Below are 48,272 nucleotides of genomic sequence, written 5' to 3'. Positions count from 1 at the left end.
CGTACCGTAAGGTGCGGGGTTTTTTGCATTCATAAGCCGAAAAAATGTAGTCCCGTTGGCAGCTTCACTCTGGCGGGCCTACAATTGTTAAAACTATTTTAACAGCGGTGCCGCTTTGACACGTCCATTTGATTACCAACAGGATTTTGCCAGCATCAACTTCCGCGATCATCCTGAGCTTTACCAGGTTGGTCGGGGAGAACAAGGCGTGCTGATGGTCGAGCCTTATAAAAGTGAAATCCTTCCACACTGGCGCTACAAAAACGCAGACGTTGCAGCGCACTCAGCAAAAGCGATATATGCCCTGTTTGAAGAATATCGCCAGCAAAACGACTTTGTAGGCATGGATATGGCAAGGAAATTCATACAGATGGGATATACCCGTGCCCGACGATACGCCAATCATAAAGGTGGAAAAAAGTACGATCTGGATCGTAACGTCAAACCCCTCGATCACGATCCGGTTAAAGCAGAGGCTGCTGCGGTATTTAAAGAATGGTGGGATAAAATTCGCGCGGATGAAGATTATTTGCGTCGAAAAAAAGCGCACCAGCGCGAGTGGGGATAATTACTATGTTCGCTAATAATTCAATACCCGATCGACTTCACAAAACCAAATGAAACACATTGGAAACATTTTATTTACCTAACGATTCGTTTTAAATCCGGTTTTACTGTGGGAGGGCAATGGCCCGCAATGTGAGACAGGGGATTTAAAATGACAGAAACCGTAGCAAGTACAGATACGGAAAATACAAACTTAACAGGCAAGGACACCCGCCGAAGAGTTTGGGCAATCGTTGGGGCCTCATCGGGGAACCTGGTAGAGTGGTTTGATTTTTACGTTTATTCATTCTGTTCGCTCTACTTTGCGCATATCTTTTTCCCATCCGGCAATACCACAACACAACTTCTGCAAACCGCAGGCGTATTTGCCGCCGGGTTTTTAATGCGTCCGATAGGAGGATGGTTGTTCGGCAGAATCGCCGACAGAAGAGGCCGCAAGACCTCAATGCTCATATCCGTATGCATGATGTGCGTTGGCTCGCTGGTGATCGCCTGTTTACCCGGGTATGACACTATCGGAACATGGGCACCGGCGTTGCTCTTGCTGGCACGTTTGTTCCAGGGCCTGTCTGTTGGGGGCGAATATGGCACCAGCGCAACATACATGAGTGAAGTTGCGGTTGAGGGGAGAAAAGGCTTCTATGCATCATTCCAGTATGTGACGCTCATTGGCGGACAACTGCTTGCTTTGCTGGTTGTCGTGATCCTGCAACAAATTCTTAGCGACGAAGATTTACGCGCCTGGGGCTGGCGTATCCCGTTTGCGATGGGAGCCGCTCTGGCTGTTGTCGCTCTATGGTTGCGCCGACAGCTGGATGAGACATCTCAGCAGGAGGTCAGGTCGCTGAAGGAAGCGGGATCAATGAAAGGGCTATGGCGAAATCGTAAAGCATTTTTGATGGTTTTAGGTTTTACCGCTGCCGGGTCGTTGAGCTTTTATACCTTCACCACCTATATGCAAAAATATCTGGTTAACACGACCGGGATGCATGCCAATGTTGCCAGCGTGGTCATGACGGTAGCGCTGCTGGTGTTTATGCTGATTCAGCCCATTATCGGTGCCCTGTCGGACAAAATTGGTCGCCGCAACTCAATGCTGATTTTTGGCTGCTTGCTCACCCTGGGTACCGTTCCGCTGTTAACCGCGTTGCAGCATACCACCTCGCCTTATGCTGCTTTCGGCTTAATCATGGTTGCACTCATTATTATCAGTTTTTATACGGCAATCAGCGGCATCCTGAAGGCGGAGATGTTCCCGGCACAGGTCCGTGCCCTGGGGGTCGGCCTTTCTTATGCGGTGGCTAATGCTCTGTTTGGCGGATCGGCGGAGTATGTTGCGCTGTCGCTTAAATCCTGGGGAAGCGAAACGACCTTCTTCTGGTATGTCACCGTGATGGGCGCACTGGCGTTCATTGTTTCTCTGATGCTGCATCGCAAGGGCAAGGGCATTCGTCTTTAATAATGCGCCATCTGCCACACGGCGTAGCCGGTCGTTGCACCGGCTACGTCCCAGGCAAAATCTTTCCAGCTCCAGCCGCTTCCATCCGGACGACTGTCCCAGAGCTCCTTAGACGCCCCAAGACTGACAGAAAACATAACGCCAATGGCAGCGCTCCGGTCCCGGCTATAGCCCTGGTGTTGTGCGTACTCATTACCGGCCGCAGACAACATCGCAGAGGCGAGAAAGTGCTGGGCTTTATCCTGACCAGACCAGCTATCGTTTGCCATATGGCTGCAGCCGGTGAGGGCAAGCGTGGTGACGAGGAGAGGGATACGCATCATAGGCTCCATAAAAAAAGCCCCGTCAGTGACAGGGCTTCGGCATCACAGAATGCGGCTAATAAGACGGTCAATACGGATGCGACGTAAACGACGAATAAGCTTGCGGACCTTCACCGGATAATCGGCAATGCTTTGCAGATCGCGGTAGTGACGCACCACCGTCGTATGCGTGCGGATAAGCTCAAGCTCGCGATCGCGTTGGGCAGCCAGCTCATGCTTAGGATCGTGGATCAAAATGGCATTTTCCAGATCCAGACGCCAGGCGCGAGGGTTGAGGTTATTGCCGGTCAGCAGCATCCATTCGTCATCAACCCACATACCTTTAAGATGGTAGGAGTTGTCTTCATCTTTCCACAGGCGCACTACCAGCTGGTCGGTATTCACATAGTATTGTAAACGGCTGAGGAAACGACGAAGGTTAATCTCATAGAGATAGGGCAGAGCACCGATGATCTTAAACGGCTGATCTTCCGGAATAAAGAAGTCGTTTGCCGTTTTATCACCAACGATAATTTCGACCTTTTTCCCATCTCGCAACAGCTGAATGATGTTACGCACCAGCACGGCAGGAAGATTGAAGTACGGCGTGCAAATCGTCAGTTTCTGCTCTGCGCACGGCATCAGGTGGTAGATGGTTTTATTCAGCAGGCTGGACTTGCCTAAACCGACCAGCGGGGTAACGGATAACTCTTCGTTATTGGCATCACCCTGGAAATGATAGACCGCATCGCGCAGTTCCTGACGGAAAGAGCGAATATCATTTTTGATTTCCGGGCTCTTGGGACGATTAGGATCGTCAAGACGATTGACGCCGCGGCCATGAACCAGGTTCTTATCAACCCAGTTAAACATGATGTCGGCCATCTGCGGATTGCGAATCAGATGGTAGCGGTCGTAGCGATACTTATCGAGCTGATGGAGGTAAACATCATTCAGGCTCGCGCCGCTGTAAAGCACGCTGTCATCAATGATAAAACCTTTAAAATGCAGAACGCCGAGCGCTTCACGGGTGTTAACCGGTACGCCATAAACAGGCACATCGACGCCAGGATTCTCCTGCGCCGTGCGGCAGTACCAGTCTGCGTTTGTATTGGAAGCGGCTGCGCCAATACGGCCGCGCTGGCCTCGATGCCAGTCAACCAGCACGCGAATATCCAGTTCCGGACGCTGACGTTTCGCTTCATAGAGCGCGTTCAGGATCCCGCGCCCACCTTCATCCTGTTCCAGATACAGCGCAACGATACAAATGCGTCGCGTGGCGCTGGCAATCTTTTCCAGAAGCGTCTCCCGAAAATGAGCGGGAGCGTAAAAGAACTCTACATCATCAACTGACTGAGAAATCTTCGGTAGTTGAGCAAGGTGTTGTTGATGTTTATTGCGCTTAAATTTTGACAACATCACAGTGCGTTTCTTCTCTGTTCATTGAAGGGTTGTCTGTACCATGCAAACAACATAAGCGGACAATGATACCCCAGTGCCGTGCAAAGTGGGTAACATTTCCAGTAGCTTACTCGTGTTTATCAGCTGGTCTCAGGCTAAGAGAAAGGGCTACAATCCCCTCGTCCAGCTGGATATCAACGTCAAACCCAAGTTTTCGCGCCAGTGTCACCATCCCGCGATTGTTAGGCATAGTAATGCCATTCAGGCGTAACAGTCCGTGATCGCGCGTATAGCTGATAAGTTTTTCCAACAGCCGCCGCCCCAGACCCAGGCCTTTGAGGTCGGAGCGCACCAGCACGGCAAATTCAGCATCCACGTTATCCGGATCGGATATGGCACGCGTCACGCCGAGGATCTCATCACCCTGTTCGGTATGCCGCACGGCCACAAACGCCATTTCTCGATCGTAGTCGATCTGGGTCATATTGGCTAAATCATCATGGGTAAATTCATTGATTTCGCTAAAGTAGCGATAGTAAAGATCCTCTTTGGTAACCTGGCCGATAAATGCCCGTAGCTGGGGTTCATCTTCAGGCAGGATAGGGCGAAACAGCGCTCGCTCACCGTTTTTCATCTCTACCCACTCTTCGAGCTGCAGGGGATATGGCCGGATCGCAAGGCGGCTTTCTCTGTCACCTTCGAAAGGTGCAATATCCAGCGTGACGTCCAGCGCGGTAAACTCATTGCCAGAAACGAGAAGGGGATGAATATCCAGCCGCTGGATCTCAGCGCAATCAACAATCAGGTTCGATACCTTCACCAGAAACTGACTTAGCCCGGCAATATCGAGCGGGCGCAACGCGCTCCGGCCACGGATTTTCTTACTTTTAATCGCCTGAATAACCAGGTAGCGTGCAAGGTTCATGTTCAGCGGCGGCAGCGCGACAACCGCCTGCTCTTCAGGCCGCCATTCTACGCCGCCTTCACCCAGCATGATGAGCGGGCCGAAGACCGGGTCGTGTTCAACCACCACCCGCAGCTCCTGAGCCCCCGCACGATTAGCCATACTTTGAACCAGCAGGCCGTGGATACGTGCCTGCGGCCAGGTCATTTTAACGCGGTCGATAATGGCATCTGCCGCTTGCTGCACCTCCGCAGCCGTACGCAGGTAAAGCATCACGCCCTGTATGTCTGACTTATGGGGGATATCGGGTGAGCGTAACTTTAGCGCGACCGGATAGCCAATTTGCTCCGCAATGTGAACGGCCTCGGCGCTATCGCTGGCGATCCAGGTCGGCAGGGTTTGCATCCCGTAACTGCCCAGAATGGGCTGTACCTCGTGGGTATCAAGCGACGTTGCGCCGTCTTCGGTGGCCTGCTGTAAAAGCCGTCGAACGTCTACTGAATTTGCCGTCAGGTTACCCGGCAATGCTGGCGTTTCGCGCAGCTGCTTCTGGTTGCGGCGATATTCCACCATATGCATAAAGGCGGTAATGGTACCTTCCGGCGTGCGATAGGTTGGCATGCCGGCTTCGCTAAAGAGACGCCGGGCTTCCTGAGAGGAAAACTCGCCGCACCAGTTGGTTAACAGGGTGACGTATTTACCGCGGGGATGGTTTCGCACGGCGTCAATCAGCGCGCGGGCGCTTTCACTGCCCGGCGCTGCAGCGCTTGGGGAGTGGATAATCATGAGCGCATCAAAATCCTGGCTATCCAGCAGGATGGATATTGCCCGGGTATAGCGCTCGCTGCTGGCATCGTCGCGTAAATCGAGCGGATTGCCGGGATTGACGCTTCCTGGCAATGCGTCACGCAGACGCTCAAGCGTCTCTTCACCCAGCGTCGCCAGCTTGCCGTTGCGCCGCCACAGCTCATCCAGCGCGAGCGCAGCGGGGGCAGCGCCATTGCTGACAATCATTAACTTCTCACCGCGAAGCGGGCGCATATGGCTTAACGTTTCGACGGCGGAAAAAAGCTCGTGCGTATCCTGCACCCGCAGCAAACCCGCTCTCTGGATCGCGGCATCCCAGGCGGGGTCTATACCGGAGTGCGAATTGAGCAAGCGCTGCGCTGCAGGGCTACGGCCGCTTTTAATCACCAGTATTGGCTTGTTGCGGGATGCGCTGCGGGCTGCTGACACAAAGCGACGGGCATCGCTTATATGCTCAAGATAAAGAAGGATGGCACTGGTTTTGCTGTCTCTTGCGAGGAAGTCCAGCAGCTCATCGACGTCGATATCCAGGCTATCGCCCAGTGCGATGAAGTAGGAGAAACCCATTTCGCGCTGCTGGGCCCAGTCGAGGATAGTGTTCGAGACGGCGGCGGACTGCGAGATGAAGGCCAGCTTGCCTTTGCGGATCGGTACTGGCGAAAAGCTCGCATTCAGCCCTTGCCACGGCGCAAGCAGGCCGAGACTGTTCGGGCCAAGAATGCGCATCTGATAGAGGCTGGCGCAGGCGAGCAGCTCAGCCTGCTGCTCCTGAGGGGAGGAGAGGATAATGCAGGTTTTACACCCTTTTTCGCCGAGGGATGCCAGCAGTTCAAGATTGCGCTTCGCATGCGTACAGAGCACGGCAAGGTCAGGAATAAAAGGTAGGCTCTGCACGTTCGGCCATGCCAGAACGCCCAGCACAGCCTTATAGGCAGGCGTAACCGGCATGACGGGGCCGTTAAATCCGCCCGCCAGCAGGTTGCGCATCATCAGATAACCTGCGCGATCGGGTTTCATCGAGGCGCCAATGACGGCAATGGATTTAGGACGTAATAGCGCTTCTAACCCTCGCTGGCTCATGCAAGTCTCCTGTGAATGCTAGCGACCTGATGATTTTAAACGCTTTCTGCCTCTGTTGCTGTGACGCTGCCCTTATGAACGGTTTTTCCCGCCAGGTAGCGTTCGCGAAAACAGGTGAAATGGCTGCCCAGCGCGCTGGCGGCATGGGTATCACCCGCTAAATCCAGCAGCGCAATCGCCACTTCCGCGGTGCAGTATTGCCCGTCAGCGTGGGCTTCACGCAGGCGATAGGCCGAAACGCGTGACAGATCGACAGAAATCACCGGCAGCGCATCAAGATACGGGCTTTTGCGGAACATCTTTCGCGCTTCGGTCCAGGTACCGTCCAGCATGATGAACAGCGGCGGTTTTCCCGAAGAAGGCGTAGTCACCACCTGACGGTGTTCACCTGCATAGGATGCCGGAAAAACAACCATCGGCTGATAGTCTGGATTAGCCACTAAATCGAGCAGCGCCTGAGGCGGTTCCGTGCGCGACCACTGAAACGCAGCGGTATCTGGCAAAATATCGGCAATAAGACGTCCCGTATTGCTCGGCTTCATCGGTTCAGTGTCGAACATCACCAGGCAAAACCGGCTTTCTGCCTGACTTGGGGTAAGCGTCTCGCATAGACAGACTTTAAGCGGCAGCAGACAGCGCTGACAGCGGCGGATACGGTTGCCACGAGCAAGGAAAGGGCGTGTTGCACGCGCGAGGCGTTCGGCGCGTAGTTGAAGGACAGCGTTATCAGTCATGGGCGAAATGCAGGAAAAAGAGTATTTTCGCAGAGGCGGGAGCGGGGCACAAGATGTGCCCCGTGAATGTTACAGCGATTCGTTTAACCAGCTTTCAAATGGCGCTTTTGGAACCGCGCCGTTGAGCATGTCGATGACTTCGCCATTCTTGAAAATCATAATGGTCGGGATGCTGCGAATGCGAAAGCGCGCGCTGAGCTCGCGTTCGGCTTCGGTGTTCACCTTAACAAAACGCATTTTCCCGCTGCGCTCTTCGGCCACGTCTTCAAAGATTGGCGCGAAGTTACGGCACGGGCCGCACCAGGGGGCCCAGAAATCGACAACCACAGGAAGATCGTCCTTGAGGAGTTTGTCCAGCGTAGCACCCGTCGCGTTAATGACATCGCCATCAAACAATTCATGGCCACAACGTCCGCATTTCGCACCATCTTCCATTCGATCGGCAGGAATGCGATTAAGAGCCTGACAGTTGGCACATACGGTATTCATAACTAACCTCTGATAGAGCCGTGGGACAGCGGCAGAACGCCGATAATGTTTCTAATATGTTACATATTATCATTGAGCCTGTTTGAAACGACAACGCGTTTTATTCAATGAGTACAATAGTCACAGGCTTTTGTACGAAATAATGGCTATGAGCTTGCACATCGGGTAATCTGCGCGCTTCGCGCAGCGCTGGTGGAGAAAAGCATGAACGACGAAATGAAAAACAAAAGCGGCAAGGTCAAAGTGATGTATGTCCGCAGTGATGATGACTCTGATAAACGCACCCAAAATCCGCGTACCGGAAAAGGTGGCGGGCGTCCGGCGTCTTCTCGTGCAGACGGTGGCCGTCGCCCCGCCCGCGATGACAAAAATTCCCGCGGTGATGACCGCAAACGTGACGATCGCAAACGTGACGACCGTCCGCGTACCGACCGTCCACGCAATGACCGTCCACGCGACGATCGTCCGCGCGATGACTTCTCACGTGATAACGCTTCCCCGTGGCGTACCGTTTCTCGCGCTCCTGGCGAAGAAGCGCCTGAAAAGGCCGATCACGGCGGCATCAGCGGTAAGAGCTTTATCGATCCGGAAGTGCTGCGTCGTCAGCGCGCAGAAGAGACCCGCGTGTACGGCGAAAACGCCTGTCAGGCGCTGTTCCAGAGCCGCCCAGAGTGCATCGTTCGCGCCTGGTTTATCCAGAGCGTGACCCCGCGCTTTAAAGAAGCGCTGCGCTGGATGGCCGCAAACCGCAAAGCCTACCACGTCGTGGATGATGCCGAGCTGACCAAAGCGTCCGGCACCGAACACCACGGCGGCGTCTGCTTCCTGATCAAAAAACGTAACGGGACGACCGTGCAGCAGTGGGTCAGCCAGGCGGAAGCCGATGACTGCGTGCTGGCGCTGGAAGACGTGGGCAACCCGCATAACCTGGGCGCAATGATGCGCAGCTGCGCGCACTTTGGCGTGAAAGGCGTGCTGTTGCAGGATGCTGCGCTGCTGGAGTCCGGTGCGGCAATCCGTACTGCGGAAGGCGGTGCAGAACACGTTCAGCCGATCACCGGCGACAGCGTTCTGGATGCCATTGAGCAGTTCCGTAAAGCGGGCTACTCCATCGTGACCACGTCCAGCCATGCGGGTACACCGCTGTTTAAAGCAGCGCTGCCACGTAAAATGGTGCTGGTATTAGGTCAGGAGCGTGACGGTCTCTCTGATGCAGCGCTGTCCAGCGCGGATCTGAGCGTCTCTATCGACGGGACGGGTAACGTTGAAAGTCTGAACGTTTCCGTTGCAACCGGCGTACTGCTGGCCGAATGGTGGCGTCAGAACAAGGCATAAAGCCTTACGTGTGCCGGGTTTTGCCCGGCACATTCAAACCCTACTCGCTTTCTGCCGGTAACGCTGGCATCCAATCAATCGGCGTCTCGCCACGCTTTTCCAGCCACTCATTCGCCAGAACAAAATGATTACAACCAAAGAAACCGCGATGTGCCGACAGCGGCGACGGATGTGGCGCTTTCAGCACGTGGTGACGCTGGCGATCGATAATCGCGCCTTTCTTCTGCGCATGCGATCCCCAGAGTAAAAACACCACCCCTTCACGATGCTCATTGATCAGGCTAATCACCTTGTCGGTAAAGGTTTCCCAGCCCAGGCTGGCGTGAGAGTGCGCCTGTCCGGCACGTACGGTCAGCACGGTGTTCAGCAATAACACCCCCTGATGCGCCCAGCTCTCCAGATATCCGTGCTTTGGTCGAGCAAACCCGGGAAGCGTGCCTTCAAGCTCTTTATACATATTCAGCAGAGAAGGGGGAATGGCGACGCCGGGACGAACGGAAAATGCCAGACCGTGCGCCTGCCCGGGCCCGTGGTAGGGATCCTGACCGAGGATTACCACCTTCACATCGCTCAGTTCCGTATAGCGGAAAGCATTGAAAACATCTTTCTGTGGCGGATAAATCGTCTGGCCGGATTGTCGCTCAGCCGCAACCGTGCTCAGGGTATTCACAAAATAGGGCTGCTGTTTTTCTTCGGCCAGTACGTCATGCCATGTTAAAGGTGTTGTCATCTCGCTCTCCTGCGAATTTCATTCTGCGCCTAGCTTACCCGCTAACGTCCGGTGAGCAAAATTCCACGCGCAAATTCGCGCTAACTCCTTAAATTTAATTTGAATTCGTCCGTTTTTCTTTGAATTGGTAAGGTGTTGAAATTGATCTAAAACAATAAAATCAAACCACACTCTTTATGTGGTTGGTGTTTTTGTTGATTTAAATCAATAAATCGCAAGGGGCTGGGTGTTATATATACACGCAAGCAACAATGGTTTTACCAATTGGCCGCGAGAGGCCGACATCAGTTACTGTAGCCTAAGGGGGCAACACATGATTACAGGTATCCAGATTACTAAAGCTGCAAATGACGATCTGCTCAACTCTTTCTGGCTGCTGGACAGCGAGAAAAATGAAGCGCGCTGCGTAGTGGCAAAAGCCGGTTTTGCTGAAGATGAAATCGTTCCGGTAAATAAACTGGGCGAAATCGAATACCGCGAAGTGCCAATGGAAGTGCAGCCGGAAGTGCGTGTGGAAGGTGGTCAGCACCTGAACGTAAACGTTCTGCGTCGTGAAACGCTGATGGATGCCGTTGAGCATCCGGAAAAATACCCGCAGCTGACCATTCGTGTTTCTGGCTATGCGGTACGCTTCAACTCTCTGACCCCAGAACAGCAGCGCGACGTGATTGCGCGTACCTTTACCGAGAGTCTGTAAGGGTTTCAGCCACGGGGGTGGCATAAAAAAGCCGGGGAATTACCCGGCTTTTTTTTACTCTTCGGTTTTCGACTCTGGCGCAGCAGAGCTTGGCTTGCGGCGTTTACCAATGTTTTTGGTATCGCGGTGGCGCTGCTTCACGCGCGGCTTCTCTTTCTCTTTTTCTTTTCTCTCAGCGCGTTTTGCCAGCGCTTTTTTGGACGGTTTGCCCGTCATTTTTTCGCTCGGCGCACGCGTGGTCGGACGAAGCTCATCAATAACCCGCGCTTTCAGCGGCTCATCAACGTAGCGGCCAATTTTTTGCAGCAGCAGGTAATCATGTGCTTCGACCAGCGAAATGGCGATGCCTTTGCGACCCGCACGACCGGTACGGCCAATACGGTGAAGATAGGTATCTCCGCTGCGCGGCATATCGAAGTTAATCACATGGCTCACGTCAGGAATATCGATCCCGCGCGCCGCGACGTCGGTGGCGACCAGCACGTTAACGCGACCATCGGTCAGACGCTTAATGCCTTCGGTACGCTTCACCTGCGCCATCTCACCTTCAAGGTAGCAGTTGTTGATGCCCGCATTGCGCAGCATTTCAGCCAGCTCATGCACGCGCTCGCGCTTACGCACAAACACGATGGTGCGCAGAGCATCTTCCTGCTTCAGCAGATGTTTCAGCAGCTCGACCTTGTGCTCAAGGTTGTCCGCACGGTAATACCACTGGTGGATTTTTTTACGCTCACGGGTGGAAGGCGTAGCCGACACTTCTACCGGATCTTCCAGCAGACGCTCTGCGAAGTCTTTGATCGCTTCCCCTTCGAGGGTGGCAGAGAACAGCATCGTCTGGTTACGCCAGCGTGTTTCACCCGCGATATGCTCGATATCCTGTGCGAAGCCCATGTCCAGCATGCGGTCTGCTTCGTCCAGAATCAGCGTTTCAACTGCGCGGCAGTCGAAGTTCTCTTCTTTAATGTACTGCAGCAGGCGGCCGGTGGTCGCAACAACGATGTCCTGGTTTTCGCTGAACACTTCGGCGTGGTTCATATACGCAACGCCGCCGGTGATGGTGGCGATATCCAGATGGGTATTCGCCGCAAGTTCACGCGCGTGTTCGGCAACCTGCATTGCCAGTTCACGCGTAGGCGTCAGGATCAAAATGCGCGGCGGACCTGATTTTTTACGTGGGAAATCGAGCAGATGCTGCAAGACAGGCAGCAAGTAGGCTGCTGTTTTCCCCGTGCCGGTTGGCGCAGAACCGAGCACATCGCGGCCCTCAAGCGCAGGCGGAATGGCCGCGGCCTGAATGGCGGTCGGGCGTGTAAAGCCTTTGCTCTCAAGTGCATTGAGCAGGCTTTCATCGAGTTCAAGTTCGGAAAAAGTCGTTACAGTCATGTTCTACCTCTGTGTGGGGCGCTGATTATAGACGTTACGGCTGTAATCTTCATCTGTTTGTATGGATATCGCTTTTCGACCACATCGCTTTCCCCTATGCTACCCCAGTTTCACTTTGAAGGTTGCCCTGTCATGTCTCAACTCAAAGCGCAGCTGCGCCGCGATGGTTTTACGTTTAAACAATTTTTTGTGGCTCACGATCGCTGTGCGATGAAAGTCGGTACCGACGGTATTTTACTGGGCGCCTGGGCTCCTGTCGCCGGCGTTAAGCGCGTTCTGGACATTGGCTCCGGCAGCGGGCTGTTGGCATTAATGCTGGCACAGCGCACGGAAGAGCATGTCACGATTGACGCGGTTGAGCTGGATGCACAGGCGGCAGAGCAGGCAGCCGAAAACGCGGCTGAATCCCCATGGGCAGCCCGGCTAAAAGTAGAATGTGCCGATGTGCTAGCCTGGGCACCCGATCAAACCGCACGTTACGATCTGATCGTCAGCAACCCGCCGTACTACGCGCCGGGCGTCGAATGCGCAACGCCGGAGCGCGAACAGGCGCGCTATACCGGTTCGCTCGATCATAAATCGCTGCTCACCAGCGCGGCGGAGTTGATTTCCGAAGAGGGCTTTTTCTGTGTGGTATTGCCGGAAAGCACCGGAAATACCTTTATTGAGATTGCGCGGGAGATGGGCTGGAATCTGCGTTTACGCACCGATATCTCAGATACGGAAGGGCGATTGCCTCACCGCGTGCTGCTGGCGCTTTCGCCCCAAGAGGGTGAGTGCTTTAACGACAGAATGGTGATTCGTGGGCCAGACCAGCGCTACTCTGAAGATTACGCTGCTCTGACCCAGGCGTTTTATCTGTTTATGTGAGCCTGCGGGGATAAGACCGACGGGCCGGATTCAGGCAGCAGGTCGGGATAATCCAGAGTGTAGTGCAGGCCACGGCTCTCTTTACGCATCATCGCGCAGCGGACAATGAGTTCGGCAACCTGCACCAGGTTGCGCAGCTCAAGCAGATTGTTGGAAACGCGGAAGTTGGCGTAATACTCATCAATCTCCTGTTGCAGCATCGTGATACGGCGTAAAGCGCGCTCCAGGCGTTTCGTGGTGCGGACTATTCCTACATAGTCCCACATAAACAGCCGCAGCTCGTGCCAGTTATGCTGAATCACCACCAGCTCATCCGGGTTTTCCACGCGGCTTTCATCCCAGGCGGGCAAGCGCTCGGTCTGGCGGGCATAAGGCATTCGTTTGGTAATGTCTTCCGCCGCAGACCAGCCGTACACCAGGCACTCCAGCAGGGAATTCGACGCCATGCGGTTGGCGCCATGTAACCCGGTATAACTCACCTCACCGATGGCATACAGCCCATCCACGTCGGTGCGGCCATTGTCGTCAACCATCACGCCGCCGCAGGTGTAGTGAGCAGCAGGCACAATCGGGACCGGATCGCGGGTAAGATCAATCCCCAGGCCCAGCAGTTTTTCATAAATCATTGGGAAGTGCTGGCGAATGAACTCAGCAGGTTTATGGCTGATATCCAGATACATGCAGTCCACGCCCAGGCGTTTCATCTCGTGGTCGATGGCGCGGGCAACGATATCGCGCGGCGCAAGCTCTGCTCTTTCGTCAAAGTCCGGCATAAATCGGGAACCGTCCGGGCGCTTCAGGTAGGCCCCTTCTCCGCGCAGCGCTTCCGTCAGCAGGAAGTTTCGCGCCTGAGGGTGAAAGAGGGCGGTGGGGTGGAACTGGTTGAACTCGAGGTTTGCCACGCGGCATCCGGCACGCCAGGCCATCGCGATACCGTCGCCGGAGGCAATGTCCGGGTTAGTGGTATATTGATACACCTTTGACGCGCCGCCCGTGGCCAGCACGACCGCTTTTGCCCGGCAGGTTTCCACTTTTTCTTTATTACGATTCCAGACCCAGGCCCCCACCACGCGACGTGTACCGGGCAGGCCGATCCTGTCAGAGATAATCAGGTCAACGGCATTGCTGCGCTCCAGAACCTGAATATTAGGATGGCTTAGCGCCTTGCTAACCAGCGTGGTTTCGACCTCTTTACCGGTAGCATCTGCGGCATGGAGTATGCGGCGGTGACTGTGTCCGCCCTCCCGGGTCAGATGATAGCTCGCTTCACCGTTGGGCTGAACGTGGGTGTCGAACAATACGCCCTGGTCGATAAGCCACTGAACGCAGTGCCGGGCATTGCTGGCAACAAACTCTGCGGCATGTTCGTCAACGATCCCCGCCCCTGCAATCAATGTATCTTCGACATGCGACGCAATGCTGTCCGTTTCATCAAACACGGCGGCAATGCCCCCCTGCGCATAAAGCGTAGAGCCTTCGCTCATGGGGCCTTTACTCAGAACAATCACTTTCTGATGCTCGGCCAGGCGTAATGCCAGTGAGAGGCCAGCAGCACCGCTGCCGATAATCAGTACATCACAATGAAGGTCAGGTAGTGTATTCATGATGTTTGTTTAATTTACTAAACAGTGTTTGGCCAGAATAGCACCGTAATGCGAGATATCGCACGCATTTTTTTGCTCAGCGTTGCGGTGACTAAACTTATTGCAGAGGATTAAAATGACGTAAAAGAACGAAAATATTTTGCGAAGCAGATCGTTAGCTTCAGATTATGTGGTGAAATAAAGCCCGTGTTGCGTTACTCTTCTCACGGGAAAATAGATGTTTCTTGCCAGAAAGTGGGTACGTATCGTGAACAGACATATAATGAGAGAAAATGAACGGTCTGCGGCGCGATGAACAAAAACAAAGGCGTGACGGAACTTATTGAAGAACAGACACTCTAACCCGGTGCTTGCTCAAAGTGCGGTTTTTAAGAGTGGCGTTTCGATAACGCGTGGAATTTAGGTTTGGGGAGACATTACCTCGGATGAGCGAGCAGTTAACGGACCAGGTCCTGGTTGAACGGGTCCAGAAGGGAGATCAGAAAGCCTTTAACCTACTGGTGGTACGCTACCAGCATAAGGTGGCGAGCCTGGTTTCCCGCTATGTCCCGTCAGGCGATGTGCCTGATGTGGTACAAGAGTCTTTTATTAAGGCCTATCGTGCGCTGGATTCGTTCCGGGGAGATAGCGCTTTTTATACCTGGCTGTACCGTATTGCGGTGAATACAGCAAAGAATTATCTGGTCGCTCAGGGCCGTCGTCCGCCTTCAAGTGATGTGGACGCAATCGACGCCGAAAACTTCGAAAGCGGCGGCGCGTTGAAAGAAATTTCGAACCCTGAGAACTTAATGTTGTCAGAAGAACTGAGACAGATTGTTTTTCGCACGATCGAGTCGCTCCCGGAAGATTTACGCATGGCAATTACGTTACGGGAGCTGGATGGCCTAAGCTATGAAGAGATAGCGGCTATTATGGATTGTCCGGTCGGCACGGTGCGTTCACGAATCTTCCGTGCGCGAGAAGCTATTGATAATAAAGTTCAACCGCTTATCAGGCGTTGACGATAGCGGGATACTGGAAAAGGTATTAGGCATGCAGAAAGAAAAACTTTCCGCTTTAATGGATGGTGAAACGCTGGATAGTGAGCTCCTCAATGAGCTGTCTCATTCTCCCGAAATGCAAGAGACCTGGGAGAGCTACCATCTCATCCGTGACACCCTACGCGGTGACACTGGCGAGGTTCTCCATTTCGATATCTCAGCCCGTGTGATGGCGGCAATTGAGAACGAACCCGTTCATCAGACCACTCCGCTGATTCCTGAAGCTCAACCCGCGCCTCACCAGTGGCAGAAAATGCCGTTCTGGCATAAGGTGCGTCCTTGGGCCAGCCAGCTTACCCAAATGGGCGTGGCTGCATGCGTATCGCTTGCAGTTATCGTTGGCGTCCAGCACTATAATACTCAGTCTGAAACTAATCAGCAGCCAGAAGCGCCAGTGTTCAATACACTGCCGATGATGGGCAAAGCCAGCCCGGTTAGCCTGGGCGTACCGGCTGATGCTTCCGCAAGCGGCGGCCAGCAGCAGCAGGTTCAGGAGCAGCGCCGTCGCATTAATGCGATGTTGCAGGATTATGAGTTGCAGCGTCGTCTGCACTCTGAACAGCTTCAGTTTGAGCAGGCACAAACCCAGCAGGCTGCTGTGCAGGTGCCAGGAAACCAAACTTTAGGAACGCAATCGCAGTAATGAAGCAACTTTGGTTCGCCATGTCTCTGATGGCGGGTAGCCTGTTCTTCTCTGCCAACGCCTCGGCTGATGTTTCATCCGGGGCGTTGTTGCAGCAAATGAATCTGGCCAGCCAGTCACTCAATTACGAGTTGGCATTTATCAGCATTAACAAGCAGGGCGTAGAGTCGTTACGTTATCGCCATGCGCGTCTTGATAACCAGCCTCTCGCCCAGCTTTTACAGATGGATGGCCCGCGCCGGGAAGTTGTCCAGCGCGGTAACGAAATCAGCTATTTCGAGCCAGGCCTTGAGCCTTTCACGCTGAATGGCGACTATATCGTCGATTCCTTGCCATCTCTTATCTACACCGACTTCAAACGCCTCGGTCCTTACTACGATTTTATCTCGGTAGGCCGTACGCGTATCGCGGACAGATTGTGCGAAGTGATCCGTGTGGTTGCCCGTGACGGAACGCGCTATAGCTATATCGTCTGGATCGACGCAGAAACCAAGCTGCCGATGCGCGTTGATTTGCTGGATCGTGACGGCGAAACGCTGGAGCAGTTCCGCGTAATCTCTTTCTCCGTCAACAATCAGGTTGGCAACAGCATGCAGAACTTGGCCAAAGCCAGCCTGCCGCCGCTGCTTTCCGTACCGGCCGGTGATTCCGTGAATTTCAACTGGGTACCCTCCTGGATCCCGCAAGGGTTTAGCGAAGTCTCCAGCAGCCGCCGTCAGTTGCCAACGATTGAAACGCCGGTTGAATCCCGTCTTTATTCCGATGGCTTGTTCAGCTTCTCGGTGAACATCAATCGCGCCTCGGCAAACAGTTCTGAACAAATGCTTCGTACCGGGCGTCGGACGGTGAGTACGACGGTTCGCGACAACGCTGAGATCACCATCGTTGGGGAATTGCCGCCGCAGACGGCTAAGCGTATTTCCGACAGTATTAAATTCAGGGCGGCGCAATGATCAAAGAGTGGGCCACGGTTGTCTCCTGGCAGGATGGCATAGCGCTGGTGAGCTGCGATGTTAAAGCATCTTGCAATAGCTGTGCGTCCAGAGCCGGTTGCGGCAGTCGCGTACTGAATAAACTCGGGCCGCAAACCTCGCATACGATCGCCGTGCCGAGCGAACAGCCGCTGGTGGCAGGGCAGAAGGTCGAACTGGGCATTGCCGAAGGCAGCCTGCTGACCTCCGCCGTGCTGGTTTATCTCTCCCCGCTGGTGGGCCTGTTTGTGATGGGTGGCATTTTCCAGATGCTTTTTGCTACCGATGCGGCTGCGATGTGCGGGGCCGCACTGGGGGGAGTGGGCGGATTTTGGCTTGCGAAGGGCTTATCGCCCAAGCTCGCTGCTCGTGAGGAATGGCAGCCCGTTATTCTTAGCGTCGCGCTGGCACCTGACCAGCTTCGCGTTGAAACACTCTCTTCTGAGGCCCGGTGATCCACCGGGCTTTATCATTATTTACGTCTCAAAAAAGAAAACGCCGTTTCTTCGCGCTATGCTTGGCTCTAAGTGCATTTCCAGGTTGCGGGGATGTAGTGTAGAATGCTGCGTTTTCGCACTGAAAAACGTCAGGCTAAGAACAGCGGCCTCCAGGAATTCGTAAGGCATAATTATTTAACTATATGAAGAACATACGTAACTTTTCGATCATTGCTCACATTGACCACGGTAAGTCGACGCTGTCTGACCGTATTATCCAGATTTGCGGTGGCCTGTCTGATCGTGAAATGGCAGCCCAGGTTCTGGACTCCATGGACCTGGAACGCGAACGCGGTATCACCATCAAAGCGCAGAGCGTAACGCTCGACTACAAAGCCACCGACGGTGAAACCTACCAACTGAACTTTATCGACACCCCAGGCCACGTTGACTTCTCGTATGAAGTCTCACGCTCGCTGGCGGCCTGTGAAGGTGCGCTGCTGGTGGTGGATGCCGGGCAGGGCGTAGAAGCTCAGACCCTGGCAAACTGCTACACCGCGATGGAAATGGACCTCGAAGTTGTCCCGGTCCTGAACAAAATCGACCTGCCTGCCGCCGACCCAGAGCGCGTAGCGGAAGAGATTGAAGATATCGTCGGCATTGACGCGACCGATGCGGTGCGCTGCTCGGCGAAAACCGGCGTAGGCGTTCCTGATGTGCTGGAACGTCTGGTGCGTGACATTCCGCCACCGGAAGGCGATCCGGACGCCCCGCTGCAGGCGCTGATCATCGACTCGTGGTTTGATAACTACCTCGGCGTTGTCTCGCTGGTGCGTATCAAAAACGGCACCATGCGCAAAGGCGACAAAATTAAGGTGATGAGCACCGGTCAGGTCTACAACGCCGATCGCCTGGGTATCTTCACGCCTAAGCAGGTTGATCGTACCGAGCTGAAATGCGGTGAGGTTGGCTGGCTGGTTTGCGCCATTAAAGACATCCTCGGCGCGCCGGTGGGCGATACGCTGACGCTGGCGCGTAATCCGGCGGATAAAGCGCTGCCAGGCTTCAAAAAAGTGAAGCCGCAGGTCTATGCAGGCCTGTTCCCGGTCAGCTCCGACGACTACGAAAACTTCCGTGATGCCCTCGGCAAGCTGAGCCTGAACGATGCCTCTCTGTTCTACGAGCCAGAAAGTTCAACGGCGCTGGGCTTCGGCTTCCGCTGCGGCTTCCTCGGCCTGCTGCACATGGAGATCATTCAGGAGCGTCTGGAACGTGAATACGATCTGGATCTGATCACCACAGCGCCGACCGTTGTCTACGAAGTGGAAACCACCTCGAAAGAGGTTATCTACGTCGATAGCCCGTCCAAGCTGCCGCCGCTGAACAACATTCACGAACTGCGCGAGCCTATCGCAGAGTGTCACATGCTGCTGCCGCAGGAGTTCCTCGGTAACGTCATCACCCTGTGTATTGAGAAGCGTGGCGTGCAGACCAACATGGTTTACCACGGTAATCAGGTGGCGCTGACCTATGAAATCCCGATGGCGGAAGTGGTGCTCGACTTCTTCGACCGCCTGAAGTCGACCTCTCGTGGCTATGCCTCACTGGATTACAACTTCAAACGCTTCCAGGCGTCCAACATGGTGCGTGTTGACGTGCTGATCAACAGCGAGCGAGTTGATGCGCTGGCGCTGATCACCCACAACGACAACGCGCCGTACCGTGGTCGCGAGCTGGTTGAGAAGATGAAAGAGCTGATCCCACGTCAGCAGTTTGACATCGCTATTCAGGCGGCGATCGGTAACCACATTATTGCGCGTTCAACCGTGAAGCAGCTACGTAAAAACGTTCTGGCTAAATGCTATGGCGGTGACGTCAGCCGTAAGAAAAAGCTGCTGCAAAAGCAGAAAGACGGTAAGAAGCGTATGAAGCAGGTCGGCAACGTTGAGCTGCCGCAGGAAGCATTCCTTGCCATTCTGCACGTTGGCAAAGACGGCAAATAACCTTTAAGGAGTTGGCATGGCGAACATGTTTGCCCTGATCCTGGTCATCGCTACCCTGGTGACGGGTCTGCTGTGGTGTCTGGATAAGTTTATCTTCGCGCCAAAACGCCGTGAGCGTCAGGCTGCCGCGCAGGCAGCAACTGGCGATGGGCTGGATGCGAAAACCCTGAAGAAAGTCGGCCCGAAACCGGGCTGGCTGGAGACAGGGGCATCGGTGTTCCCGGTGCTGGCGATCGTTCTGGTGGTGCGTTCGTTTATTTACGAACCTTTCCAGATCCCGTCAGGCTCAATGATGCCAACGCTGCTGATTGGCGATTTTATTCTGGTGGAGAAGTTTGCCTACGGCATTAAAGATCCGATCTATCAGAAAACGCTGATCGAAACGGGTCATCCGAAACGTGGCGACATCGTGGTGTTTAAATATCCGGAAGATCCGCGCCTTGACTACATCAAGCGTGCGGTTGGCCTGCCGGGTGATAAAGTCACCTACGATCCGGTTGCCAAAGAAGTGACCGTACAGCCAGGCTGCAGCTCCGGTACGGCATGCGGAAATGCGCTGCCAATCACCTACTCAAACGTTGAGCCAAGTGATTTTGTGCAGACCTTTGCCCGTCGTAACGGCGGTGAAGCGACCAGCGGTTTCTTCCAGGTACCGAAAGACGAAACCAAAGACAACGGTATTCGTCTGACTGAACGCAAAGAGACGCTGGGTGATGTTACGCACCGTATTCTGACCGTGCCAATCGCGCAGGATCAGCTGGGTATGTATTACAAACAGCCGGGTCAACAGCTGGCCAGCTGGATTGTACCGCCGGGACACTACTTCATGATGGGTGATAACCGCGATAACTCCGCGGACAGCCGTTACTGGGGCTTTGTGCCGGAAGCGAATCTGGTGGGTAAAGCGACCGCAATCTGGATGAGTTTTGAGAAGCAGGAAGGCGAATGGCCGACCGGTGTTCGCCTGAGTCGTATTGGCGGAATCCATTAATTCTCAATAATTGAACACGTAGCCGCAAATATTTGTGGCTACGTGAATTATTTCGGCGATAAATCTCTTTGAACTAACGACATCCCCTGTCGTTGTGTATAGAATATTCCCCCGAAGTTTAAGGTTGGCCCTGCAAGGGTGCCACGGCACACGAAACCGCGTTGGTTTTCTCAGGTCGGTTTCGTGTGCTGCATTTTTGACGCATTTATCTATTGGTATCGCATGAACCCCATCGTAATTAATCGGCTTCAACGGAAGCTGGGCTACACTTTTCAACATCAGGAATTATTGCAACAGGCATTAACCCACCGCAGCGCCAGCAGCAAGCATAATGAGCGCCTCGAGTTTCTGGGTGACTCTATTTTAAGTTTCGTGATTGCTAATGCGCTTTATCATCGTTTCCCGCGAGTGGACGAAGGTGATATGAGCCGCATGCGCGCCACGCTGGTAAGGGGTAATACCCTTGCGGAAATCGCACGCGAATTTGAACTCGGCGAATGCCTGCGCCTTGGGCCTGGTGAACTGAAAAGCGGCGGCTTCCGTCGTGAATCTATTCTTGCCGATACGGTCGAAGCGTTAATCGGCGGCGTGTTCCTGGACAGCGATATCCAGAGCGTAGAAAAGCTGATCCTGAACTGGTATCAGAGCCGTCTGGACGAAATCAGTCCGGGCGATAAACAAAAAGATCCGAAAACGCGTCTGCAGGAATATCTGCAGGGTCGCCATCTGCCGCTGCCATCTTATCTGGTGGTACAGGTGCGTGGCGAAGCGCACGATCAGGAATTTACCATCCATTGCCAGGTCAGTGGCCTGAGTGAACCGGTGGTTGGCACAGGTTCTAGCCGTCGCAAGGCGGAACAGGCTGCCGCCGAACAGGCGTTGAAAATGCTGGAGCTGGAATGAGCGAAGAAAAAAACTATTGCGGATTTATTGCCATCGTCGGACGTCCGAACGTCGGCAAATCCACCCTGCTGAATAATCTGCTCGGGCAGAAGATTTCGATCACCTCGCGTAAGGCGCAGACCACGCGTCACCGCATCGTCGGTATTCATACTGAAGGCGCGTATCAGGCGATCTACGTCGATACCCCGGGCCTGCATATGGAAGAGAAGCGCGCCATCAACCGCCTGATGAATAAGGCGGCGAGCAGCTCAATCGGCGACGTAGAGCTGGTCATTTTCGTTGTGGAAGGCACCCGCTGGACGCCGGACGACGAAATGGTGTTGAACAAATTGCGCGATGGCAAAACGCCGGTGATCCTGGCCGTCAACAAAGTGGACAACGTCCAGGAAAAAGCCGACCTGCTGCCTCATCTGCAGTGGCTGGGCAGCCAGATGAACTTCCTCGATATCGTCCCGCTATCTGCAGAGACCGGTCTGAACGTCGACACCATTGCGAGCATCGTGCGTAAGCACCTGCCGGAAGCGATTCATCACTTCCCGGAAGAGTACGTCACCGACCGCTCCCAGCGCTTCATGGCCTCTGAAATCATTCGTGAAAAGCTGATGCGTTTCCTGGGCGCTGAACTGCCGTACTCTGTGACGGTGGAGATCGAGCGTTTCCAGAGCAACGAGCGCGGTGGCTATGACATCAATGGCCTGATCCTCGTTGAGCGTGAAGGGCAGAAGAAGATGGTGATCGGCAACAAAGGGGCCAAGATCAAAACCATCGGTATTGAAGCCCGTAAGGACATGATGGACATGTTCGAAGCGCCGGTTCACCTCGAACTGTGGGTGAAAGTGAAATCTGGCTGGGCCGATGATGAGCGTGCTCTGCGCAGCCTCGGTTACGGCGAAGATCAGTAACGCAAGACGACGAGCATATGGAAGGTTGGCAGCGTGCCTTCGTTCTCCATAGTCGTCCCTGGAGCGAAACCAGCCTGATGCTGGACGTCTTCACGGAAGAGTCGGGCCGCGTGCGCCTTGTTGCGAAAGGCGCACGTTCCAAACGTTCTAATCTGAAAGGTGCCCTACAGCCTTTCACGCCGCTGCTGGTTCGCTTTGGCGGGCGAGGGGAAGTTAAAACCCTGCGCAGTGCCGAAGCCGTCTCTCTGGCGCTTCCCCTTTCTGGCATCACGCTCTACAGCGGTCTGTACGTCAACGAACTCATCTCTCGGGTTCTTGAACATGAGACCCGCTTCTCTGAACTTTTCTTCGATTATCTGCACTGTATCCAGGCGCTGGCTGGCGCAACCGGCACGCCCGAACCCGCCTTGCGTCGTTTTGAGCTGGCGCTGCTGGGACACCTGGGTTACGGCGTTGATTTTCTGCACTGTGCGGGCAGCGGGGACGAGGTAGAAGACACCATGACCTACCGCTACCGCGAAGAAAAGGGTTTCATTGCCAGTATCGTGATAGACAACAGCACTTTTACCGGTCGCCAGCTCCGGGCGCTGTATGAACGCGAGTTTCCCGATCTGGACACCCTGCGCGCAGCAAAACGCTTTACCCGGATTGCCCTCAAGCCGTATCTTGGCGGCAAGCCCTTAAAGAGCCGCGAATTATTCAGGCAGTTTGTGCCGAAACGTTAGACCACAGAATCGAAAAGAAAACCGAGGATTGTCATGGCTGAATTACTGTTAGGCGTCAACATCGATCATATCGCCACGCTGCGTAACGCGCGCGGCACGGCGTATCCCGATCCGGTTCAGGCGGCGTTTATTGCCGAGCAGGCTGGCGCCGACGGCATCACCGTTCACCTGCGTGAAGACCGTCGCCACATCACCGATCGCGACGTGCGCATTCTGCGTCAGACGCTGGACACCCGTATGAATCTTGAGATGGCGGTCACCGAAGAGATGTTGACCATTGCCTGCGAAACTAAGCCGCACTTCTGCTGCCTGGTGCCGGAAAAACGTCAGGAAGTGACCACCGAAGGCGGTCTGGATGTGGCCGGGCAGCTCGACAAAATGCGCGATGCCTGCAAACGTCTGGCGGATGCCGGTATCCTGGTTTCTCTGTTTATCGACGCCGATTTCGCCCAGATTAAAGCGGCGGCCGACGTGGGCGCGCCGTATATCGAAATCCACACCGGCTGCTATGCCGATGCTGAAAACGACGCCGAACAGGCGAAAGAGCTGGAGCGTATCGCCAAAGCGGCCACCTACGCGGCAAGCCTGGGCCTGAAGGTCAACGCCGGTCACGGCCTCACCTACCACAACGTGAAGGCCATTGCCGCGCTGCCGGAAATGCACGAGCTGAACATCGGCCACGCCATTATTGGCCGCGCGGTAATGAGCGGCCTGAAAGAGGCGGTATCCGAGATGAAGCGCCTGATGCAGGAAGCGCGTCAGTAATGGCGATTCTGGGCTTAGGCACCGATATCGTTGAGATCGCCCGCATTGAAGCGGTAATCGCCCGTAGCGGCGATCGCCTCGCAAGACGCGTGCTGAGCGATAACGAGTGGGCCATCTGGGAAGCGCATCAGCAGCCGGTGCGCTTTCTGGCGAAGCGCTTTGCGGTAAAAGAGGCGGCGGCCAAAGCCTTCGGTACGGGGATCCGTAACGGTCTAGCATTTAACCAGTTTGAGGTGTTCAACGACGAGCTGGGGAAACCGCGCCTGCGCTTATGGGGCGAGGCGCTGAAGCTTGCGGAGAAGCTGGGGGTGAATCACATGCACGTGACGATCGCGGATGAACGTCACTATGCCAGCGCGACGGTGATCGTCGAAAGCTAAAGCTTGTCCGCGTGATGCATCAGGACAAACTTATCCCACAGCTGCTCTTCGCTCTCGACGTGGGCCGGATCCTTCAGGATGGTGTTGGGGATCGGGCACACCTTCTGGCAGGTCGGCGTCTCATAGTGGCCGATGCACTCGGTGCAGCGGTCGCTGTTAATCTCATAAATGCTGTCACCCATCGAAATCGCCTCGTTAGGGCATTCGGGTTCGCACATATCGCAATTGATGCATTTTTTGGTGATTAACAGCGCCATCAGGAAATTCTCAGAAACAACACAAACAGGGCGGGCATTATACGCTCATTCGTTGTTCAGACCAGTTTTTTTACCAGGGCTTCACTGTGACGAATGCGCTCCGGCGCGCGCTCCAGATCCTGCTGCACCAGCGCCATAAACAGTAGATCGGTCAGCATCATCTGCGCGCTGGTTGATGAAATTGCCGCGCTGCGCGTGGCCTGCTCTTCGGCAATGGTATATAGACAGCGCGTTGCCCGCTGCTGGAGCGCGTTTGGCGTAAAGCCGGTGATGGCCAGAATTTTTCCGCCGACGCGCAGGGCTTCGTCGGTGGCCATGTTGATCTCTCGGCGCTCGCCGGAATAGGAGATAGCCAGCAGCAGATCGTCTGGATCCATCGCCTGAACGGTCGCCAGCAGGGCGTGCATATCCTGCTCGACGATGGCGTTAAGGCCAATTTTCGTCAGCTTCCAGCCAAAATTACGCGCTACCAGTCCGGACGCGCCGATACCGGTCAGAATGATCCGCCGCGCCCCGTGCAGCATCGCCACGCTTTCCAGAAGCTTCTCTTCGGTATTCACGTCCAGCGTGGCGTGCATCGCCGCCACGTTCTCTTTAATCAGCTTTTCGCCCACCAGCCGCATCGGATCGTCGCCGCGGATCTGATTGTGCACCGGCATGGACTGCGGATTAGGGTTGCTCACCAGTGCTTCGCTGATCGCCAGCTTCAGCGCTGGAAAACCCTTAAAACCAATCTTCTGGGCAAACTTCACCACGCTGGACTGGCTCACTCCGGCTTCACTCGCCAGCTGCTGGGAACTGAGATGGCGCGCGCGATCGGGCTGAGACAGTAAAAAATCCGCCAGCTTTTTGTCGCTTTGAGCAAAGCCCGCGTAGCGCTGGCGAATGCGGATTAAACAGTTCATACGTTCTCCTGGCGAAAATGTGATTGTCTGCGCAAATATGGATTTTGCTCGCCTGAATGAATTTTATATTCCATTATAGTGTGATTATTATGAATTAAAAATTCCAGAGGTAAAAAAGATGAATTTAGGCTCACTTGTTTCAGAAACGCGTAACCCACAAACCATGGATCTCGACGCACTCTCCACGCTGGAGCTGGTTAACCGTTTTAATCAACAGGATACGCTGGTCGCGCAGGCAGTGAAAGAGACATTGCCTGAGGTGGCGAAGGCGGTTGATGCGGCAGCAGCAGCGCTAAAGGCCGGTGGACGCATTATTTACATGGGCGCAGGCACAAGCGGACGTTTAGGGGTACTGGATGCCTCCGAATGTCCGCCAACCTTTGGCGTCCCGCACGGTCTGGTGATCGGGCTCATTGCCGGCGGCCCGGGCGCGCTGTTAAAGGCCGTTGAAGGGGCAGAGGATAACAAACAGCTCGGTGAAGATGATCTCAAAGCCTTGAACCTGACCGCGCAGGATCTGGTGGTGGGGCTGGCGGCTTCCGGGCGCACGCCGTACGTCATTGGCGGCCTGGAATATGCCAACCGGGCCGGCTGCACGACCGTTGCCATCTCCTGTAATCCCGGTTCGCCGATTGCGCAAGTGGCCGCCATTGCCATTTCCCCGGTCGTCGGGCCAGAAGCGCTGACCGGCTCCACGCGCCTGAAATCAGGGACCGCACAAAAGCTGGTGCTGAATATGATCTCCACCGGCGCGATGGTGAAGTTCGGCAAGGTCTACCAGAACCTGATGGTGGATATGCAGGCCACCAACGTCAAGCTGGTGGACAGAGCTTGCCGCATGGTGGTGGAAGCCACGGGGGCAAGCCGTGAAGAGGCAGAAGCCGCCCTGAAACAAACCGATCATGAGGTTAAACCCGCCATTCTGATGATCCTGAGCGGGCTGGACGCAGCGGCGGCGAGAGCCAGACTCGATGCGCACAACGGGTTCTTACGGGCTGCATTAGAAAACTAACAGAGGCGTGTATGGAAAAAACAGCAGCGCTCGCCAGCGGTATCCTGCAGGGGATCGGCGGAGAAAAAAATATTCAGCGTCTGGAAAACTGCATGACGCGCGTGCGCGTCGAGGTGCATGACGACGATGAGCTTGATCTGCCGCGCCTCAAGCAACTTCCCGGCGTAAGCGGATACGTCAAACAGGGGCAACAGCACCAGCTTATTGTCGGGCCGGGTAAAGCGGCGCAGGTTGTCGATGCCATGCGCGCGCTGATGGTGGGCGGTGACGCGACGGCGTCATTTGACGATGCCGAACGCACCAAAGCTCAGGCAAAAGCCAGGTACAAAGCCCCGATGAGCGACGCGCTGCGACAGCTGGCGAACGTCTTTATTCCGCTGATCCCGGCGTTTATCGCCTCGGGGCTGATCACCGGGATCATCAATATCCTCAAGCGCCCGGATATCGTGGGCGATTTTGCCACGCAGTATCCGAACCTGCTGGGGATTCTGGGGATCTTCGGCAGCGCCGTTTTCGCCATCATGAACATCCTGGTCGGGGTGAACGCCGCGAAGGTGTTTGGCGGATCGCTGGCGATGGGCGGCGTGATGGCGGGGATTTTGTCCAGCCCACAGCTGGCGCAGATTACGCTGTTTGGTGAGGCGCTCCAGCCTGGCCGTGGCGGGGTGATTGCGGTCCTGCTGGTGGTCATCCTGATGTGCTGGATTGAGAAACGGCTTCGCGCGGTATTGCCTGGCTCAATTGAGTTAATCCTTAACCCGCTGCTGACCACGCTGATCGCCGGCAGCGTAGCCATTGTGGCGCTGCAGCCGCTGGGCGGCTGGATCTCGGAAGCCATTGCCCACGGCGCGTCGCTGGCTATCGATCGCGGCGGGCTGCTGGTGGGCGCGGTGCTTTCCGGCACCTTCCTGCCGTTAGTGCTGACGGGGCTACATCAGGGGCTGGTTCCCATCCACGTCGAGCTGGTGCAGGCGCACGGCTACAACGCGCTGCTGCCAATCCTGTCGATGGCGGGCGTAGGGCAGGTGGGGGCGGCGATCGCCGTACTGATGAAAACCCGCAACGCGCGTCTGAAAAAGGTGATCAAAGGGGCGCTGCCGGTCGGACTGCTGGGTATTGGCGAACCGCTGATTTTTGGCGTCACGCTGCCGCTGGGTAAACCCTTCCTCGCCGCCTGCCTGGGTGGCGCAGTGGGCGGGGCGCTGATCAGCTACTGGAAAGTGGCGACGGTAATCACCTTTGGGCTTTCCGGTTTACCGCTGGCATTAACCATCGTGACCGGAAAAGTCATGCTCTATCTGTTAGGCTATTTAGTAGCGGTGATCGCCGGGTTCCTGTTTACCTGGCTGTTAGGATTCAACGACCCAGAGGAGTAAGGTTTGGCCAATCACGAGCGTCGCGTTGTTTTTTTCGACCTGGATGGAACGCTGCATCAGCAGGATATGTTCGGCACCTTTATGCGCTACCTGCTGCGGCGCCAGCCTCTGAATGCGCTGCTCGTCTTACCGCTCTTACCCGTAATTGGCATCGCGCTGCTGGTGAAAGGCCGCGCGGCGCGATGGCCGATGAGCCTTCTGCTCTGGGGATGTACCTTTGGGCACAGCGAAGCGCGGCTCAAACAGCTTGAACAGGATTTTGCGCAGTGGTTTCGCGGCCATGTTGCCGCGTTCCCCGTGGTACAGGCGCGGCTGACCGGCTACCTCGACGCCAACGATGCCGACATCTGGCTAATTACCGGCTCGCCGCAAACGCTGGTGGAGCAGGTCTACTTTGATACCCCGTGGCTGCCGCGGGTGAATCTCATCGCCACGCAAATCGCGCGCGGCTACGGCGGCTGGGTATTGACCCTGCGCTGCCTGGGGCATGAAAAAGTGGTCCAGCTGGAGAAGCGCATCGGCACACCGCTGCGCCTGTACAGCGGCTACAGCGACAGCAAGCAGGACAACCCGCTGCTCTATTTTTGCCAGCACCGCTGGCGCGTCACGCCTGTGGGTGAACTTCAGCAACTCGAATAGTCTTCTCTAAAACGGGCGTGTATAATGCCGCCCGCTTTCGACTGGAGTATCAGCCCTTGTCCAACCCTGAACACACTCATGAATACTGGATGCGCCACGCGCTCAAGCTGGCTCAGCGCGCCTGGGATGAGGGCGAAGTGCCCGTCGGGGCCGTACTGGTTCACAACGACCAGGTCATTGGAGAAGGGTGGAACCGTCCGATTGGCCGTCACGATCCTACCGCGCACGCCGAAATCATGGCGCTGCGTCAGGGCGGGCTGGTGCTGCAAAACTACCGTCTGCTTGATACCACGCTGTACGTGACGCTGGAACCCTGCGTGATGTGCTCCGGGGCGATGGTGCATAGCCGAATCGGGACGCTGGTGTTTGGCGCACGGGATGAAAAAACCGGGGCTGCAGGGTCGCTAATGGACGTGCTTGGGCACCCGGGAATGAATCACCAGGTGCAGACTATCGGTGGGGTACTTGCACCAGAGTGTTCGGGTCTGCTGAGTGACTTCTTTCGAATGCGCCGGCAGCAGAAAAAGCAACAAAAGGCAGAATTGAAGCAGCCGGGCGATTAAGTTCGTCCGGAGCAACTACCGGATAGCTTTGGGCCAACTGTTGCGCCTCTGCCGCCTCCTTTTCTTTCTCACGCAGATAGCCCACCAGGCTAATCTGGTATTTACGAATATTCTCTACGTAGGCGTACGCCTCATGCCCGCGCGCATAGCCGTAGGTGAGCTTGTTGTACCACGGCTTCTGGCTCAGCAGCGGCAGGCGCTGTTTGACATCAGACCAGCTGTCCGGGTTGCCTTTGGTTTTTGCCGTCAGCGCCCGGGCATCCAGCATGTGCGCATATCCCATGTTGTAGGCCGCCAGCGCGAACCAAATCCGCTCTTCTTCCGGCACCGTCTCCGGCACTTTCGCCATCATATCCTGTAAATACTGCGCGCCGCCGCTGATGCTCTGCTCCGCATCGGTACGGTCGTTAACGCCAAGGCTCAGCGCGGTATTCTTGGTCAACATCATCAGCCCACGTACGCCCGTAGGGGAGGTGGCCTGAGCATCCCAGTGAGATTCCTGATACGAGATGGCCGCCAGCAGCTTCCAGTCAATCTCCTGGGCATACTTCTCGAATAGCGGCTGCAGGTCCGGCAGCACGCTATCCACGGCGCGCAGGAAGGTGCGGGTATCGACGTAGTCGAAATCATCCCCGTGTCCGAGGTATTTCTCTTCCAGGCGTGCCAGCGTGCCGTCTTCATTGATGGTGTTATAGAAGTCGAGCATGGCCGCAGAGAGGGTCTGATCGCTGTCCAGCTGGGTAAACCAGGTGACCGGCTGTTCGTCCGTCACGTCCAGCGCCACGGCGATTTCCGGGTGTACGCGCTGGAACAGGCTGATCGCCACCGAATCGGCAATGGTGTAGGGCAGCTTCTTGTCCTTTACCTGATCCAGCAGTTCGGTGGTGCCGAGTTTGGGATCGACCGTCCAGCCCAGGTCAGGATACTTTTTCTCTTTAAGGGCGCGCAGGTCGTCAATCACAACGTGGCCGGGGGCAATCGTCAGCTGTTGCTCATTGATGGTGGCCAGCGTGCGGGGGCGCAGGCTGCCGACGCGGTACACCAGCTGCTGCGATACGGAGTAGTAGGTCGGGCCGGGCTGATAGTTCTTGCTGCGTTCGGTGTTGTACACCAGCCCGGCTGCCAGAATGTCCGCCTCATCGTTATCCAGGTCATCGAAAAGCTGGTTAATGTTCTGACGCACGGTGACTTTCAGCTTCACGCCCAGGTAATCAGCAAACTGTTGGGCCAGCTCATAATCCAGACCAATGGTTTTGCCGTTGATGTCGCTGTAGATCAGCGGAGAGGAAAGGGTACTGACGCGCAGCTCCCCCCGCTCCTGAATGGCGGCGATACGGTTTTCGGCCTTGCCGAACCAAGGGATAGAAGGCCAGAGGGCCACTGCCAGCAGCAACGTCACAATGCCGATGAGCAGATAATTAATCTTTAATTTTTTCAATTAGTTAATTCTCTGCGACGCCGGTTGCCTCAGTATGCTGTAGCCATGTTAAGAATAAGGTTTGCCATTGATTGAGCGGCATTTTGCGCAAACTTGCGGCAGTTGGCAACCAATTAGAGAGACAGGTCACATCTATTGTTAAACGTCTTTGCAAATTTTATTTCGACGCAAACGGTTTCGTCAACGCGCAGGATTCTCTATAATGACGCCCGTTTTCCCCCCTTGCGCACACTGTAAGCGCCCCGGCGCTTCGAAGACGAGAGACTTATGATGGAAATTCTGCGTGGTTCGCCTGCACTGTCTGCCTTCCGTATCAACAAACTGCTGGCACGTTTTCAGGCAGCCGACCTTCCGGTAAGCAATATTTACGCTGAGTATGTCCATTTTGCTGACCTGAATGCCCCCCTGAATGCAGAGGAGCGCGAACAGCTGGAACGCCTGCTCAAGTACGGCCCAAGCCTGAGCAGCCACACGCCAACCGGCAAGCTGATCCTGGCGACGCCGCGTCCGGGCACCATCTCCCCCTGGTCTTCCAAAGCCACCGACATCGCCCACAACTGTGGCCTGAACCAGATTAACCGTCTGGAACGCGGCGTGGCGTACTACGTGGAAGCCTCTACCCTGAGTGAAGCGCAGTGGCAGGCGGTTGCGGCTGAACTGCACGATCGCATGATGGAGAGCGTGTTTGCCTCGCTGGACGACGCGCAGCAGCTCTTCTCGCACCATCAGCCTGCGCCGGTACAGAGCGTGGACCTGCTGGGGCAGGGCCGTCAGGCGCTGATTGACGCTAACCTGCGTCTCGGCCTGGCGCTGGCAGAAGATGAAATCGACTACCTGCAGGATGCGTTTGTTAAGCTCAACCGTAACCCGAACGACATCGAACTCTACATGTTCGCGCAGGCTAACTCTGAGCACTGCCGCCACAAGATTTTCAACGCCGACTGGATTATTGACGGCGAGCAGCAGCCGAAGTCGCTGTTCAAAATGATCAAAAACACCATGGAGCAAACCCCTGACCACGTGCTGTCTGCCTATAAAGACAACGCCGCGGTAATGGAAGGTTCCGAGGTGGGCCGCTTCTTCGCCGATCGCGAAGCAGGGCGCTATGACTTCCATCAGGAACCTGCGCATATCCTGATGAAGGTGGAAACCCACAACCACCCGACGGCGATTTCTCCGTGGCCGGGTGCGGCGACCGGCTCCGGCGGTGAAATCCGTGACGAAGGTGCGACCGGTCGCGGCGCTAAACCTAAAGCGGGTCTGGTCGGTTTCTCCGTTTCCAACCTGCGCATCCCGGGCTTTGAACAGCCGTGGGAAGAAGATTTCGGCAAGCCGGAGCGCATCGTGACCGCGCTGGATATCATGACCGACGGCCCGCTGGGCGGCGCGGCGTTCAACAACGAGTTTGGTCGTCCGGCGCTGAACGGTTACTTCCGTACCTATGAAGAGAAAGTGGACAGCCACAACGGCGAAGAGCTGCGCGGCTACCACAAGCCGATCATGCTGGCGGGCGGGATCGGCAACATCCGCGCCGATCACGTGCAGAAAGGCGAGATCGTCGTGGGCGCGAAGCTGATCGTGCTCGGCGGCCCGGCGATGAACATCGGCCTGGGCGGCGGGGCGGCATCTTCAATGGCCTCCGGTCAGTCTGATGCCGATCTCGACTTCGCCTCCGTACAGCGCGATAACCCGGAGATGGAACGCCGCTGTCAGGAAGTGATCGACCGCTGCTGGCAGCTGGGCGATGCCAACCCGATTCTATTTATCCACGACGTGGGTGCGGGCGGTCTGTCTAACGCCATGCCGGAGCTGGTGAGCGACGGCGGTCGCGGGGGTCGTTTCAACCTACGCGACATCCTGAACGATGAGCCAGGCATGAGCCCGCTGGAAATCTGGTGTAACGAATCCCAGGAACGCTACGTGCTGGCGGTTGCGGCCGATCAGCTGCCGCTGTTTGACGAGCTGTGCCGCCGCGAGCGCGCGCCGTACGCCGTCATCGGTGAAGCGACCGAAGAGCTGCACCTCTCCTTAAGCGACACCCATTTCGACAACCAGCCTATCGACCTGCCGCTGGACGTCCTGCTCGGCAAAACGCCGAAGATGACCCGCGACGTTACAACCCGCAAAGCGGCGGGCAAAGCGCTGGATCGTCAAGGCATTACCGTGGCAGAAGCGGTCAACCGCGTGCTTCACCTGCCTGCTGTGGCAGAGAAAACCTTCCTGGTGACCATCGGCGACCGCACCGTGACCGGTATGGTATCGCGCGATCAGATGGTCGGCCCGTGGCAGATCCCGGTGGCGAACTGCGCCGTGACTACCGCGAGCCTCGACAGCTACTACGGCGAAGCGATGGCCCTGGGCGAACGTACCCCGGTGGCGCTGCTGGACTTCGCGGCTTCCGCCCGTCTTGCGGTCGGTGAAGCGCTGACCAACATCGCCGCGACGCAGATTGGCGACATCAAACGCATCAAGCTCTCCGCAAACTGGATGGCCGCAGCCGGTCATCCTGGCGAAGATGCTGGCCTGTATGAAGCCGTGAAGGCGGTGGGCGAGGAGCTGTGTCCAGCCCTCGGCCTGACCATTCCGGTGGGTAAAGACTCCATGTCGATGAAAACCCGCTGGCAGGAAGGCAGCGAGCAGCGCGAGATGACTTCTCCGCTGTCGCTGGTGATCACCGCGTTTGCCCGCGTGGAAGACGTGCGTCATACCATCACGCCGCAGCTTGCGACCGTTGACAACGCCCTGCTGCTGATTGATCTCGGCAAAGGCCACAACGCGCTGGGTGCCACCGCGCTGGCGCAGGTGTACCGTCAGCTCGGTGACAAGCCGGCCGACGTGCGCGACGTTGCCCAGCTGAAAGGCTTCTACGACGCGATTCAGGCGCTGGTGGCGCAGCGTAAGCTGCTCGCCTACCACGACCGTTCCGACGGCGGCCTGCTGGTGACGCTGGCAGAAATGGCCTTCACCGGCCACTGCGGCGTGGAAGCGAACATTGCCACGCTTGGCAAAGACCGTCTGGCGGCGCTGTTCAATGAAGAACTGGGCGCCGTGATTCAGGTGCGCGCGGCGGATCGCGACGCGGTTGAAGCGATTCTTGCGAAGCACGGTCTGGCAGACTGCGTGCACTATCTGGGTAAAGCCGTTCAGGGCGACCGCTTCGTCATTGAAGCAGACGGTCACGCCGTGTTCAGCGAAAGCCGCACCACGCTGCGCATGTGGTGGGCGGAAACCACCTGGCAGATGCAGCGCCTGCGTGATAACCCGGAATGCGCCGATCAGGAGCATAACGCGAAAGCGAATGACCAGGATCCAGGCCTGAACGTGAAGCTCTCCTTCGACATCAGCGAAGACATTGCCGCGCCGTACATTGCGACCGGCGCGCGTCCGAAAGTGGCGGTGCTGCGCGAGCAGGGCGTTAACTCCCACGTTGAGATGGCGGCTGCCTTCCACCGCGCGGGCTTTGACGCCATCGACGTCCACATGAGCGACCTGCTGGCCGGGCGTACCGGTCTGGAAGATTTCCATGCGCTGGTGGCGTGCGGCGGCTTCTCCTACGGCGACGTGCTGGGCGCGGGCGAGGGCTGGGCGAAGTCCATCCTGTTCAACAGCCGCGTGCGCGACGAATTCGAAACCTTCTTCCACCGTCCGCAGACGCTGGCGCTGGGCGTGTGTAACGGCTGCCAGATGATGTCTAACCTGCGCGAGCTGATCCCGGGCAGCGAAGCCTGGCCGCGCTTCGTGCGCAACCAGTCCGACCGCTTCGAAGCGCGCTTTAGCCTGGTAGAAGTTACCCAAAGCCCGTCTCTGCTGCTGCAGGGGATGGTCGGTTCACAGATGCCAATCGCCGTTTCCCACGGTGAAGGTCAGGTAGAAGTGCGCGATGCGGCGCATCTGGCTCAGCTTGAAAGCAAAGGCCTGGTGGCGCTGCGCTTCGTGGATAACTTTGGCAAGGTGACAGAAACCTACCCGGCTAACCCGAACGGTTCAGCGAACGGCATTACTGCGGTGACCAGCGAAAGCGGTCGTGCGACCATCATGATGCCGCACCCGGAACGCGTGTTCCGCACCGTAAGCAACTCCTGGCATCCGGAAAACTGGGGCGAGGACAGCCCGTGGATGCGTATCTTCCGCAACGCGCGTAAACAGCTGGGTTAAGATGTAAAGCAGGTACTTTGTAGGCCCGGTGAGCGTGAGCGCCACCGGGCTTTTTTATGCCTGTCGCAAAATCGCGACAATCCTCTGGTATAGGTGTCGCCAAAAGGAGACATTTAACTCATTGATTTATATATAACAGGAAAGGTTCCCGTTAAGGTGTTGCTTAATAGCGACACTTAGCCTGGAAATCATTCTGCAGACAATTAACAGATATCCACCTAAAGCGCCTATATTTCAATGTGTTAATATTTTGTTTTGCATTCTGGCACGGCTGTTGCATAATATTAACCAGTGGCTCATTCACCTTCTTATGTCAGCCCCTTCGGGACGTGCTACATAAACTTCGAATGACGCACAAAAAGGTGCCTGCCGTCCAACTACTGATCATAGCGTTGCTTTATCAGGCCAGGGCGAAACGTCGAGTTAGGCACCGCCTCATTCCTCAACAAAGCCGGGTTTTTACCCGGCTTTGTTGTATCTGACGGGCAGACTCAGTTACGCTCTCCTCAAACCCACAGTAAGAGAGTCATGTCTTGAAACGCTGGCCCGTTTTCCCTCGCTCCCTGCGACAGCTCGTTATGATGGCATTTCTGCTGATACTGCTGCCTTTGCTGGTTCTGGCATGGCAGGCATGGCAGAGCCTGAATGCCCTGAGCGCGCAGGCTGCCTTGACGAACCGCACGACGCTGATTGATGCCAGACGCAGTGAGGCCATGACCAACGCCGCGCTGGAGATGGAGAGAAGCTATCGCCAGTATTGCGTGCTGGACGATCGCACCCTGGAAAAGGTCTATCAAAGCCAGCGCAAACGCTACAGCGAGATGCTGGACGCCCACGCGGGCGTACTGCCGGATGACAAACTCTATCAGGCGTTACGTCAGGATCTGAACAGCCTGGCGCAGCTGCAGTGTAAAAACAGCGGGCCAGATGCCGATGCCGCAGCCCGCCTCGAAGCCTTTGCCAATGCCAATACGGAAATGGTGCAGGCCACCCGCGCCGTGGTGTTTTCGCGCGGGCAGCAGCTGCAGCAGGAAATTGCCGAGCGCGGTCAATTCTTCGGCTGGCAGGCGCTGGTGCTCTTTCTTGTCAGCCTGGGGCTGGTCCTGCTGTTTACCCGTATGATCATCGGCCCGGTAAAGGGGATTCAGCGCATGATCAACCGGCTGGGCGAGGGGAAATCGCTCGGGGATACCGTCGCCTTTAAGGGGCCGCGAGAGTTACGCTCGGTGGGCCAGCGTATCATCTGGCTTTCTGAGCGTCTGGCCTGGCTGGAATCGCAGCGCCACCAGTTCCTGCGGCATATCTCCCACGAGCTTAAAACGCCGCTTGCCAGCATGCGTGAAGGCACGGAGCTGCTGGCGGACGAGGTGGCTGGGCCTCTGACCCTCGAACAGAAAGAGATTGTTGAGATTCTGGATGACAGCAGCCGTAATCTGCAAAAGCTGATCGAGCAGCTGCTGGACTATAACCGCAAGCTGGCTGATGGCGCGGTGGTGCTGGAAAAGGTCGAGATTGAACCGCTGGTGGATATGGTCATCTCCGCCCATAGCCTGCCAGCAAGAGCTAAAATGATGCATACGGACGTCAGCCTCAGTGAACCGGCCTGTCTGGCGGAGCCCATGCTGCTGATGAGCGTGCTGGATAATCTTTATTCCAATGCGGTGCACTATGGTACTGAATCCGGTAACATTTATATCCGAAGCTATACGAATGGTTCACGGGTGTTTATTGAAGTCGCCAATACTGGCACCCCGATCCCGGATGATGAAAGCGCGATGATTTTTGAACCCTTCTTCCAGGGGAGTCATCAGCGGAAAGGTGCGGTTAAAGGAAGTGGCCTGGGATTGAGCATTGCCCGGGACTGTATACGACGAATGCAGGGTGAATTAAACATTGCCACGGACGAACGTTCAGATGTTTGCTTCCGTATCGAACTGCCCCTTGAGCCGGAAAAATCAATAAAATGAATCAATGTCTGGTGAGTATGTCACACGTCTTTTTTCGCGCCATACGCGCGGTGTTTTCCAGCAAAACGTTACGCCTGAGCCTGCCGGGTCTACTTCTGGTGGGATGTGTTTCCCATCCGCCGCAGAGTGCAATTAGCGATAAACAAGAAGATAAATGGCCAGAGCATCAGCTGGCTGATTTCCTTTCAACGCGGTGTGAAAACATCTGGCTCCTGTCGGGCCATGACGTCGAATCAAATCCGCTGTTCTGGCTGCGTGGCATCGACTGCGCCCAGCGTCTGGCGCCGGTTGAAGCCCGCGCGCAGGCGGCCTTGCTCGACAATAGTACCTGGCAGGATGCGTTTAAGCGTGGGATCGTGCTGGCGGATGCCAAAATCACCCCGGTTGAACGTCGCGCCAATCTCAACCGACTCGATACCTTTGTCATGAACATTCCGGCACAGGTGCGTCCGGTTTATCAGCTCTGGCGCGACGGTCAGACACTGCAGCTGCAGCTGTCGGAAGAGCGTTCCCGCTACAGCAAACTGCAGCAGTCGACGGACGGCGAGCTGGATACGCTTCGCCAGCAGCAGGAGTCTCTGCGAACCCAGCTTGATACCACCACGCGCAAGCTTGAGAACCTGACCGATATTGAAAGGCAGCTCTCATCGCGTAAATATCAGCCCGGAAGTGCCTCCGCGACGCCGGACAGCGATACGCCGAAACAAGAGGATGTGAAGCATGACGAGCCGTAAACCTGCTCATCTCTTACTGGTCGATGACGATCCCGGGCTGTTAAAGCTCCTGGGGATGCGCCTGGTCAGCGAAGGCTACAGCGTTGTGACCGCTGAAAGCGGGCAGGAAGGGCTGAAGGTGCTCAGCCGCGAGAAGATCGATCTGGTGATCAGCGACCTGCGGATGGACGAGATGGACGGCCTGCAGCTGTTTGCAGAGATCCAGAAGCAGCAGCCGGGTATGCCGGTTATCATTTTAACCGCCCACGGCTCGATCCCGGATGCGGTCGCCGCGACGCAGCAGGGGGTGTTCAGCTTCCTGACCAAGCCGGTCGATAAAGACGCGCTGTATAAGGCTATCGACAGCGCGCTTGAGCATGCCGCCCCTTCAGGCGATGAAGCGTGGCGCGAGTCGATTGTCACGCGCAGCCCCATCATGCTGCGCCTGCTTGAGCAGGCGCGAATGGTGGCGCAGTCGGACGTCAGCGTGCTGATTAACGGCCAGAGCGGGACCGGGAAAGAGATCCTCGCCCAGGCGATCCACAACGCCAGCCCGCGTGCCAAAAACGCCTTTATCGCTATCAACTGCGGCGCGCTGCCGGAACAGCTGCTTGAATCCGAACTCTTTGGTCACGCGCGCGGCGCCTTTACCGGGGCGGTAAGCAGCCGGGAAGGGCTGTTCCAGGCGGCGGAAGGGGGCACGCTGTTCCTCGACGAGATTGGCGATATGCCGGCACCGCTGCAGGTTAAGCTGCTGCGCGTGCTGCAGGAGCGCAAGGTCAGGCCGCTCGGCAGCAACCGCGATATCGACATCAACGTGCGTATTATCTCCGCCACCCACCGCGATCTGCCCAAGGTGATGGCGCGCAACGAGTTCCGCGAAGATCTCTACTACCGCCTGAACGTGGTGAACCTGAAGATCCCGGCGCTCGCCGAGCGTGCGGAAGATATCCCCCTGCTGGCGAACCATCTTTTGCGCCAGTCCGCCGATCGCCATAAACCCTTCGTGCGCGCGTTTTCCACCGACGCCATGAAGCGCCTGATGACCGCAGGCTGGCCGGGCAACGTGCGCCAGCTGGTTAACGTGATTGAGCAGTGCGTGGCGCTGACGTCGTCGCCGGTGATTAGCGACGCGCTGGTGGAGCAGGCGCTGGAAGGGGAAAATACGGCCCTGCCGACCTTTGCCGAAGCGCGGAACCAGTTTGAGCTGAACTATCTGCGCAAGCTATTGCAGATCACCAAAGGCAACGTGACCCACGCGGCGCGGATGGCCGGGCGCAATCGTACCGAGTTCTACAAGCTGCTCTCACGCCACGAGCTGGAAGCAAACGATTTTAAAGAGTAGTGCCGTATGGTACTGTGAGCAATCGATTACGAGGCAGCTTACAGGCAAGAGTTTAAGGACCCACCATGAAAAAGATTGATGCGATTATTAAACCTTTCAAACTGGATGATGTACGTGAAGCGCTGGCGGAAGTCGGCATCACCGGGATGACCGTGACGGAAGTGAAAGGTTTTGGTCGTCAGAAGGGCCACACCGAGCTTTATCGTGGCGCAGAGTACATGGTCGACTTTCTGCCGAAAGTGAAAATTGAGATTGTGGTCAGCGACGATATCGTCGATACCTGCGTGGATACCATCATCCGCACGGCGCAGACGGGCAAAATTGGCGACGGCAAAATCTTCGTCTTTGACGTGGCGCGCGTGATCCGTATCCGTACCGGTGAAGAAGACGACGCCGCGATTTAACATTCTTGCCGGGTGGCGCTGCGCTTACCCGGCCTACAAAATCCTTCGTAGGCCCGTGCAAGCGAAGCGCCGCCGGGCGGTTACAGCACTTTATGCGGACCGAAGCATTCGTAATGAATGTTGTCCTTGCCCACACCCAGGTCTACCAGCTGCTTCGCGGCATACTGCATAAACGCCACCGGCCCACAGACGTAGAACTGCATATCCGGCGCGCTGAACGCCCCTTCCATCTGGCTTAAATTCATCAGACCTTCGCTGTCGAAGCGAGCGGCCTGGCGATCTGCGTCCGTCGGCCGGCGATACCAGGTGTGCGCTGTGAAGCGTGGCAGGCCCGCCGCCAGGGCGTTCACCTCATCCGCAAAGGCGTGCACGTCGCCGTTCTCCGCGGCGTGGAACCAGTTGACCTGCGCACCGTGGCTGGATTTTGCCAGCGTATCCAGCATTGCCAGCATCGGCGTTTGACCCACGCCCGCAGAGATCAGCGTCACCGGCGTAGTGGCTTCAACGGCCATAAAGAAATCGCCCGCCGGCGCGGCCAGATGGACCACGTCGCCCACGTTAGCTTCGTTGTGGAGCCAGTTGGAGACCTGACCGCCGTCCTCACGTTTCACCGCAATGCGGTAGCCTTTGCCGTTTGGCTTGCGGGTAAGAGAATACTGGCGGATCTCCTGATGCGGGAATCCTTCAGGCTTCAGCCACACGCCCAGATACTGGCCCGGCTGGTAGTCAGCCACCGGCTGGCCATCAACCGGCTCGAATTCAAAACTGGTGATCAAGGCGCTACGCGGGGTTTTTTCAACGATACGGAAGGCGCGGGTGCCTTCCCAGCCGCCGTTTTTAGCCGCGTTTTCGCTGTAGATCTGCGCTTCGCGGTTGATAAACACGTTTGCCAGCACGCCGTAGGCTTTGCCCCAGGCGTCCAGCACCTCCTGGCCCGGGCTGAACATCTCGTCCAGCGTGGCCAGAAGGTGGCCGCCAACGATGTTGTACTGCTCGGGTTTGATCTGGAAGCTGGTATGTTTCTGCGCAATTTTCTCTACCGCAGGCAGCAGCGCCGCCAGATTTTCAATATTGCTGGCGTAGGCGGCGATGGCGTTAAACAGCGCTTCACGCTGGTCGCCGTTGCGCTGGTTGCTCATGTTGAAAATCTCTTTCAACTCCGGGTTGTGAGCGAACATGCGATCGTAAAAATGGGCAGTCAGCTTAGGGCCGGTTTCGACAAGCAGGGGAATAGTAGCCTTAACGGTAGCGATGGTTTGAGCGTCTAACATAGCAACTTCCTTCAAATGTTACTTTAATGATGTATTTTATATGCATCTTATAAAAATACCCCTGCAATGTAAATGGTTCTTTGCATCGTGAAAAATATGCATCACAAACCTGAAAAGAAATCCGTTGAAAATGACGAGGGCTTTATTGCTCAAACCCTTGCGTGGCGCATAGGAAAACGTTTGCGTAAAATCGTTTGTCAAGACCTGTTATCACAGAACGATTCAGTTATACTGTTGCCCGTCGTCCATCAGGACTGCCTTTTCAGGCCAAAATTTACTTGTTAGCTGAGTCAGGAGATGCGGATGTTAAAGCGTGAAATGAACATTGCCGATTATGATGCCGAACTGTGGCAGGCTATGGAGCAGGAAAAAGTACGTCAGGAAGAGCACATCGAACTGATCGCCTCCGAAAACTACACCAGCCCGCGCGTTATGCAGGCGCAGGGTTCTCAGCTGACCAACAAATACGCTGAAGGTTATCCGGGCAAGCGCTACTACGGCGGTTGCGAATACGTTGATATCGTTGAGCAGCTGGCTATCGACCGTGCCAAAGAGCTGTTTGGCGCTGACTACGCGAACGTACAGCCGCACTCCGGCTCCCAGGCTAACTTCGCCGTTTACACCGCGCTGCTGCAGCCGGGCGACACCGTTCTGGGTATGAACCTGGCGCAGGGCGGCCACCTGACTCACGGCTCCCCGGTTAACTTCTCCGGCAAGCTGTACAACATCATTCCTTACGGTATCGATGAGTCCGGCAAAATTGACTACGAAGACATGGCTAAGCAGGCCAAAGAGCACAAGCCGAAGATGATCATCGGCGGCTTCTCCGCATACTCCGGCGTAGTTGACTGGGCAAAAATGCGTGAAATCGCAGACAGCATCGGCGCTTACCTGTTCGTTGATATGGCGCACGTTGCGGGCCTGATTGCCGCTGGCGTTTATCCGAACCCGGTTCCACACGCTCACGTTGTGACCACCACCACCCACAAAACCCTTGCTGGTCCACGCGGTGGCCTGATCCTGGCGAAGGGCGGCGACGAAGATCTGTACAAGAAACTGAACTCTGCCGTGTTCCCAAGCGCGCAGGGCGGCCCGCTGATGCACGTGATCGCGGCGAAAGCCGTGGCGCTGAAAGAAGCGATGGAGCCTGAGTTCAAGGTATATCAGCAGCAGGTTGCCAAGAACGCCAAAGCGATGGTGGAAGTGTTCCTGAACCGTGGCTACAAAGTGGTATCCGGCGGTACTGAAAACCACCTGTTCCTGCTGGATCTGGTTGATAAGAACCTGACCGGTAAAGAAGCTGACGCTGCCCTGGGCCGCGCCAACATCACCGTGAACAAAAACAGCGTGCCTAACGATCCGAAGAGCCCGTTCGTGACCTCCGGTATCCGTATCGGTTCTCCGGCCGTAACGCGCCGCGGCTTCAAGGAAGCGGAAGTGAAAGAGCTGGCGGGCTGGATGTGTGACGTTCTGGACAACATCAATGACGACGCGGTTATCGAGCGCGTTAAAGGTAAAGTTCTGGATATCTGCGCACGCTTCCCGGTATACGCATAATCCTTCTGCCCTGCAGAAATAAAAAAGGCCGCGCTTGCGGCCTTTTTTTATGCGTTAACGCCGGTCCAGGGATATGGCACCCGGGCCGGTAATCGCCAGCAAAATAAACGCGCCGGCAATACTGACGTTCTTATAGAAGTTAATCATGTTCGGCACAACCGCATCACCGGTCATATCCCAGTAATGGTGGCCTATTACCGCCGTTCCCAGCGTGTAAAAGACAAAGAGCACGGCGAGGGGGCGGGTGAAAAAGCCCAGCACGATCAGGATGGCTGCGGGGACCTCCATCACCACCGCAATAATGGCCGCCAGCATCGGCATGGGCGCACCGAGCGACGTCATATACTGAACGGTGCCGCTAAACCCCGTCAGCTTGGGGTAGCCAAAAATAATAAACAGAGCAACGATGGCGATACGGGCAATCAAAAGCAGGAAGGAACGTGAGGAGCCGAAATCGAAATAACGTAAGCTGTTCATGGCAAACGACCTCTCCAGGCGATGTCTTTTAAACGTAATACAATTTTGCCGCTCTCGCCATACGCCAACCGCCTGTCCATGATGTTAATTTATCGTTAATTTATAGCGCGCTAACGACTTGCTAAAGTCAGGGATTAACGCCAGACTATCGCCTCCATTTCTGGAGGGATTCATGGTCTTGCATTCCACGCGCTGGCTGGCGCTCAGCTACTTCACCTACTTTTTTAGCTACGGTATTTTTCTGCCTTTCTGGAGCGTCTGGCTCAAGGGGATTGGCTTAACGCCCGAAACCATCGGCGTACTGCTGGGCGCGGGGCTGGTGGCGCGTTTTCTGGGCAGCCTGCTGATTGCGCCACGCGTCAGCGATCCCTCCTTACTGATAAAAGCCGTGCGCATTCTGGCGCTGCTGACGCTGGTCTTTGTCGCCTGCTTCTGGGTCAGCCAGCAGTTTGCCTGGCTGATGGTGGTGATGGTGGGCTTTAACCTGTTCTTCTCGCCGCTGGTGCCGCTGACGGATGCCCTGGCGAACACCTGGCAAAAGCAGATCACCATGGACTATGGCCGCGTGCGGCTGTGGGGATCGATTGCCTTTGTGATCGGCTCTGCGCTGGTGGGCAAGCTGGTCAGCCTCTACGACTATCGCGCCATCCTTGCCCTGCTGAGCATCGGTATTGCCTCCATGCTGCTGGGGATGCTGCTGCGCCCGTCGATGATGCCGAAAGGGGAGAGCCGCCAGCAGGAGAGCGCGGGCTGGCCCGCCTGGCGAAGCCTGGTTGCCCAGAGCTGGCGCTTCCTGGCCTGCGTTTGCCTGCTTCAGGGGGCGCATGCGGCCTACTATGGCTTCAGCGCTATTTACTGGCAGGGGGCGGGATATTCGGCCTCCGCGGTGGGCTACCTGTGGTCGCTGGGAGTGGTTGCGGAAGTGATCATCTTCGCGCTGAGCAAGAAATTATTCCGTCGCTTCGGCGCGCGCGATCTGCTGCTGCTCTCCGCCGTCTGCGGCGTGGCGCGCTGGGCCATTATGGGCTGGACTACCGAACTGCCGTGGCTGATTGTGGCGCAAATTCTGCACTGTGGCACCTTCACCGTCTGCCACCTGGCGGCGATGCGCTACATTGCTGCCCGCGAGGGCGGGGACGTGATTCGCCTGCAGGCGGTCTATTCCGCGGTGGCGATGGGCGGCAGCATCGCGATCATGACGGTCTTTGCGGGCTTCCTGTACCAACACCTGGGCCACGGCGTGTTCTGGGTGATGGCGCTGGTTGCCCTTCCCGCGATGTTTGTGCGTCCTAAAGTCACCCCGCGCGCCTGACTAGGACTCCAGCATGGCGCGAATATGTTCCTGCTGCTGCGGATTCAACGTTTCAACGGCGTGGATCAGCGGCGGCGAGAACAGCGGCAGGGCGGTCGGGTAGGGGGTGATCACCAGCGAGGCTTCACGCGGGGCCCCCTCCTTCTGAAACGCCTGCAGCGTCAGATAGCGAATGTTGAGCGGCAGCAGCGTCAGCTCGCGCAGCTGCTGTTCAATCACTTCCTCGCAGGATTTATCCTCTCCGGTCAACAACACCACCTGCTTCTCGTGCAGGTCGGTCTCCTGCATCAGCCAGGCACCAAAAATGACCGCCACGAGCGCCATTTCTTCATCGGAGAAGCGCAGCCCAAATTCGGCTTCCAGCTCAAACAGCACCTCTTTAGTGGTGCGCAGCAGGCGCGGGTAAAGTCGATGGATCTCTTCCGGCAGGCTGTTATCGATGCCGATTTCGAAGAGCGAGCGGTCCAGCGCCTGAGCCAGATGGATGTAGAGCTGATCGGTTAGCCCTTGCTCATCGCTAAAGTTCATTCCGGTTTGCGAGCGGAATCGGGCGACCATCCGCACAATTGCCCGACGCAGGCGCTGGTCCTGCTGGTGCTTATCCATTACCGGGTCCGGCGTGCGCAGCATCATAAAGAGTAGCGCCAGGAACAGCTGTTCATCCACGTGAGCGCCCTGAGGAACGCGGCGTTTCCAGTGGCGGATAATTTCCTGAGCCGTAAAATACTCGCCCCTTGACTGGGTCCAGCTGCGCTGCGAGTGTGAAAATTGCGGCGTATTCCCCAGATGGTGCTGGATAAGGCAGTATTGCAGATAGAGCTGTAAAAACTGCACGTCGCGGCACTCAAACTGGCGCTGAAGCTTGCGCGAGCAGAAGCCGATCAGCGCCCGCAGATTCGCATCGTCATAAAGCGGTCGCGCAATGCCGTGCTGTTTAAGCGCGGTTTTCAAGGCGGGGGTAAACTGATGCGAGACAAACTGCGGGCAAAGCCGGAGCGCCCTGCGCAGCCAGTGCAGCAGGCAAAGGCGTTGATTAAGGGCAGAGCCTTCAATTCGGTAGCAGCCGTCTGCGTGCGTCACGATATCAAGCCGGTGATAGCGCTGGATTTCGTCACGCGTCTCGGCTATATCTTGCCGTGCCAGAACATCGTCAACGCCATTAGTCGCAATTATGCTTTGGGCGGTGACGGCAGCATCCGGCAGGTAAAGCATCAAAAGCACCTGGCAGCGGCGCTGCGAACTGGAAAGCACAGATGGAATTTCAAGCGTCGTCATCATCTGTCGGGTATCCAGTAAGAATGTTTGATAAGAATAGCTAAAGGATGGACGCTGAAAAGCGCACCGGCAGGCCTTTCACTCAGGATTGCTGGCGAACATCACAGTATTTTTGACGTGAGGAATTGATGCAAATAGTTAAACAAAGCGCGACAGCGTTATTTTTGGCGGTTTTGACTTTCACCGCCAGCGCGCACCCTCACAGCTTCATCAGCCTGAAAACCGCGCTGGTGACGGACGGCACGCAGCTCAGCGGCCTGAAAATGCGCTGGACGATGGATGAAATCACCTCGGCAGACCTGCTGTATGACGCGGGAAACGCGAAGCCCGGGGATGAGATCTGGAAGAAGCTGGCGGCAGAAGTGATGGCCAATGTGCTGGGCCAGCACTATTTCACCGAGTTCTGGCACAACGGACAGAAGGTGAAGTTTCTCAACCGCCCAACCGAGTACGGTATGTCGCGCGACGGACATCAGGCGGTGCTGACGTTTATCCTTCCGCTGGCGCACCCTCAGCCGCTGGCGGGGCAGAAGTACACTTTTTCCACCTTCGATCCCACCTACTACGTCGATATGAGCTACGCCGAGGACAGCGACGTAACGTTACCGGCTGCGCTGCAAAAAGCCTGCAAACTCGCCGTTCATACGCCGAAGCCAAGCGACGAGACGCTCAACTTTGCTCTCTCGCTTGATAAAGCCGATGCACCACCGGAGGATATGGAGTTGGGTAAACAGTTTGCCCAGGAGGTGACGTTGCAATGTCAGTGATCTCCTCCCCGGGTCGAAAACCGCGCCGCTGGCTGCACCTGTGGCCGCTGGCAATCTTTTTGCTGTTCGCCGTTTTCGGCGCGCTATGGCTGTGGCAGGCCTGGCCGCAGGTGATGATGAAAAGCATTATCTGGCAGCGTGAAGTCAATCAACAGATGAGCGGGCTGCTGAAGGCCGTTGCGGAGAACCCGACCAAAGCAGGCGGTTCCCTGCTGGCGTTCAGCTTTATCTATGGCGTGCTGCACGCCCTGGGGCCAGGGCACGGCAAAATCGTCATCACCACCTGGCTTGCGACCCATCCCTCGAAGTTGAGATCGAGCATTGGCCTGACGCTGGCCTCCTCGCTGCTGCAGGGCGGCGTGGCGATTACGCTCGTCGTGGTCGTGCTTTCGCTCTTACAGCTGCCTGCGCGCCAGCTGCACTTGAGCAGCTTCTGGCTGGAGAAGGGGAGCTATGCGCTGGTAGGCGTGCTGGGATTAATACTCTGCTGGCGCGCGCTGAAAAAACTGCGCGCGCTGCTGCAAACGCCCAAATTCAAAGCCTTCACTCCGCATCACGTTCATGATGAAAGCTGCGGCTGCGGGCATCAGCATCTGCCCACGCAGGAACAATTACAGAACGGTGACGACTGGCGCGCGCGGCTGATGATTGTGCTTTCGATGGGCATGCGCCCGTGCTCGGGAGCGATCATGGTGCTGCTGTTCAGTAAGGTGATTGGCGTGTTCGGCTGGGGAATGCTTTCTGCGCTGGCGATGGCGGCGGGAACCTCTCTCACCATTTCGTCTTTGGCGTTACTGGTGCACAGCTTCCGTCAGCTGGCGGTAAAACTCAGCGGCAATAAAACGCCGGTGCTGTGGAGGCAAGTAGGGTGGACGACGCTTGCTCTGGCGGGCGGGGTGATTCTGCTGGTGGCAGCGGTAACGATGTGGATGAGCGCGGTGCCGGTGGGAAGGGGATTGCGGCCGTTTTAGCCGTATCTGAGGGATTTTGTAGGCCCGGTAAGCGTAGCGCCACCGGGCATAATATGCTGAATTAGCGCTTCAGCGCATCGCTCAGTTCTTCACGCATGTTTGCCAGCATGGCTTTAACAACGCGTGGGTTACCTGCAACGATGTTGCCGGTGGTCATGTAGTTGTGGCCGCCGGTGAAATCGCAAACAATCGCGCCTGCTTCACGTGCGATCAGCTCGCCCGCCGCAAAGTCCCAGGGCTTCAGCGACAGCTCGAAGTAACCGTCAACGCGGCCGGTCGCAACGTAGGCCAGATCCAGCGCAGCAGAACCGGTGCGACGGAAATCGGCGCATTCGGTGAACAGTTTGCCCAGGATATTCATATAGGTGGTCGCGTGCTGCTTCGCCTTGAACGGGAAACCGGTCGCCAGGATGGTGCCGTCCAGATCGCGAGCGTTGCTGCAGCGCAGACGGTAACCGTTCAGCTGTGCGCCCTGACCGCGGGTCGCGGTGAACAGTTCGTTACGCATTGGATCGTAGACAACGGCGACTTCAGTACGGCCTTTAATGCGTACTGCAATAGACACAGAGAAGTGTGGCAGGCGTTTTACGAAGTTGGTGGTGCCATCCAGTGGATCGATAACCCATTGAACATCCTGATCGGTACCTTCATGTTCACCGCTTTCTTCGGTGATGATGGTGTGCTGCGGGTAAGATTTGCGGATTGTTTCGATAATAATCGCTTCTGCGGCTTTATCGACGTTAGTCACGAAATCATTGCTGCCTTTCTGGCTGGTTTCTACGGAGTCTGGAGTTTCGTAGTGTTTGGCAATTACATTACCCGCCTTGCGCGCTGCGCGCACGGCGATGGTCAGCATCGGATGCATCGGTCTCTCTCACTGGATGTTAAAGAACAGGAAAATCGGCGCAGAGTATAGCAGCGGGATCGGATTATGTCTCTCGAATATGATAATATGCCGGAATATTCTTCAGACACTGAATTCAGACACCTAAAAATTATGCTGCAAAACATTCGAATCGTGCTGGTTGAAACATCGCACACCGGCAACATGGGCTCCGTGGCCCGCGCTATGAAAACCATGGGCTTAACAAACCTGTGGCTGGTTAACCCGCTGGTGAAGCCAGACTCGCAGGCCATCGCCCTGGCGGCCGGCGCCAGCGACGTGATCGGCAACGCCCAGATCGTCGATACCCTGGACGAAGCGCTGGCCGGCTGCAGCCTCGTTGTCGGCACCAGCGCGCGCTCCCGCACGCTGCCGTGGCCGATGCTGGACCCGCGCGAATGCGGCCTCAAAAGCGTTTCAGAAGCAGAACAGGCGCCGGTGGCGCTGGTGTTTGGCCGCGAGCGCGTTGGCCTGACCAACGACGAACTGCAGAAGTGCCACTATCACGTGGCGATTGCCGCCAACCCGGAATATAGCTCGCTGAACCTGGCGATGGCGGTGCAGGTTATCGCCTATGAAGTGCGTATGGCATGGCTGGCGACGCAGGATAAACAGGTAGAACCGAAAGAAGAGACGGCCTATCCGCTGGTGGACGACCTCGAGCGCTTTTACGGTCATCTGGAGCAGACGCTGCTCTCAACCGGCTTTATCCGTGAAGGCCACCCGGGCCAGGTGATGAACAAGCTGCGCCGTATGTTCACCCGCGCCCGCCCGGAAAGCCAGGAGCTGAACATCCTGCGCGGAATTCTGGCGTCGATTGAGCAGAACGGTATCGCCCAGGCGCCTGAAGGACGGCGAATATT

45 protein-coding genes are annotated in these 48,272 nt (G+C 56.3%); 30 read left to right on the top strand and 15 right to left on the bottom strand.

Features of this window, described 5'->3' with window-relative positions; genetic code table 11:
• Nucleotides 1-115: 115 nt before the first annotated feature.
• Together E0L20_RS22730 and E0L20_RS22725 are read left to right on the top strand one after the other, a co-directional pair.
• Nucleotides 116-568: a DUF4385 domain-containing protein gene (locus E0L20_RS22730; protein WP_131635893.1), complete on the top strand. Its 453-nt coding sequence runs from the start codon at nucleotides 116-118 to the stop codon at nucleotides 566-568.
• Nucleotides 569-718: 150 nt separating this feature from the next.
• Nucleotides 719-2,026 (top strand): MFS transporter, encoded by a 1,308-nt coding sequence (locus E0L20_RS22725; protein WP_131635892.1) that lies wholly within the window; start codon nucleotides 719-721, stop codon nucleotides 2,024-2,026.
• On the opposite strand, the gene E0L20_RS22720 is transcribed toward E0L20_RS22725, so the two are convergent.
• From E0L20_RS22720 to trxC, 5 genes are all read right to left on the bottom strand, one after another.
• Complete coding sequence (locus E0L20_RS22720) at nucleotides 2,023-2,346, bottom strand: YfiM family lipoprotein (RefSeq protein WP_131635891.1); 324 nt, start codon at nucleotides 2,344-2,346, stop codon at nucleotides 2,023-2,025. The two genes, E0L20_RS22725 and E0L20_RS22720, sit on opposite strands and share 4 nt — an antisense overlap.
• Before the next feature lie 45 nt (nucleotides 2,347-2,391).
• Nucleotides 2,392-3,747, bottom strand: a complete 1,356-nt coding sequence (gene pssA / locus E0L20_RS22715; RefSeq protein ID WP_131635894.1) for a CDP-diacylglycerol--serine O-phosphatidyltransferase — start codon at nucleotides 3,745-3,747, stop codon at nucleotides 2,392-2,394.
• Between the two features lie 109 nt (nucleotides 3,748-3,856).
• Nucleotides 3,857-6,520 carry a bifunctional acetate--CoA ligase family protein/GNAT family N-acetyltransferase gene (locus tag E0L20_RS22710; RefSeq protein ID WP_131635890.1) on the bottom strand — a complete coding sequence of 888 codons (2,664 nt, stop codon included), beginning with the start codon at nucleotides 6,518-6,520 and terminating at the stop codon, nucleotides 3,857-3,859.
• Between the two features lie 35 nt (nucleotides 6,521-6,555).
• Entirely contained in the window at nucleotides 6,556-7,254 is a 699-nt protein-coding gene (gene tapT, locus E0L20_RS22705; protein ID WP_131635889.1) for a tRNA-uridine aminocarboxypropyltransferase, read from the bottom strand.
• 69 nt (nucleotides 7,255-7,323) lie between these two features.
• Nucleotides 7,324-7,743, bottom strand: coding sequence for a thioredoxin TrxC (gene trxC / locus E0L20_RS22700; protein WP_131635888.1), 420 nt, complete (start codon nucleotides 7,741-7,743; stop codon nucleotides 7,324-7,326).
• A gap of 204 nt (nucleotides 7,744-7,947) precedes the next feature.
• On the opposite strand from trxC, the gene E0L20_RS22695 reads away from it, so the two are divergent.
• Nucleotides 7,948-9,078: a tRNA/rRNA methyltransferase gene (locus E0L20_RS22695; RefSeq protein ID WP_131635887.1), complete on the top strand. Its 1,131-nt coding sequence runs from the start codon at nucleotides 7,948-7,950 to the stop codon at nucleotides 9,076-9,078.
• Nucleotides 9,079-9,118: 40 nt separating this feature from the next.
• Here the strand turns inward: E0L20_RS22695 and ung are convergent, their stop codons facing one another.
• A complete protein-coding gene (gene ung, locus E0L20_RS22690) occupies nucleotides 9,119-9,808 on the bottom strand; it encodes a uracil-DNA glycosylase (protein WP_131635886.1) in 690 nt (229 codons plus the stop codon).
• A 313-nt stretch (nucleotides 9,809-10,121) separates the two neighbouring features.
• Here ung and grcA point away from each other — a divergent pair, with 313 nt between their 5' ends.
• On the top strand, nucleotides 10,122-10,505 hold the full coding sequence (grcA, locus tag E0L20_RS22685) for an autonomous glycyl radical cofactor GrcA (protein WP_029741127.1): 384 nt from the start codon (nucleotides 10,122-10,124) through the stop codon (nucleotides 10,503-10,505).
• Nucleotides 10,506-10,559: 54 nt separating this feature from the next.
• Here grcA and srmB read toward each other — a convergent pair whose 3' ends face one another.
• Complete coding sequence (srmB, locus tag E0L20_RS22680; RefSeq protein WP_131635885.1) at nucleotides 10,560-11,888, bottom strand: ATP-dependent RNA helicase SrmB; 1,329 nt, start codon at nucleotides 11,886-11,888, stop codon at nucleotides 10,560-10,562.
• Nucleotides 11,889-12,020: 132 nt separating this feature from the next.
• Here srmB and trmN point away from each other — a divergent pair, with 132 nt between their 5' ends.
• Nucleotides 12,021-12,758 carry a tRNA(1)(Val) (adenine(37)-N(6))-methyltransferase TrmN gene (gene trmN, locus E0L20_RS22675; protein ID WP_131635884.1) on the top strand — a complete coding sequence of 246 codons (738 nt, stop codon included), beginning with the start codon at nucleotides 12,021-12,023 and terminating at the stop codon, nucleotides 12,756-12,758.
• On the opposite strand, the gene nadB is transcribed toward trmN, so the two are convergent.
• Nucleotides 12,743-14,362, bottom strand: a complete 1,620-nt coding sequence (gene nadB / locus E0L20_RS22670) for an L-aspartate oxidase (RefSeq protein WP_131635883.1) — start codon at nucleotides 14,360-14,362, stop codon at nucleotides 12,743-12,745. The genes trmN and nadB overlap by 16 nt on opposite strands.
• Nucleotides 14,363-14,787: 425 nt before the next feature.
• On the opposite strand from nadB, the gene rpoE reads away from it, so the two are divergent.
• The 11 genes from rpoE to acpS all read left to right on the top strand — a co-directional run bounded on the left by rpoE (nucleotide 14,788) and on the right by acpS (nucleotide 24,122).
• Entirely contained in the window at nucleotides 14,788-15,363 is a 576-nt protein-coding gene (gene rpoE / locus E0L20_RS22660) for an RNA polymerase sigma factor RpoE (RefSeq protein WP_006176728.1), read from the top strand.
• 31 nt (nucleotides 15,364-15,394) lie between these two features.
• Complete coding sequence (gene rseA / locus E0L20_RS22655) at nucleotides 15,395-16,045, top strand: anti-sigma-E factor RseA (protein WP_061097363.1); 651 nt, start codon at nucleotides 15,395-15,397, stop codon at nucleotides 16,043-16,045.
• Nucleotides 16,045-16,998, top strand: coding sequence for a sigma-E factor regulatory protein RseB (gene rseB / locus E0L20_RS22650; protein ID WP_131635882.1), 954 nt, complete (start codon nucleotides 16,045-16,047; stop codon nucleotides 16,996-16,998). Before rseA ends, rseB begins: the two co-directional genes overlap by 1 nt.
• Nucleotides 16,995-17,471 (top strand): SoxR-reducing system protein RseC, encoded by a 477-nt coding sequence (rseC, locus tag E0L20_RS22645; RefSeq protein ID WP_131635881.1) that lies wholly within the window; start codon nucleotides 16,995-16,997, stop codon nucleotides 17,469-17,471. Before rseB ends, rseC begins: the two co-directional genes overlap by 4 nt.
• Before the next feature lie 185 nt (nucleotides 17,472-17,656).
• A complete protein-coding gene (gene lepA / locus E0L20_RS22640; RefSeq protein WP_131635880.1) occupies nucleotides 17,657-19,456 on the top strand; it encodes a translation elongation factor 4 in 1,800 nt (599 codons plus the stop codon).
• Nucleotides 19,457-19,472: 16 nt separating this feature from the next.
• Nucleotides 19,473-20,447: a signal peptidase I gene (gene lepB / locus E0L20_RS22635; RefSeq protein WP_131635879.1), complete on the top strand. Its 975-nt coding sequence runs from the start codon at nucleotides 19,473-19,475 to the stop codon at nucleotides 20,445-20,447.
• Nucleotides 20,448-20,669: 222 nt separating this feature from the next.
• Nucleotides 20,670-21,350: a ribonuclease III gene (gene rnc, locus E0L20_RS22630; RefSeq protein ID WP_131635877.1), complete on the top strand. Its 681-nt coding sequence runs from the start codon at nucleotides 20,670-20,672 to the stop codon at nucleotides 21,348-21,350.
• Nucleotides 21,347-22,252 carry a GTPase Era gene (gene era, locus E0L20_RS22625; protein WP_131635875.1) on the top strand — a complete coding sequence of 302 codons (906 nt, stop codon included), beginning with the start codon at nucleotides 21,347-21,349 and terminating at the stop codon, nucleotides 22,250-22,252. Before rnc ends, era begins: the two co-directional genes overlap by 4 nt.
• Nucleotides 22,253-22,269: 17 nt before the next feature.
• Nucleotides 22,270-22,977: a DNA repair protein RecO gene (gene recO, locus E0L20_RS22620; protein WP_131635873.1), complete on the top strand. Its 708-nt coding sequence runs from the start codon at nucleotides 22,270-22,272 to the stop codon at nucleotides 22,975-22,977.
• A gap of 33 nt (nucleotides 22,978-23,010) precedes the next feature.
• Nucleotides 23,011-23,742, top strand: coding sequence for a pyridoxine 5'-phosphate synthase (pdxJ, locus tag E0L20_RS22615; protein ID WP_131635872.1), 732 nt, complete (start codon nucleotides 23,011-23,013; stop codon nucleotides 23,740-23,742).
• A complete protein-coding gene (acpS, locus tag E0L20_RS22610; RefSeq protein ID WP_131635871.1) occupies nucleotides 23,742-24,122 on the top strand; it encodes a holo-ACP synthase in 381 nt (126 codons plus the stop codon). Before pdxJ ends, acpS begins: the two co-directional genes overlap by 1 nt.
• Here acpS and E0L20_RS22605 read toward each other — a convergent pair.
• Together E0L20_RS22605 and E0L20_RS22600 are read right to left on the bottom strand one after the other, a co-directional pair.
• Nucleotides 24,119-24,379 (bottom strand): YfhL family 4Fe-4S dicluster ferredoxin, encoded by a 261-nt coding sequence (locus tag E0L20_RS22605; protein ID WP_014071370.1) that lies wholly within the window; start codon nucleotides 24,377-24,379, stop codon nucleotides 24,119-24,121. The genes acpS and E0L20_RS22605 overlap by 4 nt on opposite strands.
• 56 nt (nucleotides 24,380-24,435) lie before the next feature.
• Complete coding sequence (locus tag E0L20_RS22600) at nucleotides 24,436-25,284, bottom strand: MurR/RpiR family transcriptional regulator (protein WP_131635870.1); 849 nt, start codon at nucleotides 25,282-25,284, stop codon at nucleotides 24,436-24,438.
• Between the two features lie 118 nt (nucleotides 25,285-25,402).
• On the opposite strand from E0L20_RS22600, the gene murQ reads away from it, so the two are divergent.
• From murQ to tadA, 4 genes are read left to right on the top strand one after another with little or no spacing between them, the layout of a single operon-like run.
• Complete coding sequence (gene murQ / locus E0L20_RS22595) at nucleotides 25,403-26,296, top strand: N-acetylmuramic acid 6-phosphate etherase (RefSeq protein ID WP_131635869.1); 894 nt, start codon at nucleotides 25,403-25,405, stop codon at nucleotides 26,294-26,296.
• A gap of 11 nt (nucleotides 26,297-26,307) precedes the next feature.
• Nucleotides 26,308-27,672 (top strand): PTS transporter subunit EIIC, encoded by a 1,365-nt coding sequence (locus E0L20_RS22590; RefSeq protein ID WP_131635868.1) that lies wholly within the window; start codon nucleotides 26,308-26,310, stop codon nucleotides 27,670-27,672.
• Between the two features lie 3 nt (nucleotides 27,673-27,675).
• Nucleotides 27,676-28,311, top strand: a complete 636-nt coding sequence (gene yfhb / locus E0L20_RS22585) for a phosphatidylglycerophosphatase C (RefSeq protein WP_131635867.1) — start codon at nucleotides 27,676-27,678, stop codon at nucleotides 28,309-28,311.
• A gap of 56 nt (nucleotides 28,312-28,367) precedes the next feature.
• A complete protein-coding gene (gene tadA, locus E0L20_RS22580; protein WP_131635866.1) occupies nucleotides 28,368-28,874 on the top strand; it encodes a tRNA adenosine(34) deaminase TadA in 507 nt (168 codons plus the stop codon).
• Here the strand turns inward: tadA and mltF are convergent.
• On the bottom strand, nucleotides 28,762-30,312 hold the full coding sequence (gene mltF / locus E0L20_RS22575) for a membrane-bound lytic murein transglycosylase MltF (RefSeq protein WP_131635865.1): 1,551 nt from the start codon (nucleotides 30,310-30,312) through the stop codon (nucleotides 28,762-28,764). The two genes, tadA and mltF, sit on opposite strands and share 113 nt — an antisense overlap.
• A gap of 267 nt (nucleotides 30,313-30,579) precedes the next feature.
• Here mltF and purL point away from each other — a divergent pair, with 267 nt between their 5' ends.
• The 5 genes from purL to glnB all read left to right on the top strand — a co-directional run bounded on the left by purL (nucleotide 30,580) and on the right by glnB (nucleotide 38,896).
• Complete coding sequence (gene purL, locus E0L20_RS22565; RefSeq protein WP_131635863.1) at nucleotides 30,580-34,467, top strand: phosphoribosylformylglycinamidine synthase; 3,888 nt, start codon at nucleotides 30,580-30,582, stop codon at nucleotides 34,465-34,467.
• A gap of 533 nt (nucleotides 34,468-35,000) precedes the next feature.
• Nucleotides 35,001-36,434: a two component system sensor histidine kinase QseE/GlrK gene (gene qseE, locus E0L20_RS22560; protein ID WP_165500743.1), complete on the top strand. Its 1,434-nt coding sequence runs from the start codon at nucleotides 35,001-35,003 to the stop codon at nucleotides 36,432-36,434.
• On the top strand, nucleotides 36,431-37,168 hold the full coding sequence (gene qseG, locus E0L20_RS22555; protein ID WP_131635861.1) for a two-component system QseEF-associated lipoprotein QseG: 738 nt from the start codon (nucleotides 36,431-36,433) through the stop codon (nucleotides 37,166-37,168). Before qseE ends, qseG begins: the two co-directional genes overlap by 4 nt.
• Complete coding sequence (gene glrR / locus E0L20_RS22550) at nucleotides 37,155-38,492, top strand: two-component system response regulator GlrR (RefSeq protein WP_131635860.1); 1,338 nt, start codon at nucleotides 37,155-37,157, stop codon at nucleotides 38,490-38,492. Before qseG ends, glrR begins: the two co-directional genes overlap by 14 nt.
• Nucleotides 38,493-38,557: 65 nt before the next feature.
• Entirely contained in the window at nucleotides 38,558-38,896 is a 339-nt protein-coding gene (gene glnB / locus E0L20_RS22545; RefSeq protein WP_003860685.1) for a nitrogen regulatory protein P-II, read from the top strand.
• Nucleotides 38,897-38,976: 80 nt separating this feature from the next.
• Here the strand turns inward: glnB and hmpA are convergent, their stop codons facing one another.
• Nucleotides 38,977-40,167 (bottom strand): NO-inducible flavohemoprotein, encoded by a 1,191-nt coding sequence (hmpA, locus tag E0L20_RS22540; RefSeq protein ID WP_131635859.1) that lies wholly within the window; start codon nucleotides 40,165-40,167, stop codon nucleotides 38,977-38,979.
• 303 nt (nucleotides 40,168-40,470) lie between these two features.
• Between hmpA and glyA the strand changes: the two genes are divergently transcribed.
• A complete protein-coding gene (gene glyA / locus E0L20_RS22535; protein WP_131635858.1) occupies nucleotides 40,471-41,724 on the top strand; it encodes a serine hydroxymethyltransferase in 1,254 nt (417 codons plus the stop codon).
• A 54-nt stretch (nucleotides 41,725-41,778) separates the two neighbouring features.
• Here glyA and E0L20_RS22530 read toward each other — a convergent pair whose 3' ends face one another.
• On the bottom strand, nucleotides 41,779-42,201 hold the full coding sequence (locus E0L20_RS22530) for a DoxX family protein (protein ID WP_131635857.1): 423 nt from the start codon (nucleotides 42,199-42,201) through the stop codon (nucleotides 41,779-41,781).
• A 172-nt stretch (nucleotides 42,202-42,373) separates the two neighbouring features.
• Between E0L20_RS22530 and E0L20_RS22525 the strand changes: the two genes are divergently transcribed.
• Nucleotides 42,374-43,513 carry a 3-phenylpropionate MFS transporter gene (locus E0L20_RS22525; RefSeq protein WP_131635856.1) on the top strand — a complete coding sequence of 380 codons (1,140 nt, stop codon included), beginning with the start codon at nucleotides 42,374-42,376 and terminating at the stop codon, nucleotides 43,511-43,513.
• On the opposite strand, the gene csiE is transcribed toward E0L20_RS22525, so the two are convergent.
• A complete protein-coding gene (gene csiE, locus E0L20_RS22520; RefSeq protein WP_131635855.1) occupies nucleotides 43,514-44,791 on the bottom strand; it encodes a stationary phase inducible protein CsiE in 1,278 nt (425 codons plus the stop codon).
• A gap of 125 nt (nucleotides 44,792-44,916) precedes the next feature.
• On the opposite strand from csiE, the gene E0L20_RS22515 reads away from it, so the two are divergent.
• Complete coding sequence (locus E0L20_RS22515) at nucleotides 44,917-45,555, top strand: DUF1007 family protein (protein WP_131635854.1); 639 nt, start codon at nucleotides 44,917-44,919, stop codon at nucleotides 45,553-45,555.
• Nucleotides 45,546-46,526 carry a nickel/cobalt transporter gene (locus E0L20_RS22510; protein WP_131635853.1) on the top strand — a complete coding sequence of 327 codons (981 nt, stop codon included), beginning with the start codon at nucleotides 45,546-45,548 and terminating at the stop codon, nucleotides 46,524-46,526. The genes E0L20_RS22515 and E0L20_RS22510 overlap by 10 nt, the downstream gene beginning before the upstream one ends.
• Before the next feature lie 61 nt (nucleotides 46,527-46,587).
• Here E0L20_RS22510 and suhB read toward each other — a convergent pair whose 3' ends face one another.
• The gene (gene suhB, locus E0L20_RS22505; protein ID WP_010434013.1) at nucleotides 46,588-47,391 is read right to left on the bottom strand and encodes an inositol-1-monophosphatase; all 804 of its coding nucleotides are present in this window, start codon (nucleotides 47,389-47,391) and stop codon (nucleotides 46,588-46,590) included.
• Nucleotides 47,392-47,523: 132 nt separating this feature from the next.
• On the opposite strand from suhB, the gene trmJ reads away from it, so the two are divergent.
• A partial coding sequence (gene trmJ / locus E0L20_RS22500) for a tRNA (cytosine(32)/uridine(32)-2'-O)-methyltransferase TrmJ (RefSeq protein ID WP_131635852.1) occupies nucleotides 47,524-48,272 on the top strand: 749 nt, incomplete at its 3' end.

Source organism: Enterobacter wuhouensis (genome assembly GCF_004331265.1).
Taxonomy (GTDB): Bacteria; Pseudomonadota; Gammaproteobacteria; order Enterobacterales; family Enterobacteriaceae; genus Enterobacter; species Enterobacter wuhouensis.
The sequence above is the reverse complement of the archived record's forward strand: the minus strand, read 5'-3'. Positions and strand labels throughout refer to the sequence as shown.

Coding starts and splice junctions, on each gene's coding strand:
- murQ (WP_131635869.1), top strand. CDS start 25,403: ATGAATTTAGGCTCACTTGTTTCAGAAACGCGTAACCCACAAACCATG.
- rseB (WP_131635882.1), top strand. CDS start 16,045: ATGAAGCAACTTTGGTTCGCCATGTCTCTGATGGCGGGTAGCCTGTTC.
- glyA (WP_131635858.1), top strand. CDS start 40,471: ATGTTAAAGCGTGAAATGAACATTGCCGATTATGATGCCGAACTGTGG.
- E0L20_RS22530 (WP_131635857.1), bottom strand. CDS start 42,201: ATGAACAGCTTACGTTATTTCGATTTCGGCTCCTCACGTTCCTTCCTG.
- rseA (WP_061097363.1), top strand. CDS start 15,395: ATGCAGAAAGAAAAACTTTCCGCTTTAATGGATGGTGAAACGCTGGAT.
- recO (WP_131635873.1), top strand. CDS start 22,270: ATGGAAGGTTGGCAGCGTGCCTTCGTTCTCCATAGTCGTCCCTGGAGC.
- glrR (WP_131635860.1), top strand. CDS start 37,155: ATGACGAGCCGTAAACCTGCTCATCTCTTACTGGTCGATGACGATCCC.
- lepA (WP_131635880.1), top strand. CDS start 17,657: ATGAAGAACATACGTAACTTTTCGATCATTGCTCACATTGACCACGGT.
- E0L20_RS22720 (WP_131635891.1), bottom strand. CDS start 2,346: ATGCGTATCCCTCTCCTCGTCACCACGCTTGCCCTCACCGGCTGCAGC.
- tapT (WP_131635889.1), bottom strand. CDS start 7,254: ATGACTGATAACGCTGTCCTTCAACTACGCGCCGAACGCCTCGCGCGT.
- E0L20_RS22695 (WP_131635887.1), top strand. CDS start 7,948: ATGAACGACGAAATGAAAAACAAAAGCGGCAAGGTCAAAGTGATGTAT.
- E0L20_RS22510 (WP_131635853.1), top strand. CDS start 45,546: ATGTCAGTGATCTCCTCCCCGGGTCGAAAACCGCGCCGCTGGCTGCAC.
- trmN (WP_131635884.1), top strand. CDS start 12,021: ATGTCTCAACTCAAAGCGCAGCTGCGCCGCGATGGTTTTACGTTTAAA.
- E0L20_RS22710 (WP_131635890.1), bottom strand. CDS start 6,520: ATGAGCCAGCGAGGGTTAGAAGCGCTATTACGTCCTAAATCCATTGCC.
- nadB (WP_131635883.1), bottom strand. CDS start 14,362: ATGAATACACTACCTGACCTTCATTGTGATGTACTGATTATCGGCAGC.
- glnB (WP_003860685.1), top strand. CDS start 38,558: ATGAAAAAGATTGATGCGATTATTAAACCTTTCAAACTGGATGATGTA.
- rpoE (WP_006176728.1), top strand. CDS start 14,788: ATGAGCGAGCAGTTAACGGACCAGGTCCTGGTTGAACGGGTCCAGAAG.
- hmpA (WP_131635859.1), bottom strand. CDS start 40,167: ATGTTAGACGCTCAAACCATCGCTACCGTTAAGGCTACTATTCCCCTG.
- rnc (WP_131635877.1), top strand. CDS start 20,670: ATGAACCCCATCGTAATTAATCGGCTTCAACGGAAGCTGGGCTACACT.
- rseC (WP_131635881.1), top strand. CDS start 16,995: ATGATCAAAGAGTGGGCCACGGTTGTCTCCTGGCAGGATGGCATAGCG.
- E0L20_RS22600 (WP_131635870.1), bottom strand. CDS start 25,284: ATGAACTGTTTAATCCGCATTCGCCAGCGCTACGCGGGCTTTGCTCAA.
- ung (WP_131635886.1), bottom strand. CDS start 9,808: ATGACAACACCTTTAACATGGCATGACGTACTGGCCGAAGAAAAACAG.
- era (WP_131635875.1), top strand. CDS start 21,347: ATGAGCGAAGAAAAAAACTATTGCGGATTTATTGCCATCGTCGGACGT.
- grcA (WP_029741127.1), top strand. CDS start 10,122: ATGATTACAGGTATCCAGATTACTAAAGCTGCAAATGACGATCTGCTC.
- trxC (WP_131635888.1), bottom strand. CDS start 7,743: ATGAATACCGTATGTGCCAACTGTCAGGCTCTTAATCGCATTCCTGCC.
- csiE (WP_131635855.1), bottom strand. CDS start 44,791: ATGATGACGACGCTTGAAATTCCATCTGTGCTTTCCAGTTCGCAGCGC.
- srmB (WP_131635885.1), bottom strand. CDS start 11,888: ATGACTGTAACGACTTTTTCCGAACTTGAACTCGATGAAAGCCTGCTC.
- E0L20_RS22515 (WP_131635854.1), top strand. CDS start 44,917: ATGCAAATAGTTAAACAAAGCGCGACAGCGTTATTTTTGGCGGTTTTG.
- purL (WP_131635863.1), top strand. CDS start 30,580: ATGATGGAAATTCTGCGTGGTTCGCCTGCACTGTCTGCCTTCCGTATC.
- suhB (WP_010434013.1), bottom strand. CDS start 47,391: ATGCATCCGATGCTGACCATCGCCGTGCGCGCAGCGCGCAAGGCGGGT.
- acpS (WP_131635871.1), top strand. CDS start 23,742: ATGGCGATTCTGGGCTTAGGCACCGATATCGTTGAGATCGCCCGCATT.
- pssA (WP_131635894.1), bottom strand. CDS start 3,747: ATGTTGTCAAAATTTAAGCGCAATAAACATCAACAACACCTTGCTCAA.
- E0L20_RS22590 (WP_131635868.1), top strand. CDS start 26,308: ATGGAAAAAACAGCAGCGCTCGCCAGCGGTATCCTGCAGGGGATCGGC.
- E0L20_RS22725 (WP_131635892.1), top strand. CDS start 719: ATGACAGAAACCGTAGCAAGTACAGATACGGAAAATACAAACTTAACA.
- qseG (WP_131635861.1), top strand. CDS start 36,431: ATGAATCAATGTCTGGTGAGTATGTCACACGTCTTTTTTCGCGCCATA.
- E0L20_RS22605 (WP_014071370.1), bottom strand. CDS start 24,379: ATGGCGCTGTTAATCACCAAAAAATGCATCAATTGCGATATGTGCGAA.
- pdxJ (WP_131635872.1), top strand. CDS start 23,011: ATGGCTGAATTACTGTTAGGCGTCAACATCGATCATATCGCCACGCTG.
- lepB (WP_131635879.1), top strand. CDS start 19,473: ATGGCGAACATGTTTGCCCTGATCCTGGTCATCGCTACCCTGGTGACG.
- E0L20_RS22525 (WP_131635856.1), top strand. CDS start 42,374: ATGGTCTTGCATTCCACGCGCTGGCTGGCGCTCAGCTACTTCACCTAC.